47 protein-coding genes are annotated in these 45,084 nt (G+C 27.7%); 25 read left to right on the forward strand and 22 right to left on the reverse strand.

Annotation, left to right across the window (positions count from 1 at the left end; all coding sequences use genetic code 11):
• Positions 1 to 910 precede the first annotated feature (910 nt).
• The gene (locus tag AVBRAN9333_RS06385) at positions 911 to 1,036 is read left to right on the forward strand and encodes a hypothetical protein (protein ID WP_336609628.1); all 126 of its coding nucleotides are present in this window, start codon (positions 911 to 913) and stop codon (positions 1,034 to 1,036) included.
• Here AVBRAN9333_RS06385 and AVBRAN9333_RS06390 read toward each other — a convergent pair.
• Together AVBRAN9333_RS06390 and AVBRAN9333_RS06395 are read right to left on the reverse strand one after the other, a co-directional pair.
• Positions 1,033 to 1,542 carry a hypothetical protein gene (locus tag AVBRAN9333_RS06390; RefSeq protein ID WP_336609629.1) on the reverse strand — a complete coding sequence of 170 codons (510 nt, stop codon included), beginning with the start codon at positions 1,540 to 1,542 and terminating at the stop codon, positions 1,033 to 1,035. The genes AVBRAN9333_RS06385 and AVBRAN9333_RS06390 overlap by 4 nt on opposite strands.
• A 10-nt stretch (positions 1,543 to 1,552) precedes the next feature.
• Positions 1,553 to 2,137, reverse strand: coding sequence for a hypothetical protein (locus AVBRAN9333_RS06395; RefSeq protein ID WP_239803345.1), 585 nt, complete (start codon positions 2,135 to 2,137; stop codon positions 1,553 to 1,555).
• Positions 2,138 to 2,718: 581 nt separating this feature from the next.
• On the opposite strand from AVBRAN9333_RS06395, the gene AVBRAN9333_RS06400 reads away from it, so the two are divergent.
• Entirely contained in the window at positions 2,719 to 4,077 is a 1,359-nt protein-coding gene (locus AVBRAN9333_RS06400; protein WP_239803346.1) for an alanine/glycine:cation symporter family protein, read from the forward strand.
• A gap of 44 nt (positions 4,078 to 4,121) precedes the next feature.
• On the opposite strand, the gene AVBRAN9333_RS06405 is transcribed toward AVBRAN9333_RS06400, so the two are convergent.
• Positions 4,122 to 5,135 (reverse strand): JlpA-like lipoprotein, encoded by a 1,014-nt coding sequence (locus tag AVBRAN9333_RS06405; RefSeq protein ID WP_214119669.1) that lies wholly within the window; start codon positions 5,133 to 5,135, stop codon positions 4,122 to 4,124.
• 166 nt (positions 5,136 to 5,301) lie between these two features.
• On the opposite strand from AVBRAN9333_RS06405, the gene AVBRAN9333_RS06410 reads away from it, so the two are divergent.
• On the forward strand, positions 5,302 to 5,754 hold the full coding sequence (locus tag AVBRAN9333_RS06410; RefSeq protein WP_214118777.1) for a Dps family protein: 453 nt from the start codon (positions 5,302 to 5,304) through the stop codon (positions 5,752 to 5,754).
• A 25-nt stretch (positions 5,755 to 5,779) separates the two neighbouring features.
• On the opposite strand, the gene AVBRAN9333_RS06415 is transcribed toward AVBRAN9333_RS06410, so the two are convergent.
• Positions 5,780 to 6,151: a hypothetical protein gene (locus tag AVBRAN9333_RS06415; RefSeq protein ID WP_336609630.1), complete on the reverse strand. Its 372-nt coding sequence runs from the start codon at positions 6,149 to 6,151 to the stop codon at positions 5,780 to 5,782.
• A 9-nt stretch (positions 6,152 to 6,160) separates the two neighbouring features.
• Positions 6,161 to 6,760, reverse strand: coding sequence for a YigZ family protein (locus AVBRAN9333_RS06420; RefSeq protein WP_336609631.1), 600 nt, complete (start codon positions 6,758 to 6,760; stop codon positions 6,161 to 6,163).
• A 35-nt stretch (positions 6,761 to 6,795) separates the two neighbouring features.
• On the opposite strand from AVBRAN9333_RS06420, the gene AVBRAN9333_RS06425 reads away from it, so the two are divergent.
• Positions 6,796 to 7,275, forward strand: a complete 480-nt coding sequence (locus AVBRAN9333_RS06425) for a hypothetical protein (protein ID WP_336609632.1) — start codon at positions 6,796 to 6,798, stop codon at positions 7,273 to 7,275.
• Between the two features lie 30 nt (positions 7,276 to 7,305).
• Here AVBRAN9333_RS06425 and AVBRAN9333_RS06430 read toward each other — a convergent pair whose 3' ends face one another.
• Positions 7,306 to 8,373: a DMT family transporter gene (locus tag AVBRAN9333_RS06430; RefSeq protein ID WP_336609633.1), complete on the reverse strand. Its 1,068-nt coding sequence runs from the start codon at positions 8,371 to 8,373 to the stop codon at positions 7,306 to 7,308.
• Between the two features lie 326 nt (positions 8,374 to 8,699).
• On the opposite strand from AVBRAN9333_RS06430, the gene ureG reads away from it, so the two are divergent.
• Genes ureG through AVBRAN9333_RS06465 form a run of 7 tightly spaced genes read left to right on the forward strand, consistent with a single transcriptional unit; the run spans position 8,700 to position 13,572 of the window.
• A complete protein-coding gene (ureG, locus tag AVBRAN9333_RS06435; RefSeq protein ID WP_336607634.1) occupies positions 8,700 to 9,311 on the forward strand; it encodes an urease accessory protein UreG in 612 nt (203 codons plus the stop codon).
• Positions 9,308 to 10,042 carry an urease accessory protein UreD gene (locus AVBRAN9333_RS06440; RefSeq protein WP_214119673.1) on the forward strand — a complete coding sequence of 245 codons (735 nt, stop codon included), beginning with the start codon at positions 9,308 to 9,310 and terminating at the stop codon, positions 10,040 to 10,042. Before ureG ends, AVBRAN9333_RS06440 begins: the two co-directional genes overlap by 4 nt.
• Positions 10,043 to 10,085: 43 nt before the next feature.
• Positions 10,086 to 10,388 (forward strand): urease subunit gamma, encoded by a 303-nt coding sequence (locus tag AVBRAN9333_RS06445; protein WP_214118762.1) that lies wholly within the window; start codon positions 10,086 to 10,088, stop codon positions 10,386 to 10,388.
• A 9-nt stretch (positions 10,389 to 10,397) separates the two neighbouring features.
• Entirely contained in the window at positions 10,398 to 10,709 is a 312-nt protein-coding gene (gene ureB, locus AVBRAN9333_RS06450; RefSeq protein ID WP_214118760.1) for an urease subunit beta, read from the forward strand.
• A 9-nt stretch (positions 10,710 to 10,718) separates the two neighbouring features.
• Positions 10,719 to 12,425 carry an urease subunit alpha gene (ureC, locus tag AVBRAN9333_RS06455; protein WP_214118758.1) on the forward strand — a complete coding sequence of 569 codons (1,707 nt, stop codon included), beginning with the start codon at positions 10,719 to 10,721 and terminating at the stop codon, positions 12,423 to 12,425.
• An 8-nt stretch (positions 12,426 to 12,433) separates the two neighbouring features.
• The gene (locus tag AVBRAN9333_RS06460) at positions 12,434 to 12,874 is read left to right on the forward strand and encodes an urease accessory protein UreE (RefSeq protein WP_239803350.1); all 441 of its coding nucleotides are present in this window, start codon (positions 12,434 to 12,436) and stop codon (positions 12,872 to 12,874) included.
• On the forward strand, positions 12,874 to 13,572 hold the full coding sequence (locus tag AVBRAN9333_RS06465; RefSeq protein WP_214118754.1) for an urease accessory protein UreF: 699 nt from the start codon (positions 12,874 to 12,876) through the stop codon (positions 13,570 to 13,572). Before AVBRAN9333_RS06460 ends, AVBRAN9333_RS06465 begins: the two co-directional genes overlap by 1 nt.
• 64 nt (positions 13,573 to 13,636) lie before the next feature.
• Here the strand turns inward: AVBRAN9333_RS06465 and AVBRAN9333_RS06470 are convergent, their stop codons facing one another.
• Complete coding sequence (locus tag AVBRAN9333_RS06470) at positions 13,637 to 14,905, reverse strand: MFS transporter (protein ID WP_336607630.1); 1,269 nt, start codon at positions 14,903 to 14,905, stop codon at positions 13,637 to 13,639.
• Positions 14,906 to 15,051: 146 nt separating this feature from the next.
• On the opposite strand from AVBRAN9333_RS06470, the gene AVBRAN9333_RS06475 reads away from it, so the two are divergent.
• A complete protein-coding gene (locus AVBRAN9333_RS06475) occupies positions 15,052 to 18,084 on the forward strand; it encodes a hypothetical protein (protein ID WP_336609634.1) in 3,033 nt (1,010 codons plus the stop codon).
• Between the two features lie 23 nt (positions 18,085 to 18,107).
• Here the strand turns inward: AVBRAN9333_RS06475 and AVBRAN9333_RS06480 are convergent, their stop codons facing one another.
• Together AVBRAN9333_RS06480 and AVBRAN9333_RS06485 are read right to left on the reverse strand one after the other, a co-directional pair.
• Positions 18,108 to 18,866 carry a class I SAM-dependent methyltransferase gene (locus tag AVBRAN9333_RS06480; RefSeq protein WP_214118746.1) on the reverse strand — a complete coding sequence of 253 codons (759 nt, stop codon included), beginning with the start codon at positions 18,864 to 18,866 and terminating at the stop codon, positions 18,108 to 18,110.
• Positions 18,867 to 18,875: 9 nt separating this feature from the next.
• Positions 18,876 to 19,646 (reverse strand): MetQ/NlpA family ABC transporter substrate-binding protein, encoded by a 771-nt coding sequence (locus AVBRAN9333_RS06485; RefSeq protein WP_214119677.1) that lies wholly within the window; start codon positions 19,644 to 19,646, stop codon positions 18,876 to 18,878.
• 298 nt (positions 19,647 to 19,944) lie between these two features.
• Here AVBRAN9333_RS06485 and AVBRAN9333_RS06490 point away from each other — a divergent pair, with 298 nt between their 5' ends.
• From AVBRAN9333_RS06490 to AVBRAN9333_RS06540, 11 genes are all read left to right on the forward strand, one after another.
• Positions 19,945 to 21,060: a Cj0814 family flagellar-dependent secreted protein gene (locus tag AVBRAN9333_RS06490; protein WP_214150139.1), complete on the forward strand. Its 1,116-nt coding sequence runs from the start codon at positions 19,945 to 19,947 to the stop codon at positions 21,058 to 21,060.
• Between the two features lie 61 nt (positions 21,061 to 21,121).
• Complete coding sequence (locus AVBRAN9333_RS06495) at positions 21,122 to 21,919, forward strand: hypothetical protein (protein ID WP_336609635.1); 798 nt, start codon at positions 21,122 to 21,124, stop codon at positions 21,917 to 21,919.
• Between the two features lie 15 nt (positions 21,920 to 21,934).
• Positions 21,935 to 23,125: a Cj0814 family flagellar-dependent secreted protein gene (locus AVBRAN9333_RS06500; RefSeq protein WP_336609636.1), complete on the forward strand. Its 1,191-nt coding sequence runs from the start codon at positions 21,935 to 21,937 to the stop codon at positions 23,123 to 23,125.
• 161 nt (positions 23,126 to 23,286) lie between these two features.
• Entirely contained in the window at positions 23,287 to 23,865 is a 579-nt protein-coding gene (locus AVBRAN9333_RS06505) for a hypothetical protein (protein WP_336609637.1), read from the forward strand.
• 25 nt (positions 23,866 to 23,890) lie between these two features.
• Positions 23,891 to 24,964, forward strand: a complete 1,074-nt coding sequence (locus AVBRAN9333_RS06510) for a Cj0814 family flagellar-dependent secreted protein (protein WP_336609638.1) — start codon at positions 23,891 to 23,893, stop codon at positions 24,962 to 24,964.
• A gap of 9 nt (positions 24,965 to 24,973) precedes the next feature.
• Positions 24,974 to 25,594 carry a hypothetical protein gene (locus AVBRAN9333_RS06515; protein WP_336609639.1) on the forward strand — a complete coding sequence of 207 codons (621 nt, stop codon included), beginning with the start codon at positions 24,974 to 24,976 and terminating at the stop codon, positions 25,592 to 25,594.
• A gap of 30 nt (positions 25,595 to 25,624) precedes the next feature.
• Entirely contained in the window at positions 25,625 to 26,476 is an 852-nt protein-coding gene (locus tag AVBRAN9333_RS06520) for a hypothetical protein (RefSeq protein WP_214119684.1), read from the forward strand.
• The gene (locus AVBRAN9333_RS06525; protein WP_214119685.1) at positions 26,461 to 27,015 is read left to right on the forward strand and encodes a cysteine peptidase family C39 domain-containing protein; all 555 of its coding nucleotides are present in this window, start codon (positions 26,461 to 26,463) and stop codon (positions 27,013 to 27,015) included. Before AVBRAN9333_RS06520 ends, AVBRAN9333_RS06525 begins: the two co-directional genes overlap by 16 nt.
• A 63-nt stretch (positions 27,016 to 27,078) precedes the next feature.
• On the forward strand, positions 27,079 to 27,744 hold the full coding sequence (locus tag AVBRAN9333_RS06530; protein WP_336609640.1) for a hypothetical protein: 666 nt from the start codon (positions 27,079 to 27,081) through the stop codon (positions 27,742 to 27,744).
• A gap of 5 nt (positions 27,745 to 27,749) precedes the next feature.
• Positions 27,750 to 28,325, forward strand: coding sequence for a hypothetical protein (locus tag AVBRAN9333_RS06535; RefSeq protein WP_214118886.1), 576 nt, complete (start codon positions 27,750 to 27,752; stop codon positions 28,323 to 28,325).
• Complete coding sequence (locus AVBRAN9333_RS06540) at positions 28,326 to 28,880, forward strand: hypothetical protein (RefSeq protein ID WP_214150458.1); 555 nt, start codon at positions 28,326 to 28,328, stop codon at positions 28,878 to 28,880.
• Positions 28,881 to 28,902: 22 nt separating this feature from the next.
• Here the strand turns inward: AVBRAN9333_RS06540 and AVBRAN9333_RS06545 are convergent, their stop codons facing one another.
• The 6 genes from AVBRAN9333_RS06545 to AVBRAN9333_RS06570 form a co-directional block, all read right to left on the reverse strand.
• Positions 28,903 to 30,102: a CsgG/HfaB family protein gene (locus AVBRAN9333_RS06545; protein WP_336609641.1), complete on the reverse strand. Its 1,200-nt coding sequence runs from the start codon at positions 30,100 to 30,102 to the stop codon at positions 28,903 to 28,905.
• A gap of 9 nt (positions 30,103 to 30,111) precedes the next feature.
• Entirely contained in the window at positions 30,112 to 31,440 is a 1,329-nt protein-coding gene (locus tag AVBRAN9333_RS06550) for a DUF6844 domain-containing protein (RefSeq protein ID WP_214119697.1), read from the reverse strand.
• Complete coding sequence (lpoB, locus tag AVBRAN9333_RS06555) at positions 31,434 to 32,054, reverse strand: penicillin-binding protein activator LpoB (RefSeq protein WP_214118878.1); 621 nt, start codon at positions 32,052 to 32,054, stop codon at positions 31,434 to 31,436. Before lpoB ends, AVBRAN9333_RS06550 begins: the two co-directional genes overlap by 7 nt.
• A gap of 9 nt (positions 32,055 to 32,063) precedes the next feature.
• Positions 32,064 to 32,438 carry a DUF1425 domain-containing protein gene (locus AVBRAN9333_RS06560; RefSeq protein ID WP_214118876.1) on the reverse strand — a complete coding sequence of 125 codons (375 nt, stop codon included), beginning with the start codon at positions 32,436 to 32,438 and terminating at the stop codon, positions 32,064 to 32,066.
• Between the two features lie 4 nt (positions 32,439 to 32,442).
• Positions 32,443 to 33,912, reverse strand: coding sequence for a hypothetical protein (locus AVBRAN9333_RS06565; protein ID WP_336609021.1), 1,470 nt, complete (start codon positions 33,910 to 33,912; stop codon positions 32,443 to 32,445).
• Positions 33,913 to 34,008: 96 nt separating this feature from the next.
• The gene (locus AVBRAN9333_RS06570) at positions 34,009 to 35,193 is read right to left on the reverse strand and encodes a saccharopine dehydrogenase family protein (RefSeq protein ID WP_214118872.1); all 1,185 of its coding nucleotides are present in this window, start codon (positions 35,191 to 35,193) and stop codon (positions 34,009 to 34,011) included.
• 93 nt (positions 35,194 to 35,286) lie between these two features.
• Here AVBRAN9333_RS06570 and AVBRAN9333_RS06575 point away from each other — a divergent pair, with 93 nt between their 5' ends.
• Positions 35,287 to 35,841 (forward strand): YceI family protein, encoded by a 555-nt coding sequence (locus AVBRAN9333_RS06575; protein WP_214119700.1) that lies wholly within the window; start codon positions 35,287 to 35,289, stop codon positions 35,839 to 35,841.
• A 27-nt stretch (positions 35,842 to 35,868) separates the two neighbouring features.
• Here AVBRAN9333_RS06575 and AVBRAN9333_RS06580 read toward each other — a convergent pair whose 3' ends face one another.
• The 7 genes from AVBRAN9333_RS06580 to dsrO all read right to left on the reverse strand — a co-directional run bounded on the left by AVBRAN9333_RS06580 (position 35,869) and on the right by dsrO (position 44,143).
• On the reverse strand, positions 35,869 to 36,807 hold the full coding sequence (locus AVBRAN9333_RS06580) for a hypothetical protein (protein ID WP_239803363.1): 939 nt from the start codon (positions 36,805 to 36,807) through the stop codon (positions 35,869 to 35,871).
• 44 nt (positions 36,808 to 36,851) lie between these two features.
• Positions 36,852 to 37,076: a hypothetical protein gene (locus AVBRAN9333_RS06585; RefSeq protein ID WP_239803364.1), complete on the reverse strand. Its 225-nt coding sequence runs from the start codon at positions 37,074 to 37,076 to the stop codon at positions 36,852 to 36,854.
• Positions 37,077 to 37,226: 150 nt separating this feature from the next.
• On the reverse strand, positions 37,227 to 38,171 hold the full coding sequence (locus AVBRAN9333_RS06590) for a hypothetical protein (RefSeq protein ID WP_214119702.1): 945 nt from the start codon (positions 38,169 to 38,171) through the stop codon (positions 37,227 to 37,229).
• A gap of 269 nt (positions 38,172 to 38,440) precedes the next feature.
• Positions 38,441 to 39,400, reverse strand: coding sequence for a hypothetical protein (locus AVBRAN9333_RS06595; protein WP_336609642.1), 960 nt, complete (start codon positions 39,398 to 39,400; stop codon positions 38,441 to 38,443).
• A gap of 72 nt (positions 39,401 to 39,472) precedes the next feature.
• Positions 39,473 to 42,385, reverse strand: a complete 2,913-nt coding sequence (locus tag AVBRAN9333_RS06600) for a tetrathionate reductase subunit TtrA (RefSeq protein ID WP_336609643.1) — start codon at positions 42,383 to 42,385, stop codon at positions 39,473 to 39,475.
• Positions 42,378 to 43,412: an NrfD/PsrC family molybdoenzyme membrane anchor subunit gene (nrfD, locus tag AVBRAN9333_RS06605; protein ID WP_336609644.1), complete on the reverse strand. Its 1,035-nt coding sequence runs from the start codon at positions 43,410 to 43,412 to the stop codon at positions 42,378 to 42,380. Before nrfD ends, AVBRAN9333_RS06600 begins: the two co-directional genes overlap by 8 nt.
• Entirely contained in the window at positions 43,397 to 44,143 is a 747-nt protein-coding gene (dsrO, locus tag AVBRAN9333_RS06610) for a sulfate reduction electron transfer complex DsrMKJOP subunit DsrO (protein WP_214119706.1), read from the reverse strand. The genes nrfD and dsrO overlap by 16 nt, the downstream gene beginning before the upstream one ends.
• Positions 44,144 to 44,361: 218 nt before the next feature.
• Between dsrO and AVBRAN9333_RS06615 the strand changes: the two genes are divergently transcribed.
• A partial coding sequence (locus tag AVBRAN9333_RS06615; RefSeq protein ID WP_336609645.1) for a hypothetical protein occupies positions 44,362 to 45,084 on the forward strand: 723 nt, incomplete at its 3' end.

Below are 45,084 nucleotides of genomic sequence, written 5' to 3' on the forward strand. Positions count from 1 at the left end.
TTTAAACTACTACTAACTTTTAACTTTATTACTACTAATTATTTTTAACTATCAATCGTAATTGAATATATTTGTTATTACTTTATAAATTATTGTTACCGTTATTGCTTTATAAATATTGTGTTATATAGCTACTAATAGTAATTGGAATAGTATAATCATAATTAAATATATTTATAATTGCTTTATAACTGTTGTTATTGCTATTTAAACTACTACTTATTATTTAAAATTAAATCAATTTATAACTATAATTATTTTATAACTATAATTGCTTTGTAGCCACTTTAATAACTTAATGGTTTTATATAGTTGAATTGTTTTAAAGTTGTTTAAAACATCTATAAGATAAATGTATCATAAAGTAACTGTAAAACAATTGCTTTGTAGCTTATTTATGCTTATTTAACATTAAATTATTATTGAATTAAAATTTTATCAAACAAATGAAAATTAGCTTTAAAAAGTGTCCCAAAGTGATGTAGTCACCCCATATATTAAACTATAATCTAGTTGGTCTAACGAAGTTTATCATAAAATAAACCACACAGAGTTTGTCTTAGCTTGTTAATTTCATTTGTTTAGCTTTGTAAAAGCTAGTTAGACTAGAACTATAAATGAGGTGGGGTATTTGGCGTTTAGGTTGGGTTTTTTAAGTTTGTCTATTTTTAAAAATGCTTTGAAAACCAATTGCCTTTGAAAAAGTTTTAAAAGTTGATTAGGCGTTATTAGCCACCTTTGAAAAGATTTTAGGCTTTATTGAGAGTTTGTTTTTGGTTTGTTATAAGCTTAAGTTCTATCTTGTTTTTAATTTTATTATTTTTTTGGGCTTTGCTTTGATTTTTAGTTTATTAATTTTGTTTGTTTAGCGGTGTTTGAAAGCTTTTTATGTTTGAATGGTTATATTTATTTGAGATTAATTTGGTTTATTGTGGGTTGTATGTGTGGGGGGGGGGGTGGGGGTGTCAAACAAACGAAATTTAGTAAGCTAAAACTAAATTTCGTTTGTTTGCATATTTGTCATCAATGTGGTTAATTCTTAGAAATTGTCCAAGTTGTTTTATCCGTGGTTAGTTCTATTTCTAATATATCATGACAATTAGTTGAAAGGTCTATCACATCGCCAAATCTTTTGTGAAAATCAGCTGTGTCTTCCCAAACCCCTGTAATTTGATTAAATACTTGAAGAATTGTTCTTTGGGTTTTATTTAATCGAAATTCAAAATATTCACGAGTGAGCATACCTGGAAGCATCCATTTTGCGACTACTTTATATCCTTTTTTTAGTCTATCTAAGTTAAGAGCCATATTGTGTTGATAAAGTGCTTGACTTCCATAGTAACCATCTTCAATCTCACAATTACTCCTATTGAGTCTAATTTTCCATAGGGTTACATTGTCCAAAAAGGTTATTCTGAGTGTTTTGTTGTTTGAGTAGTTAAGGTTATAGCTTTGCAATTTAAACGGTGCTTTGTTTGCCATCGCTGCTGTGCTAGTCATAAGCATTATTGCTATATATACTAATAGTTTGTTTAATTTCATTTAAATCTCCTTAATGATTTTCTATAATTTCATAAATATTTTTAGCCTTTTTAAAGGCTGGGATTAGTTCAGCTATAACGCCTAAAGCTTTATCTAAAGAATTTTTAGCTTCTAGCTGTTTGATTAGTTTTTGTGTGTTTAAATCATCATCGCTCACCTTTTGTAAAAGTGTTATAAAATCACTTTTTAAGATTTTTATTTTTTCTTTGTTTAGCGTATAATCAGCTGTATTATCACATTGCTTTTTTAGTTTTGCTTCTATGAAGTTTCTTATAGCTTTATCTTCTATGGTAAATATATAGTGAGTTTCATCTTCTTTTATATTTTTACTATTTGAGATTTGAGATAAAAAGTCTATAAATAAGCTTTCATACTCACTATCGTTCATAAACTTTACGCTTATGTTTGCTCTTAAGGCACTTACTTTGCTAGGGCTTATCTTCAAAAGTCTTGATAGCTCATCGTTTGATTTATCTAACAATCTTTTTTCTTTATCTAGTAGATATATAATATAATCATATAAATCCGTTTTGTTATAAGTATATAAGCCATCTGTTGTGATTTTGTCATAAATCTTTTTTGATATATTGCACATGAAAATCCTTTATTTAAAATCAGTATAATACCCCCCCCCATTCTTAATCTTTACTTAATTTGTATTTGAATTTATTTTTTATAATTTGAAAGGTTGTAGTAGAATTAGGTTTGCAATTTAAAATCTAATTTGCATATATTATAAGTATTTTAGAGTTTTTAATAATGTTCTAGCTTAGCTACTCATTTTTATTGCTTATTAATTAAAAAATTATTTAATTTAAAATATTTTATTTATACTACAAATAAATTATATTGATAAAATTGATTTTATAGCCTATATAAAAGCTATATTTTAATATTTATATTTTTAAGGAATTTGAATTAATGTTTATTTTGCCAAGATATTGGCGTATTTAAAGAATTTTTTAAATAATGTTTTTACAATTTATTTTTAAATTAATGAAAACACAATTTAATTATTTTATTTATTTTAATAACGCTATTTTATTAATATTTTATAATTAGTAGTATTTATTGCTTAAATTTATTAAATTAGATTGCAAAAGAATATTAATTTAAGCAAAATTTTTACTTTTTTTGTTAGACTTAAAACTTTTTAATTTATAACAAGGTTTTCATATGGATTTTCATCAATTTATTGAGCAAATTAATGGAGTTTTAGTTGCTTATGTTCTTGTATTTGCCTTAGTTGGAATAGGTCTTATTTTTACTATCTATCTAGGTCTTCCGCAATTTCGCTATTTTAAAGAAGGCTTGAGTGCAAGTTTTGGAGATTTATTCAAAAAAGGTAAGAAAAAAAATTCCGGAATAACAGCCCTACAAGCTATGATGATTTCAATTTCAGCACAAGTTGGAACAGGTAATATCATAGGCGTTGCAACTGCTATTAATTTAGGTGGAGCAGGAGCTATATTTTGGATGTGGGCTAGTGCATTTTTGGGTATGGCTACAATTTTAGCTGAAGGTGTTTTAGCACAACGCTACAAAGTATGGCAGCACGGACATTATATCGGAGGTCCTGCGTTTTATATAAAACTTGGTCTTAAGAAAAAATTAGGTGCTAATACTTGCAATTTACTCGCTGGATTTTTTGCTATTGCAATTATTGTTGCACTTGGTTGTGCGGGTCAAATGACACAAAGCAATTCTATTTCAGGTGCAATTCATCAAGCTTTTGGAGTGGATTTGAAAATCACAGGAGCAATTACTGCAATTATCGCAGGATTTGTGGTGATTGGTGGGGTTAAAAGGATTGCTAGATTTGCTGAACTTGTAGTGCCTTTTATGGCTATATTTTATGTTTTGGTTGCAGTTTATATTTTAATAGCATTTCACGAAAATATAGGCAATGTATTTTCTATGATTTTTAAACAAGCTTTCGGACTTGAAGCAGTAGCTGGTGGAGCTGTTGGAATTGGTATTAAAGAAGCTATTAGATATGGGGTTGCAAGGGGACTTTTTGCAAACGAAGCAGGTATGGGAAGCACACCACACGCACACGCAAGTGCAACTACTAAAAATTCTGTTTCTCAAGGTTTTGTGGCAATGCTTGCAGTATTTATTGATACAGCATTTATTTGCACAGCAACTGCTCTTATAATCTTACTTAGCGGAGCTGATTTAAGTCTTAGCGGTATTGAGCTAACTACTTCGGCATTTAGCATTGCTTTTGGTAGTATTGGTGTGAAATTACTTGCAATTTGTCTTGTGTTTTTTGCATTTACAACCATTATTGGCTGGTATTATTTCGCTCAAATTAATGTGCAATATTTATTCTCAAATAAAGCTTTACCTATATTTAAAATAGTGTTTGTTTTATGTATTTTTATAGGTGCTATGCTAAAGCTTGATTTGGTTTGGAGTATTTCTGATTTATGTAATACTTTAATGGTATTACCTAATGTTTTAGCGTTATTTTTATTAGCTCCAGTAGTTAAAAAAGAATTATTAAAATTTAACGAAAGTAAGAAAAAATAAGTTTTATTCCTATTTCAAATTCTAGAATTTGAAATAGGATTTTTTTATTTTATTTGAGTAAAATTCATACCATTTATTTTTATTTCCACATTATCGTTAAAGTCTTTAGGTAATTGATTTTCACTTTCTTCTATAGCTTTTAACATATTATATTTGTTTTTAACTTTTAAACTTTGCTCAAATTTGTGTGGTGTATTAGCAAAAAAACTATCAACAATTGGTCTAAATTGTTCAGGGACTTTATCAATATTTTGCATTACATATTCTTTGATAGCTTTTAAGTTATTGTTAATATTTATTTTGCTTTCAATTGAATTAATTAATAAAGATTCTGCAAATTCTTTATTATCCATATCGTATTTATCAAGTGTATCTACATTATCAATCTTATAATTATCAATATTATAAGTAATATTTAATTTATCACATATTTCAAAGAATTTATCTAATACATCTAAATCTATTGCAAAAGCTAATTCATTTTTATTATGCTTGCCGATTAATTTAAATTCAACCTTAACATTTCCATTATTTGCCACATCTTTTGTTTTAGTAATTGTGTTGATAGAATATTCATCTTTTGCTAGTTCTGGAAGTATTCCTAATTTATTATCAGAAATAGCCAACATACTAGCAAATCCTACAGCTATTTCACCTAGTTTAATTGATTTTATTTCGCTTTTATAAAAACTTTCTTTAGGAGTATTAGTTGCTAATTCTTTTATGCTAACACTTCCTTTTTTATCTCCAGTATAAAATCCATTTGTTTCAATTTTTATTTCTTCAACACTTAAAACTTTTTGATTATTTATAATAACATCAATACCTTTGCTCTTACATTCTGCATAATCACCTTTATTTTCACATTTGTAATCACTAATATTTACATTAGATGGAATTTCAAACATAGCAGTTAGAACTTTTAATTTTTCAATTTCGTTTTTAATAGAATTATTTAATGAAGTTTCAAAATTTTTAACTTGCTCATCACTGATTTTGTTTCCACAACCAATAAACATAACAGCTACTGCACTAAGTGCTAATAATGATTTTTTCATATTTCTCCTTTTTTTATAAATTTGTTAAGAATATCAATTTATAGTTAAATAATACTAGTGAAAATGAAAAATATTTTTAATTTAAATAATAAAAATTATTAAGTAATAAAAATTAATTAATCTATTTTTGTTATAATGCAACACAAATTCAATTAAAGGAGACAGAATGTCATTAGAAAAACAATTATTACAATTACAAGCTGATGCACACGCATTATTTTTAAAGTTTCATAACTACCATTGGAATGTAAAAGGATTACAATTCTTTGCACTTCATTCATATACTGAAGAAGCATATGAAAAAATGGCTGAAATGTTTGATGATTGTGCTGAAAGATTATTACAATTAGGACATAAAGCTATAGTTTGCCCAAAAGAATTAATGGAAACTTCAAAAGCTCCAAGAACTGATAAAACTTGCTTTGAAGCTACTGAATTAGTTGGACTTATATTAGCTGATTATGAATACTTATTAGCTGAGTTTAAAAAGTTAAATAAATTTGCTGAAGAAGCAGGAGATACGACTACTGCAGCTTATGCTCAAGAGCAAATTGCTAGTTATGAAAAATCAATTTGGATGCTAAAAAATACAGGTGCAACAAGTTGTTGTGTAAAATAATTTAAAGGCTTGATTATCAAGCCTTTTATTTTATAATATCTGCTGACATTTTCCATAAATTATCAATTTTTACCATTTTTCTCTTTTCATTTTTAACAAAACCATTATTAAATTTAGTAATAATTTGCACTTCAGCACTATTATTAGAACTATTTAATATATCTACTTTAATTTCTGAAATTCCACCATAATTATTAAATAATTTAGGTAATACATTTTCAAAATTAATACTTAATTGTCTTTGAAATTCATTTTCATAATAAAAACATTTATCAAAAACAGCTTCACTTGGTTGATTTGAAAGTTCGTTTAAGCAATTTTTGACACTTTTTTGTATATCTTCGTTTTTACAAGCACTTAAAAATAATAGGCTAACAATCATCATATATTTTTTCATTTTATATCCTTATAATTTATTTAAAATTAATCTTAAATCTATCAATTCTTTTTCTAATTCTTCTAATTCATCTGTGCTAAGTTCTAAATAAAATACAACATTTGCTCCAAAATCTTTAGAATAAACGATATTTAGTTTATCTAAAATATAACTTAATTTATTTATTTGGCTATATTCAAGTTCTATATAATATGATTCTTTTTTTATATAATTAGAAAGTAGATTTAGCTCATTAGCTTTTGAAATTCCTAAATTAACTGCGTTTGAATATGCTCTTACAAGCCCGCCAACTCCTAATAATGTTCCACCAAAATATCTTACTATATAACAAGCTGCATTTACAATATCAGCTCCCCTTAATACATTAAGAGCAGGTGCTCCACTACTTCCTTTAGGCTCTCCATCATCACTTTGATTTTCTACAATTTGCCCAAATTCATTTAATACTCTACTAGCATAGACTACATGAACGCATTTAAAATGCTCGGCTCTTAATTCTTCTTGTCTAGTGCGAACATTTTCGTTAATATTAAGTGGTTCAAAATAGCATAAGAATTTAGAACCCTTTACTTCAAAACTATCAAAACAAGGCGATTTTAAAACTTTCATTTGCTAATATTAGCGTTTTTTATTAAAGGATTAATATGAAAATAATTTTTAGTTTTCTATTATTTATATTTTTAGGATGTAGTTCTTTAATAAGTGGTGTGGCTTCTGTCGCAACTTCTGTTGTTGTTTTTGCAATTACAATTCCTATTAAAGTTATTTATAGTGTTGGTAAATCAGCCTTAAATGCAGCTAGTTCTAATTCAAATTCAAATGATACTAAAATTGCTAAAAAAGCATTAGAGCAAAAGAATTTCAAAAAAGCTTATGAATATTATGCAAGAGCTTGCAACGATGATGAGCCTATGGTTTGTGCTTTAGGAAATTATGCTTATATAAAATGTGAATTATTAAATGATGGTTGCAAGATTAATACAATAATAAATAATAACGCTATAAAATATTTTAGTGCAAAATTATTTTTAGATGAGGCAAAAGAGCTTAGCGGGGAAAATAAAAAAGCTTATATAAATATAGCTTGTAGTTACGATAATAGTATAAGTAAAGATTGTAAGTAATCTTCCTAATAATTTAGGAAGATTAAATATTTACTTGCCTCTAATTTTATTCATTAAAGCAGTTAATAAGCCGTTTTGGTAAGCAACAGCAAGAAGTGCAATCACAACACCAACTTTTTGTAATAATGATGAGCTTTCGCCAAACATAAGAGGTCCGATTAAAGCAACAGTAGCTATTGGACTTAAGATTAATAACCCAGCACCTAAAGTAGGGTTTAGTTTAACTGAACCATGTTGAGCAAATGTCCAAGCAGCAGCTTGACCTGCAGTTCCTAAAACTATCATCCATAACCAGTTCATTCCAGTGATAGGATCACCTAAAGCCACATTACCAAATGGACTTGTAACGCTTTCTATAGCAGCTTGTGGTAAGTGCATTGCTTTAATACCAGCAGCAGTATCAACCATAACACCTTGGTCAAATATGAAGCCATTTCCTGTGATTAAGAACGCCCATACAACAGGAGCTACAAGCTGAGCAGCACTTGAGATTAAGATAGGTTGAACAACTTGTCCATTTCCAATTCTTCCTGCTCTTCTGCTAGCGAATAAGTAAATTCCATAGCAAAATCCTGAAGTAAGACCGCAAATTGTTCCAACTGCCATAATACCAGTACCAAATACTTCTTGAGGGCCATTTGGATCAACTATACCATTTTCTAAAGCACCACCAGCTAAAATAACACCAGCAAGCATTATAGGTGCTATGAAATAATAGCTAAATGGAATTCTTTCTCTATCTGTAATGAATGCTAAAGCTGGCAACATAATTACTTGAATATTTAAAAGAATTGAAGCAATTCCTGAACCTACAAAGAATATTGAATAATTCCACGCAGTAAAGTCAATCCCTAATACAAGTCCAGCTAAAATAGATAGCCATACGCCTTTTTTGGTAAGCTTACCGATTTTTTTAGCTTCCATAATTGCAAAAGGAATAAGGCAGATAGTTCCTATCAAGCAACGCATAAAAGCACCTGTAGCTGGGTCAAAGTTAGATAATTTTTGCCAAGGTGCAGTAAAAGAAAGAAATAAAATACCGATTAAGAATATGACATAGGTCATACCTGTGGCATTTCCTCTTAAATCATTATTCATGATTTACTCCTTAAAATTATTTTTAAATGATTTTTATCTTTTTGTAAAACAAAAATACATTTTCCTATTGTAGATTGATTAAAATTAAAATAATCTTAATCTTTATAAATAATTTATTGTTTTTTTTTTTTTTTTTTATTTAAATTTATGCAAAATTTATACAAAATATGAAAATTATTTATAAAAATTAAATAATATATAATTATTATAAATAAATAATTAATAATAAAATTATATAAACTTTTTAAATTTTAAATAATTCAGCAATTTTTAAGCTTGATAAAACTAAACTAAAAGCCACAATTAATTTTTTTTAAAGGATTGTTATGAAAAAACCTGTCATTATAGGTGTAGGTGGTCCTGTTGGAGCTGGTAAAACTCTTTTAATAGAAAGATTAGTAAGAGTTATGAGTAAAGATTATGAAATAGGTGTTGTAACAAATGATATTTATACAAAAGAAGATGCCTTATTTTTAGCGAAAAACAGCGTTTTACCACCAGAAAGAATTATAGGTGTAGAAACTGGTGGGTGTCCGCACACTGCGATTAGAGAAGATGCTTCAATGAATGAAGCTGCATTAAATGAATTACAAAAGAAATTTAATTTAGATTTACTTTTTTTAGAAAGTGGTGGGGATAATTTAGCTGCTACTTTTAGTCCTGATTTAGTTAATTTTAGTATTTATGTAATTGATGTGGCACAAGGTGAAAAAATCCCACGCAAAGCAGGTGCTGGAATGATTAAATCTGATTTATTTATAATTAACAAAACCGATTTAGCTCCTTATGTTGGTGCAAATCTTGATATTATGAAAAGCGATACTTTACATTTTAGGAAAAATAAAGACTTTTTCTTTACAAATCTTAAAAAAGATGAAGGTTTGTCTGAAGTTATTAATTGGATTGAGAAAAATTGTCTTCTTAAAGGCTTAGAGTGAGCTTATTAAAAATAACACTTGAAAATAACCATTTAAAAGAGCATTACCAACAAGGTATGCAAAGGTTAATTCAAGTTCCAACTAGATTTGGAGAAGATAGCGAAAATGAAGATTTTTTTGCTTATCTTAGCACTTTAGGTGGTGGTTTTGTAAATCAAGATAATTACGCTCAAAGCTTTAAATTAGTTAATTCTAAGGCTACTTTAAGTTCTCAATCAAATCAAAAAATATATAAAGGCACATCTAGTTTAAAAACAAATATAGAACTTGATAATAATTCTATTTTAGTTTTTCATAATGATGCTAATATTTTTTATCAGAATTCAAATTTTTCAAGCAAAACTACTATTTTTATGAATGATAATTCAAGATTATTTTATTTAGATGGTGGATTTTTAGGTTATGCAAATTCGCAATTTAAAGCAAAATTATCTTTAAGAATATTTATCAATAATAAATTAAGTATTAATGATATATTTTATTATAACTCTAATAGTAGTTTAAATTCTCTTTATAATCATAACTATTTTTATACATTGATTATAAAAGGCGATGTGGAATTTAAAACAATTCATAATGAGAATTTAAAAGCTCATTCAAGTATTATTAATAATACTAATATTATTAGAATTTCATCAGATGATAATGATTTAGCTATGAAATATATTAATGATATTAAAAGCAATTTTTTGCATAAAGGAGGTATGAAGTTAATCTTAGCAAGACAATAAAAATATAATAATTTTATAAAACTAATTTTGTAAAGGAGAAATTATGACATTAACAAAAAAAGAGCAAGAAAAACTCTTATTAAGCTATGCAGCAGTAGTTGCTAGAAAGCGTTTAGACAATGGTCTTAAGTTAAATTGCCCTGAAGCAATTGCTATTATAAGTGATTATGTAATGGAAGGTGCAAGAGCAGGTAAGAGCGTAAGCGACCTTATGAACGAAGGTAAAAATGTTTTACGCAAAGACCAAGTTATGGAAGGTGTTGCTGATATAGTAAATGAAGTTCAAATTGAAGCTACTTTCAAAGATGGAACCAAATTAGTAACTATCCATAATCCAATTAACTAAGGAGGAATTATGAAATTAGGTGAAATAATTTATGCACAAGGTGATATAGTTTGCAACGAAGGTCGTGAAAGTATAGAAATTGAAGTTGTAAATACAGGAGATAGACCAGTTCAAGTAGGTTCTCATTATCATTTTTATGAAACAAATAAACTTTTAGAATTTGATAGAGAAAAAGCTCGTGGAAAGCGTTTAGATATTATTAGTGGAACTGCAGTTCGTTTTGAACCAGGTATGAAAAAAAGTGTTAAGTTAATTGATTTAGCAGGTAGTCGTGAAGTTTGGGGACAAAATTGCAAAATCAATGGTAAATTAGATAAATAAGGAGCAATAATGTTTAAAATAACTAGAGCAGAATACGCATCTCATTTTGGACCAACTACTGGTGATAGTATAAGATTAGCTGATACAAATCTTTTTGCTAGAGTTGAAAAAGACTATACAAAATATGGCGAAGAGTGCAAATTCGGTGGTGGAAAAACTCTTCGTGATGGTATGGGTCAAAACTCAAGATTTTTAGATAAAGATGTAGTTGATTTAGTAATTACAAATGCACTTATAATTGATTATACAGGTATTTATAAAGCAGATATAGGTATTAAAAATGGAAAAATACACGCAATTGGTAAAGGTGGAAACCCTGATATTACTGATGATATTGACTTTGTAACTGGAGTTGGCACTGAAGCACTTGCAGGAGAAGGTCTTATAGTTACAGCAGGCGGGATTGATACTCATATACATTTTATAAATCCTGAACAAGTTGATGAAGCTTTAAGCAATGGTATTACTACTTTATTTGGTGGTGGAACAGGTCCAAACGATGGTTCTAAGGCTACAACTTGCACCCCTGGTATATTTAATATAAAAAGAATGCTTCAAGGCACTGATGATTTACCTATTAATATAGGTCTTTATGCTAAAGGTCATGGTTCTAATGTAGAAGTGAATTTAGAGCAACTTCGTGCAGGTGCAGCAGGACTTAAAATTCACGAAGACTGGGGAACTACAAAAAGTGCTATTGATAACGCATTAAAAGCTGCAGAGATTGCTGATGTATCAGTAGGTATTCACACAGATACATTAAATGAATATGGTTGCGTAGAAGATACAAAAGCAGCAATTAATGGTAGAACTATTCATACATTCCATACAGAAGGTGCTGGTGGCGGTCATGCTCCTGATATTATTAAATTAGCAGGCGAGCCAAATATTTTACCAGCTTCAACAAACCCAACAATGCCATTTACGGTTAATACTATTGAAGAGCATTTAGATATGTTAATGGTTTGCCATCACTTAAGTAAAAATGTTAAAGAAGATGTTGCTTTTGCTGATAGTAGAATTAGAAAAGAAACAATCGGTGCTGAAGATGTATTACACGATATGGGTGTAATCTCAATTATGAGTAGTGATTCTCAAGCTATGGGAAGAATTGGTGAAGTTGTAAGTAGAACTTGGCAAACAGCTCATAAGATGAAAATCCAGCGTGGAGCATTAGGTAATGATAGTGAATATTCTGATAATGAGCGTATTAAAAGATATATTGCAAAATATACAATAAATCCAGCAATAGCAGCAGGAATTTCTACTTATGTAGGTAGTGTTGAAGTTGGTAAAATCGCTGATTTAGTATTATGGGATCCAAAATCATTTGGAACTAAACCTAAATTAATAATTAAAGGTGGATTTTGCTTACATTCAGTAATGGGAGATAGCAACGCATCAATTCCAACTCCACAACCAGTAATGCATAGAAAAATGTTTGGTGCTTTAGGTGTCGCATTACACGAAACTTGCTATAGTTTTATGTGCAAAATGGCAGTAGATGCAAATGTTGCTAAAGAATACGGAATTAAAAAACAAGTATTACCAATACAAGGTGCAGCTAGTGCTAAAAAATCTGATATGAAATTAAACAACGCAACTCCAAAAATTGAAGTTGACCCACAAACTTATGTAGTAACGGTTGATGGAGAAGTTGCATATAGCGAACCAGCTACAGAATTACCGCTAACTCAAAGATATTATTTATTTTAGGAGAAAAAATGATAGTAAAAACCATACTAGGCAATATAAAAGATTATGATACTAAAGGCAAAATGATAGATAATGTAAAAGTTTCGCCTGATGATAGATTAAAACACATACTTCGCTTAACAAGTGATAGTGGAGTAGAAATTGGCATAAGCCTAGATAATGGTCATTTTCATAATGGCGATATTTTAGGCGAAGATGATAAGAGAGTTTTTGTAATAGAATGTTTGCCACAGAGTGTAATTTTGATTAAGCCAAAAGATATGATGCAAATGGGTTTTGTAGCTCATTCAATAGGTAATAGGCATATGCCTGCTGTTTTTGAAGATGGTTTTATGATAGTTGAAGATGATTATTTAATAATTGAGTGGCTAGAAGAAAATCAAGTAAGCTATGAAAAAACGCAAAAAGTTTTGCGTCATGCTTTAAAACACGCGAGTCATCATCACTAATGTTAGGGCAGTTTTTATTTGATAGTGCCTTTGCAAATGGTGCTTATTCGCATAGTTTTGGTTTAGAAAGCTATATTTCTTGGGGCGTTGTAAAAGACGCTTCAAGCTTTCAAAAATGGTTAGAAAGTTATATGCTAGATGTATTTGCTACTAGCGATGGTGCTATTTATGCTATTGCTTGTGGTTTAAAGGGTAAAAAATTAAGTTTATTAAAATTAGCAAAAGTAGCTAATTCATCAATGGCTAGTGCTGAATGCAAGGCTGCAGGTATTAGTATGGCAAGAGCTACTTTAAAAAATACAGAATTTATGCACGATGAATATGCAAGTTGGTATTATAAGGCTTGTGAGAACGATGAATTTTGTAATCCTGCTATTGCTTTTAGTGTTTTAGGGCAAAATATGGCTGTTGAATACGCATATTCAAGTATAAAAACACTAACTCAAAATGCAACTCGTGCTATACCATTATCTTATAAAAAATCAAGCGAGTTATTACATATTAATTTAGATTTAGCTAAACGCTCTGCTGATAAATCAATGCAAATTGCTAAAAGTTTTATAGAAAAAGGATTTTTTAGTTTGCAATTATTAGATGAAAATGATTTAAATAAATATCATTTGTTTTCTACTCATCATGAATTAGATTTAGGAATGTTAGCTCACGAAAAACTTGATTTTAGATTGTTTATGAGTTAAATCATTAGAATTTGAAAATATAAAAAAAGGTAATAAATTAATAATTTATACCTTTTTTAATCTATTAAAATAATTTTTGTAATTCTTCTTCGCTTAGTTTCTTAGAATTATATTTGATTAAATAAATATCATCTTTTTTATTAATATCTATAACAAATTCGCTTTCTTTTAAAGGAGCTTTATTAGATTTATAAGTCTTAAAATCATTAGGATTATCCATAGTTTTTAGGATAAAAAACCAAATAGCACAAACAAAAGCAATCAGCATTAAAAACTCATTTTCCAAATCAGCGTGCATAAAAATCCCACATAAAAACGCTCCTAAAAACGAGCCAAAATATCCGCAAGAATTTGAAAATCCTAATACCAAACCTTTTTGTCTAGCTTTGCAAATTTTAGAAATTGAGCTTTGCATAATAGGTTCGTGCAGACAAAATGCAATAAAATATAAAATAACAGCTAAGAAAAATAAATAATAATTAGAACTTAAAAATATTAAATATGATAGGAAAAATAATGCAACTCCGCTTAATAATATAGTCTTACTTTTGCCTTTTGACTCGCCAACAACTCCACCAACTCCCATAGCCAAAAATCCAAAAAACATAGCCACGCTATAAATAATCCATAAATTATCACTATTTTTATGAAATATATTTACATAAGCTAAAGGAATTAGCATAAAGGTGCTTGAGCTTAGCATTTTTTGTAAAAAGCAAGTTAGATAAAGTTTGTTTAGATTTGCACTTATGAATGCTTCTTTAAAAGGTATTTTTTCTTGTTTTATAATTTCTTTTTCTTTAGGTAAAAAGGCTAATAATACAATACATAAAACGCTTAAAATCGCACTTATATAAAATAAAGCCCCAAGCCCTAAAAAACTAGCAATAACAGAACCCAAAATAATAGCTACAACAAAGCTAAGTCCAATAGCTCCACCCATTAACGCCATTGCTTTTGCTCTATCTTTTTCGCTAGTTAAATCAGCAATCATAGCAGTAGCAACCCCGCCAATTGCTCCCATACCTTGTAAAACCCTACCAACAAGCATTGTATAAATATCACTTGCACTTGCACAAATTAAACAACCTATTATAAAGATTATTAGTCCCATAAGCATAGTCTTTTTACGACCGATTTTATCACTTAATGCTCCAAAAGGAACACTAAAAATCATTTGAAAAATTGCGTAAATTCCAACAATAAGTCCAGCCAATACATCATTAGCTCCGTTTAACTTATGCGAATACAAGCTAATCACAGGTAAAACAATAAAAAGCCCAAAAAATCTTGAAGCAATAATAAAACTTAAAATCAAGGTATTTTTATTCATAATCTATCCTTTTTGATAAAAGATTATTTTACTCCTAAATTTATTTACCACTAATTTATCTAAATAAATTTTATTATTTTATGCTATATAATTTACAAAAAATTTATGCTAAACTAACGGAATTTTATATATTTTTGGAGTTTTATTTGAAAATTATTATATTACTTTTATTTAATTTGTTAATTTTTGCAGATGAATTAAAATTCGGTATCGTATATACTATTCAAGACAAAAATTATTCTAAACAAATAAATGATTGTTTATTAAACCCATCTTTAGGCAATGTTAATGGTTATAATGAGTTTTTAGGCGATTATTTAAAACTATGCTCTAGCTTAGGAATAAAGGCAGAGAATAATAAAATAATTTATTGTTTAAATAATGATAAAAAGCTCAACGGGGGGGGGTATTTAGATATAATCAATGCTAAAGCAAACCCAAATACATTAGAATTTTATTCATCAAGTGCTGATGATAATTCTTATAAGAGCTTAATTAATTCTAATCAAGATAGTTTTTCATTTATAGTAGAAAATAAAAATAATATTAAAACATATATAGAAGAGCTTTATAAATTGTATTCAGTGGATACTACCGGTAGAATTAAAATAGAATATAAAAAGACTTTAAATGATGCTGTTTATTATCTAATTGACCAAAGTCCTATAAAAACTACAAATAATGAAGATAATAAATTAATTAACGACTTTTATAACTACATAATAGCAAATCCAAGTGTTAATATGACTAGTGATTGGGAAGACAGATTTAAGCAAATAAGAAATATGCAAGCTAAAAATTCTCATATTTTTTATAGTGATATTTTTAAGGAAAAGGCATTTTTAAAGAATTTAAGAGCTGCATATAATGAATATTCATCATATCCTTTACCTAGACAAAACGAAGGTAAGTGCTATATTTTTGATATTTTTGCTTATGATACAAGTAATTTAGGTAAGAATGTAATTAGGTCTAGTAATTTTAAATATTCTCATCAAAATAGTAAGTATTATTCAAGTGATTTGATTACAAATTATAGTATTCATAAAAGCTCTCTTGTTAGAAAGGGTATATACGAATCAACATTCGCAGGAGAAGAAGTTAAATTTAGTATTAATTTAAGAGCTTTAAATTCGATAGCTAAAGGCGAAATTAAATTAAGTTTTTATCCAGACGCTAGTAATTTAGAAATTAAAAATGAAAAAATCTATTTAAAGGATAGAAATAAAGCTTTATTAAAAAGAGAAGCTGACGCTAAATATTATATGAGTGGTAGCAAACAATCAAAATGCCAATTAAATCTAGTAGAAAATACTAAAGAATTGGTTTTTAATTTAGGCAATTGTTTAATTAATCAAAAAAATATTGAAATTACAGAAAGAATTAGGGGTTTTGAAAGACCTATATTTCAAGAAAGTGGTAAAAGTATAATCAAAGGTTCTGTTGGCATTCCTTTAGTAAATGATTATCAAAATATATATACTTTATATACCAATAATAATGAAAAAGTAATTATAAATAATGCTAAAAACTCTAATGTAAAAAAGGCAAAATTAGTAAATACTATGCTAGAAAATGAAGAATATTTCATAGGGCTTAGCAATAAATATTCAAATATTAGTAGAGTTTATATTGACTTTTTGCCTAATTCTAATTTTGAAATTCTTAATGTCTATAATGCAAATTCTAAAATAGATAAAATCACTGAAGGTGCGTGTGCTGGTAAGTATTTATTAAATGATGAATTAATCCTTAGGATAAAGACAAATCAAGCAATCAAACAAACAAGTATTAAATATAATCAGTATTTTGAAAAGACTAATCAAAACAATGAATTAGTATGCGAACAAATGATAAATGATAATTATAACTATACTTTTGCTAGCAATGATTTTGCTATTAGACCTAAAGAATTTAGTTTAGGCATTTCATCGTTAAATCAAGAAGCATTTCAAAATACTTTAAATAGTTTTGTATCAAGAGAATTGAAAAATTATTCAAATCTAGCAATTGGAATAGCTAATTTAGTGATTAGTTATGATAATACTACTAAAAAATTTGCCTTATTAAATAATGAAAATAATAAAATTACAATTTTTGCTAACGACAATCGTGTAAGAAATAAAGAAAAATATGGAGTAGCTTTTATAAATAATGGTAAGTTTGATTTAAATATTAATTTTCCTTTAGCTACTGATGGTTTAATAGAATTAGCAGAAACTAATTTTACAAAACACGACCAAGAATTAGATATTTGTATTCAAGATGAATTTGATTTAGATAGTGCAAATACTTTAAAAAATGGAAAAATTTCTTGTTTTATACCTATTAAAAAAGCCTTAAATATTGAGTTTTTATCACAAACAAAGGCTATTAAAAACGAATATATAACTTGCAAAAAAGATATGCAAAAATGCAAACTTAATCAAGACAATTCAATAGGTATTAAAAATATAGCTTATGATAAACTTATGCTAGGAGATAATGCGGGCTTGGTTTATAATCTTTATTTGTTAAGTTCAAATTCTAATAACAAATTTGTTCCAACAAAGTTTAAAAATGATATAAATTTAATGATAGATGTAGGCAATTTAAATGGTTTAGTAGTAAATGAAGGCAATTTAAAAACCTTACACATTAGCAAAAACGATTTAAATCAAGCATTTAAATTGGCTTTTAATAATTTAGGAGAAAATACAAGATTATCTAATCTAAACGAATACTCGCAAGATGAGGCAAGCTATAAAAATACTACGCAATTTACTTTCAAAAAGGACAAGCCAAGACCTTTACAAAAGGTTACAATCAGTGTCTATGTAGATGGTAAAGATGAGTTTAATATAACTTATAATAATGTTTATGATATAGCTTATACAGGCTTAATGTTTAAAGATATTAATACTACTAATCAAGCTTTAGAATTTAAAAAAGATTATGATTTTGGGTATTATGATGAGGTAGATGGGAAATTAAGTTTTATTAAAGATAATATTATTTTAGATGATTTATTGTCTAAAATTGACTTTATACCAACCTATAACAGCACTCAATTTATTAATAATAGTTTTCATAATATTTCAAATTCTTCATACACAAAAGATACTATAAAATTTGTTCCTAAAGCAGGATTTGAGTATCTTTCAAATACTAAAAATACCTTTACAATAGAGTTTAAATAATCTTAAGCCCTTTAATATGGGGCTTATTTTTCTACGCAAAATAAAGCCCAGCTTAATTCTTGTTTTATTAAATCTTTATCGTTTTCATATAGATTTTTTAGTTTTTCAATTTGAATATCATTTAGTTTTTTGTAAGAAAACTCAACGCTTTTTTGCAAATCTTCATAAGTTTTATAATAATTTTGATTTTTTATAGTGATTTTATTTAAAGTGAAAAAATACCCAAGCTCATTTAAAATATTTGCAGCGTAAATATAATTAGGCGTTGCAATTATGTCTAAATCAAGGGCATTTATGATTTTTTCGTGTATGTAAGAATTGTCAATTTTATATGTAAAATATAGCCTTTTTTTCGTGCAGTTTAAAAGAATTTGCAATGCTTTTGCTAGGTCATTAACATCTAAACACCTACTAGCAAACACCAAATCCCAACTACCATCTAAATCATCATAAGAGCCTTGAATTATCCTTGCATTAGGGCAATTTATCTTAGCAAACTCAAGCATTTTAGGAGAAAAATCACATAAAGTAATATTGTTTATTAAAGAGTGCTTAGCTAAAAAAGCACTCCCACAAGCAAAATCAAGCAAACTATCACACCCACTAAAATCAACTTGCTTTAAAAATTCTCTCACATAAGCTTCGTGTTTTGCGTAATCATTAAAACTTTGAGCTTTTTTATCCCACTCACTTGCGTCCTTACTCTTAAAATCACTCAAATTCTTTTGCTCAATATAAAGATTTTTAAATGATATTTTAGAAAGATTGTTTGCTTTTAGCATAAATTCTCCTTAAAAACTTGGAATTAATATATCTTTAAACTTAGTATTTAAAAACTCTCTCATTTTTTCACTTCTCATAGCCTTAAGCAAAGCTTTAGTTTTAGGGCTATTTAAATCATTGGCTCTAACAGCTAAAACGCTAGCATAATCACTATCACTACTTTCGTGCAATATAGAATCCTTAATAGGATTTAGTCCTGCTAGTAGGGCGTAATTTGTATTAATTATCGCCAAATCACATTCATTAAGTGTTCTTGTTAGTTGTGGAGCTTCTATTTCTTTTATTGTAAGTTTTAATGGATTATCTTTAATATCTAATACTGATTTTGTGCTAGATTTTGCATCTTCATTAAAGCTTATTATATTATTTAAGGCTAGTAAATCTAAAGCTCTAGCACCATTAATAGGGTCGCTTGGTATATAAACTAAGGCATTTTTAGGCAAATCTTTAATATCTTTAATAGTATTTGAATACGCTGCCATTGGACCTAGAAATATTTTTCCTGCACTAACTAGATTTGTCCCTCTTTCTTCGTTAAAGCTTTCTAAAAATTGTCTAATTTGAGTAAAATTCGCATCTAATTCTTTATCATTTAGAGCATAATTTGGGACTATGTAATTATCAAATTCTATGATTTCTAGTTTGTATCCTTGATTTTCAACCAAGTCTTTTACATTTTCTAAAATCATAGCAGTTGGATATGGAGTTACTCCGATTTTGATTAATTTTTCATCAGCATTTAAGCTTAATAAACATAAAAATATTAATAATTTTTTCATTTGTTTTCCTTTAATTTTTAAGGTGCTTACCGCACAACAATTAAAGAAAATGTTTTTACATTTTCTTTCTAGCCCACGCTTGCTTTTTATTCATTTTTGCGTCTAGCTAGAAAGTTTAGCTAGACGCTAACGCATCTGCATCATTTATAATCCTTTTTAATTTTTTAAAGCTAATCTTAATTATAAATATTAAATAAAATAATAAAAATACTTATATTTTTTATAAGTTGTGTAAAAAAGTAACAAAATATTAAGGAATGATTTTTGCTTTTTTAAATAAATATTTAAAGGAGAGCAAATGAGAATAGAAAGTATTTCAATTTTTGATGAAGCCAAACTTCAAAAAGCTCAAAAGGCTGCAGGTGTATCATTTTCATCTATTTTTGCAAGTGAATTTGCAAGGGTAAATCCTAAGCTAGAAACTCAAGCTAAGTATTCGCTAGATAAAGACATAATAGACGCTTCAAATATCTTTATAGATAGGTTTAATAATTCAAGATTTAAGGTATTTGATAATACTCACGATTTAACTAAGCTAAATTCTAATATATCTTGGCAAGGAGATTTAACAAAAGCTAAGATTTACAATGCTACCGAGTTTGGTTATAGCGTTGATAGTAGTGGCTTTTTAGGAGCTGATTTTAACAAAGCTGCAGGCTTGCCAAATGATTTTAAAATCCATTCAAGCACACTAAAAGAAATCTCAAGACAAAATAACCTAATGACTATGCCACAAGTTGGGATTTTTAATAATATTTATGAAAATATTGATTACGCAGACACTATCAAACACCAGTTTAGATTATACGAGCAAATTGTAGGAAATGTAGCCGAGTTTAGCAAAGATGATATTGCTAATATGCCAAATTATGTTGATTTGGTTGGACTTAAAATCAATAATGGCTATACATTTGATTATTCACACGCAAATGTTGGCAATAAGTATTATGAGAATAAGGAAAATGCTTTACAAATAGGCTTTAAGTTTGATTATGATTTAAGCGTAAATAATAGCAGAAAGCTTAATTTTGATTTAAGTCCTTATATAAAAGATGGTGAGATTTCTAATGCAGGATTATTTGTAAGTTTTCTAGGTGGCACACAAGGGCTTAAGGTAAGCGATAGTGGGGCAACTAAGATTAAAGATGAATATAAAGAAAGAATGATTATAGAAGATGCACTAAGTAAGCTTAATCCAAATGAAGGCATAGATATTTCAAAGCTAGAATTATTAACAGGACTTAGCAAGGAAAAAATCCAAGATTATTTAGATAAGTTTGAAGATGAGAAAAAATTAAAAGAAAAGGTAAGAGAGTTAAGTCAGAGTTTAGCAGTAGATGCTTTATTAAACAATAATTATTCAAATGATTTTAGGGCTAATGCTAAGGATTTTTATAAAAGAGTTCAGATATAAATTAAATATCTATTAATATTTTTTTAAACCTACCGATATAGAAAAATAACGGGGGTTTAAAATGCAAATAACAAATAACAATTATATAAATTATCAAACAAATATTAAAAATCAAATTCCAACCACTCAAACTCCTAAAGATAATCTAAAAGAACAAATCGCAAATATTTTAAAAGACGCCCCACAAGATGAATGGGGCACATATGATCCAAATGCTGTGCTTAGTAAAATAGGAGCTTATGAAAAAGGCAGTAAGATTTATGAAGCCTTAGAAAACGAAATGCTAAAAGGAATAATTACTTACGAAAAAGACCCAAACGAGCAATTACCAAGCAATGAAGAAGTATTTAAATATCAAAAAGGCGATGATGCAAGGCTTAGCGAGTTTAAGCTAAAGGCTCAAGTAGCATTCGGCATTAAAACTAATAGTATTTATCAAAAGGCATATCAAGGCAACGCAAGTGCTGATGAAGTAAAAGATTTAGTTCAATTTTTAAAAGATAATAGTATTGATGGGCTTGATTTAAGTGGTAGATTTTTTAAAATACCCAAAGATTACGCTAATGAGATTATGGAGCTTTTTGCAGATGATAACCTAAATGTAGATGATTTTAAGCAAAAATATTTAGAGATTAAAGAAAAGATAGAAACTAAAAGAAACAAAGCAAAAGAAATAGATGAAGAACAAACTAAAGAAAAACCTTACGAAGCCATAGAAGTAAAAGGCACAAGCACTCGTGAAAGTATGGAAGATATTTTAAGCAAACTTGATATTCAAAATATCAAAGATGAAAGAGATTTATTAGCTATTTTAATGGCATATAAAGATAGCAAGAATTTATATGATAAAAGAGTTTAAAATAAAGGAATAATTATGAAAATAAATTCTTATTCAACATATCAAATAACTAATATAAGCAAAAAAGAAACAAATAACGAGATTAAAAAAGTAGATAATAAAGCAGATGATAAAAAGGTAGGTGAAGTATTAGGATACGGAGTTGATAAAGATGGCTTTTTTACAAGTGATTTTAACAAAGCCGCAGGTATTCCGGATAATTATAAAATCCACAGCGATACTTTAAAAAATCTAGTAGATAGAAATAACAATTCTTTAAGAGCATATAGAAAGTATTATGAAATTGATATAGCAAAAACTGTTAATAACGCTTATACACTTTTTAGCCAAGTTGTAAGTGAAGATTTTTTAAACTCTAAAGATTTTTTTAACACCGAAGATATAAAGCAATTTCCACAAGGTTATGTTATCAAAAAAGGAACTTTTGAAGTGACAAAAATATTGCAAAGTCCATATGAGTTTTCAAATGTTAATTTTGATAAAAAAACTGAAGATGTTGGTGGTATGTTTTTTCATTATAGAAATGAAGATAGAACTAAGCCAAATACCACTGTTTTTCGTAGTAAGGAAATATTAGAAGAAGATAAATTATATATAAGCAATTTTGACCCTGCTGAGAATAGATATAAAAACGAAAAGGGAGAATTTACAAGAGGCGGGCTTCTTATGGGATTTTTATCAAGCGATATAAGAGCAGTTATAGAAGCAGAGACTACTTATGATGGTAAATTTAGCGGTTATGATAGAAATATCAGTAGGCAAGATTTTCATGCATTTGATATGGCACTTGGAGCACAGCTTATTAGTAGGGGTGAAAATGGCTTTACAAGTGCTGAAGTTGAGCGTATGCCAAGATGGCTAAAAGATTATGTTAAATTTAATAGATTTGATAAGAGTTTAAAAGAAAGAAGTGCTTTTTCTTCTTACGATACATATTCAAAATTAATGTTTAGTCCTATAAAAGATGGTGATTTTGAGGGGAAAAATATCACAAGTGCCTTAGCTGGAAATAATAATCTTGTCTTAACTCCAGAGCAAATCAAAGCAGAAAGAGAAACTTTAGAAAAATTTATGAAAAAGATAAGAGAATTAATGGGTATAGAAAAACCTAGTAAAGAATCTAATATAATGAGTTTTGAAGATTTATTAAAATTAGCTTTTAGTTTTAGCCAAAAAAATATAAGTTTATTTGATATAAAAGTTTAAATTCCTATTTCAAATTCCATTAATTTTAAAGGAATTTAAAATTATGAATTATTTAAAAATATTACGAAAAGTAACAAATATTAATAATATTTTTAATATTAAGTTTTATTTAAAATTAGTTAAAGTATTATGAGATTTTATTTCAAAACAAAGGAGAAAAAATGTTTAAAAAAACATTAAAAGTTTTATCTTTAATTGCCATTTTAGGCTTAAGTGCTAATGCTAATGATTTATTAGCAGATATTAGCAAAGGTGCTATAAGTGATAATTCATTAGGTGTTAAAGTTTTAAATACTGAAGAGATGAATAAAGTTCATGGCGGGTATATCGTAAGTTATTTCAATACTACATTTCATAGTGCAAATTTATTGCAAACAAATCATGTGGTATTGTTTGGTGATAATGAATTAGATAAAAGAGCAGTATATATGTATGGTTATGATTTTAAAAAAACTGATAATGCATCATATATGCAAAAAAATGCATTTAATGAAGCAATAATTGGATTAATGAATGGAGAATTGTTGGCAATTTCTTTTACTCAAACAAAAATTCCTCAATTTATAGGAAGTCAATATAGTTATAGTTATGATCCTAAAGCTGTAAATTATTATACTGGTAAAACTAGAGCTATTACGGGTAATTCTTGGCTTAGAAATTTAACACTTAACAAAGCTATTAGAAATGATATTTATATGCAAGCTATAAAAGAGCATGGTAATTTTGCATTAGGGTTCTAATAGAACCCTACCTAAAGGAATAATTATGAAAATAAATTCTTATTCAACATATCAAATAACTAATATAAGCAAAAAAGAAACAAATAACGAGATTAAAAAAGTAGACAATAAAGCAGATGATAAAAAGGTAGGTGAAGTATTAGGATACGGAGTTGATAAAGATGGCTTTTTTACAAGTGATTTTAATAAAGCCGCAGGTATTCCGGATAATTATAAAATCCACAGCGATAGTTTAAAATCTTTAGTAGAACAAAACAATAAAGCTCATATAATAGGTAAAAGATTCATGGAAATTGATATAGCAAAAAGCGTTGGAAATGCTTATAAAGTCTTAAGCCAAGTTGTAAGTGAAGATTTTTTAAACTCTAAAGAATTTTTTAGTAAAGAAGATATTAACAATTTGCCATGTGGGTTTGAGATAGATAATAGTACCTTTAGTGTAGGCAAGATTTTACAAACTAGATATGATTTTGAAGATTATAATGATAAGAATATTCATGCACGAGATTTTCAAAGAATAAAGGGTGCTGATACACTATTTCATTATGATGGTGATGGCAAAATGGATATGTTTCCCGTGCATAGCGATAGTTTTTCTCAAGGTTATTCTATTTTATGGGACGCTAAAGGCGATAATTATAAAAACAATCAAGGAGATGTAAGTCGTGGTGGAATATTAATAGCCGTATTAAGAAATAATCATTTTTTAGTAGAAGGCGAGAGAACTTATTGGGGCAAGATGAGTGGCGGGGATAGATTTGTAGATTATAAAGAATTCGCACAAAATGTCGCAAAACCACTTAATTCTATGGTAGCAAAAGGTTTAATAACTCAAAGCGATATTTCAAAAATGCCAAAATACTTAGCTGATGAAGCAAATAGATTATCACAAGATTTTAAAAGAGCAAGAAGTGAAGAATTAGCAAAAGAATATAAAAAAATACTAAATTGGTATGAAAAACTAGCTTATGAAATGCTAAGTGGTAAAAATCTAAAAGCTCCTAAAGATATAGATAGTTATGAAACATTTGAAGAGTTTTTGCAAGTGGCTTTACAATACAGCCAAAAAAATATAAGTTTATTTGATATGAAAGTATAGGGATTTGTTATGATGGTTAATGGAGTAAATAATTTTTCAAATACTTATATGAATAATCAAAGCAAAATTAATAAACCTTATTATGAAGATGGAAAGGCTAGTTTAGAATATCTTAAACTAGCTCAAGAAAAGTTAGAAAACGATCCGACTTACAATCCTTTTAATGATAAAAACTTAGATAAAAGCGAAATACTTAATCTAGCTTTATTTGGAGCGTTAGACCCTGATATTGTAGAACAAAGAAAAATAGAATGGGAAAATACTCCAGCAATTGATCCAGAAGAATTAGTAAAAACTCTAAATAAACTTTTCAAAAATTTAGATAAATTAACTTCAGATAGCATAAATGATGAAGAAAAAAATAAATTAATGAAAAGTATTTTTTCTAATACAGACGAAGATTTGCAAATATCACAATCTAAAGAAGAAATTAAGCAAGAAGAAAAAGAAGAACAAACTAAAGATAAAAAACCATTCGAAGCCATAGAAGTAAAAGGCACTAGCACTCGTGAAAGTATGGAAGATATTTTAAGCAAAATTAATATTCAAAATATTAAAGATGAAAGAGATTTATTAGCTATATTTTTAGCCTATAAAAATGGCGAGAATTTATATGATAAAAGGGTTTGAAATTTTATATTTTAAATTGAAAGGAAGAGTTTGAAAAAGTTATTTTTTATAGCATTTACTTTAAGCTTTTTATTTGGCTCTGATGCTATTACTATTGATAGTCTTTTTAAAAGACAAATCGGACTTAGAAGCATTACAAGTCTTAGTTTAATCACTAGCGGGAATGCTAATATCTACACAAGTTATCCAAGTCTAATAATAGGAGGCGATCCTGTGATTTGGACTGATAATAAAAGGCTTAGTTTGAATGAAACTTTGATATATTCATTTAATAACAAGCTTGATTTTATAACTTCAATTGGCGCTAATGCTACTAGAAATGAATATAGTAATTTTTTTACGGGTAAGCCTATGAGTGAAACTCATTATTCATTTGAGAGCTTGTGGCTTGGGTTTAATTATAGATTTGATAGTTTTAGTGATAAAATACTTAGTTTTTCTTATCAAGCAGGATTATTACAAAGAGAAAAAGCACTTGATACAAATAAAAGTTTTTATTTTAAATCACATTCAGCTAAGCTAAACTTAAAAGGATATAGCGACCCTGCTATTTGGGGTATTTATATGGGATTTACATATAATGATACTAGGACTTTTGATAAACTAGCGATAAATTATGGAAATTCTTATAATTTTGGTGCAAATCTTAGTATAGTATTAAGCCCTAAAATTACGCTTGATTTAGAAGCTTCACAGAGTTTTCAAGCAGCTCAGAAAATCAATGGTGTAAAATATACAAATCTAAGAAGTATCCCAACATATAGTGTAGGCTCAACTTATAGTATAAATGATGATACAAGTATCAGTTTTAACGCTAGTTTTGGTGGTGGTTCAGCTGCTCCTGATAGTGTGTTTGGTATTAGCTTATGGCAAAAATTCTAATAATCTTTATAACTATAACTTGTCTTAATGCCGAGTTTGCAGTGAAGTCTTATAGACAAATCAAAAATAACTCCGTAGTAAGACAAAGTTATGAAGAATCTTGTGGGGCAAGTAGTATAGCGACATTACTAAATCTAACAAATATCAAGCGTTTTAGTGAAAAAGATATTTTAGAAGTTTTAGATAAAAATACTAATATGCTAAGTTTTAATGAATTAAATAATGCGTTAAATAAATTGGGTTTTAATGCAAAAGCTTATAAATTAAATCGTAATATATTTGAAAAAATATTCGTGCCTTTTATAGTAAAGATTGAAAATGACCCGAGATTTCCACATTTTGTAGTGGTAAATAATATTAATGGGGATTTTGTGAAAGTATATGACCCAAGCTTTGGCGAATATCTAAGCTCTAAAAAAGAATTTTATAGCGTATGGGATAAAGATGGTTTAGGTGGATACGCTCTAATAATTAAGCCAAATATTACAAAAGAACTAAAGCCAAATTTACCACGCCCAAGTCAAATAAAAGAAATTTAAATAAGTTTTATATTTTTAAAGTTTTTGTTAATTTTGCTGATATAGATGATAAAGGAGATGATTATGAAAATAACGGCTAATTCTTATATAACATATCCAACAACTAAAATTAGTAAAAAAAATGATAACCTAGATATTCAAGCTAATAAACCTTATTATGAAGATGGAAAGGCTAGTTTAGAATATCTAAAACTAGCTCAGCAAAAGCTAGAAAACGATCCAACTTATAATCCTTTAAATGATAAAAATCTAAATCTTGGAGAAAAGGCAAGTTATTGTGTGTTTGGAGCATTAGACCCTGATTTAGTAGAAGAAATTTGCAAAGAATATAAACAAAATTGGGTAGAAATTGATAAAAAAGAGCTTGATAGAACACTAAACTCACTAAATATGCCATCTTTAGGTTTGCCTGATGATTTTCCTTTAGGTTATATAGATAGTAAGAAAATGCCAAGCGTTGAAGAATTACAAGCTAGAGTTAAAGAAAAAGAAAATTTAAGAAATAATGCAATAAATACAAAAGAAGAAATTAAACAAGAAGAAAAAGAAGAACAAACTGAAGATAAAACACCATTTGAAGCCATAGAAGTAAAAGGCACTAGCACTCGTGAAAGTATGGAAGATATTTTAAGCAAACTTGATATTCAAAATATCAAAGATGAAAGAGATTTATTAGCTATTTTAATGGCGTATAAAAATGGCGAGAATTTATATGATAAAAGGGTTTAGTTAAAATGACAATTATAAATAACAATCAGAGTATTTTGGATTTAAGGCAAATATTTTTAAGAGATGAGATAAGGACTGAAACTAATAAAGATTTAAATTCTAAGCCAGTAAGCTCTGATGATTTAAAAGGCATTTCTAATTTATATAATCACGATAATTGGGGTAAGAGTTTTAGTGGGGTTAGTAAGAATGGCGAAGTTACTATTTATGGCAAACTATTAGGGCTTGATGATAAAAGTAGTTTAAATGAATTAAGCGAACTTTTAAGCTTTATTATGACTAATTCAAATTCAATAAACGGACAAATCGCCTTAAATGATGAGCTAGAAAGCTTATTGAATAGTGATTTAAGCATAGAAGAATTTAAACCTAGATGGCTTTTAGCAATTACTAAGGATTTAGCAGCAAAAGAGCTAGATACTAAAGAGATTAAAAGAGAACCGATTGAAGTAAAGAGCGATTTAAATGTGTATAAAGAAAACTTAGCAAACTTGGTAAAATCTCTAAGAGAGCAAAAAGATAGCTATGATGCTTATGTTTTATCTATGCTAGAAACCGAGTTTATAAACAAAAGGACATAAATGCAAATTAACTCATCTTTAAATCAAATAAATCTTATTAATACAAATAATAAAGATTTAAAAAAGATAGATTTAAGCAAAGAGCTTAGCCAAATTGCTAAGCCTAATGATATGTTTGATTTGTTTTTACAAGTTCAAAATGATTATAAGACAAATAGTATTTATCAAAGAGCTTTTGCAAAGCATTCTGATATAGAGATTAAAAAAGATTTGCAAAGCTTTTTGCAAGCAAATCCTATAAATAGTAGTAGTGGTAGCTTTACATATTATGATGATTTAAGATTTAATTTTAGTGATGATGAAAGGCTTTTTAGATTATTTGCAGATGAAAAAATAAGCATAGATGATTTTAAAAAAGAATATCTAAAAATAAAAGCTGAATATGAAGAAGAAAAGCCTAGAGAAAAAATAGAAGTAAAAGGCACAAGCACTCGTGAAAGTATGGAAGAAATACTTAGCAAAATTAATATTCAAAATATCAAAGATGAAAGAGATTTATTAGCTATTTTAATGGCGTATAAAGATAGTAAGAATTTGTATGATAAAAGAATTTGAATAAATCAAATTCTTTTTATTTTTAAAATATAAATCCACCACCTTGAACCGGTGTTATATCTTTTACATCTTTTCCATTTGCATCATTACTTGTAGAGTTATTGCCAATATTTTTAAATCTACAAATATCGCCTTTATTTGCATTACCTTCTAGTATTTTTGCATAGCTTGTTTTAGCATTTGCATTAGTTACTTGCACTAAAGCACTAAAAATTTCTTCGTAGCCGTTTAGCTCTTTTGTGTAACTATCATAGATTTTATCGCCTTTTTTATAGCATTCTAGTTGTGTATTTATAGGTAGGCTTTGAGTAAAAACTGCTTGATTATTGCTGATTTTTTCTATTTTTGGCGGATAAATAGCAGCTTGAGTGTTTAATACAATAGTGCTTGCAATATTGTTTAAAATGCTATCATAATCTTTAGATTTTATATCAAGGTTTATGCTATCAGCAAATCTTATTTGTCTAGTTGCAAATGTAATAACTTGATAATTTATACTAACACTTACTTTAGAACTACTACCACTGCCAATAATTGAGTAATTTTTATTAGTTGTATTAACATCGCTTATGGTGTAAAGTAATATATAATCAGTGCCTAGATTTTGACCTAATTTTAAAGCTTCATCTTTATTTGCGTCATTTAAAATTATATCTCTTTCAACAGCTAATGCTTCTCCTTCTTGTCTATCCAATAAATCAAATTTACGAGTTTTGTGGATATTGCTTTCTATTTTAAACCTTAAATCTCTTGTTATTTGTTCGCTATCTCTTCCTAATAAAGAAAAATTATTCGGACTTAGAGCAGGTGCTACGATGATTTTTCTTCTATCGTTTTTCATTCCGGCTAGTTCGTATTTTTTTGAAACTGCTGTTTTTTGAATACTTACGACTACTCTAAATCCATCTTCTGTTTTTGTATTTTCTATAACTTCAAAAGAGCTAAAGCGACCATTTGTTGCTTTGCTAATTTGTTGGTTAAAGTGTTTATAAATCTCATTTTCATCACCACTTTTTATCGCACTAATTTGAGCTTCTTGTCTAGTTTTAACATAAGCTCCGTTTAATTTCAAAACAGCTTCTGCTAAAGCATTATCTACTGCTTGCTCGTATGTAATGCCATAGCCTTCTCCGGTAGCAGTTTTTGTGCTAGTTGTAGTTACTACTTTAGCATTTAGGCTTACTAAAAATAAGCCTAAAAAAACAATTAATATCTTTTTCATAATTTAATCCTAGAAATCATCAACATCAATATTTTTAGAGCGAATTACTTTTGCATTACCACTTGATGGAATTTCGCTTGTTTTTGAGCCTAATGTTTTTTTATCTAAATCACCTTTGATTTCTTTTCTTTCTTGCTTTGCTTGTTCTATGCTTGTAGGTGAATAATACATAATAACCCCAGCAACTCCGTGTGTATCAAATTGCTTAGTCCATTTATCAGCAACTTCAACACCTACTAGGCTCATTTGTGCTTCAGAGCTAAAAAATTCTTCTAAATCAGAATAGCTATCTGATCTAGTTTCTTTACCACCAGTTGCACTTTCATTTGCACCTTTTTTAATTAAAGTTGTATAGGCTTTTTGAACTGTATCAGTAGTTTTATCTGCATTTGTATAAGTATAAATAGATGATTTTACAAAAGTAGCTAAAGTTTTTTCTGCTAATATTTGAGCTACTGAATAACTTGAACTTTTATATTCATTAGTCATTCCATCCTCAATCTTATAAGTATCCATTCCAAAAGCTAAAAGTGATGGTTGGCAAGCTTCGTTGTAAAAGAATTTTAAACCTAATTTATTTATTTTATTATCACTTGAGCCTAAAGCATTCACTACTGCATCAGCACTTTTACATTGTTCTTCATTGTTTGTAGCATTTGCTTTATAGCCACCTGCTAAAGCTCTTGCTAATTCTCTTGACTTAGGTGATGTATATGCTACTATTCCTAGTTCTGTTTCACCATTATCACTAACTACTATAAAGTTTTCATAAGGAATTAATCCTGATATTTCTTCACGAGCTACTTTATACATTTCTTCTTTAAAAGTATTGCTATATAGCACTTCTTCTGCACGAAGTCTTAATTCTTCATCAATTTGTGGTTTTGTCAAATCAATCTTATCATCACTGCCGAAAAATTTATTCATTAAGCCATCTAAGAAACCTTCTTTTTCATTTTTTGCTTCTTCTAGTCTTCTTTGACGCTCTATTTCTTTATTTAGTCTTTCTTCTACTAATTCTGCTGGCATTTTACTATGATCATTCTTTTTAGCAATTTCTTTTGCAACTAAGTTTCCTGCCATTTTCATTGCTAAATTAGATTTAATTTTTAAAAATGCTTCATTATACTTTGCACTTAAAAAATCATAATATTGTGGGTCGTTTGGATGCTTTGGAATTGATATTGTTTCTATATAAACTTTAGCATTTGGATTTTTTGCTAAAAGCTCACTTTTTGCACATTTTATTAATGTTTCTATATCATTTCCCGGATTTTCGCAAGTATTTGCAAAAACAACTGAACTTAATGCCAAAGATAAAACTATTTTTTTTACCATGCTACACTCCTATTTGAACCAAGTTTATTAATTTTTATTTCATCTTCCCAAATTGCTAAGCCATTATCAAGATTTGTAACCGTCATTTGGAAATAATAATCAACTCTTTGAGAATCACTAAAAGTTCCTTTAATTCTAGTATTTCTTTGAATTATTTTACCGCTTAAAGACCTATTTGCACTCAAGATTGTGCCTTTTTTAGCGATTGTTTTTTGATTAAATTCGTCATTATCTCTTAATTCTCTTGTAGCGTGGGTCATATTATCCTCAGCCCCATTAGCTCCAATTGCTGTTGTTACATAAACACGACCAGAATTAAGTAAAGCAATTCTTATTTTTTTAGTAAGAATATCTGTATCAAAATGTTGCATTGTATCATTAGTAATCCTACTCATTACAAGAATATGGCGTTCGTTTGGATTTGAAGTAGCAAAAACAGGGCTTGCTAACATAGAATTAATCAAATCTCTTGCCGCATTTTGTAAATCTATATCATCAATACCTAGTGAAACAGGCTGATTTTTGCCATTATTTACTTCATCAACGACATAACTTGGTGCAGCTGCACAAGCTCCTAAACTTAGTGCTAAAGCTAGTGTGTAGTATTTTTTCATTTTTTCTCCTTAATTAAATTTGTTAATTTTTATTTTGTAATTATGTGCGTTTGCTGGAGCACCTAATTTTATATATTTTGTTTCTTTTGGTTGTAGTGTTAGCTCTTTTTTAGCTAAACCTAAATTATCAACATGCATACCATTATCATAAAACCAATCTTGTGAGTATTTAAGATTTAGTTCATTATTGCTTATATTAGTAAGTTCAATACTAATTATTAGGTTATTAAAATCATTATTGCTTCTTTCTTCGCATTTTAGAATTTTATTTAAATCTTCATCTAAATAGCTTACATTAAAGCATTGATTGTTTTTGATTACATTTGCATTGTTAGCACACGAACATAAAAATACAGCAAAAGCTGTTAAGATATATTTTTTCATTTTTTTACCTTTCTTCAAATATTGTTATATATTCAGTTCCTATTGTAGGAATTTTTACAAGTATTACATAATGTTTATTTATATCTAATTCTTGTGAAAATAGTGTTTGAGAATTTGGACTTGCAATATTTATACTTCCACTATTTGCAATTCTAATTGCTTGATAGTTTTTAGGTAAACCTATAAAGTATCTAATATCAGAATGGTTTAATAAATTATTTACCAAATCAACACCTATGCCAGAATATAAATTCTCTTTATTAGCTTTTACACTAATCATTGTTTTAGTAATCGCTCGTAAAAAAGACTTAGATATTCTAGGTATTAATGTAGCTTTGTATTCAGCGCCTATTATTTTATCCATATCACTTAGAAGTCTTGTTTTTTGATTATTCGCTACTATAAATGGATAAGCATCGCTACTATCTCCTAAAATTGCTATTGAAAACACTAGACTACTAACGGCTAATTGATTAGCATAAACAGAGTATTTTTCATTTCCAAAAGGAATTTTATAATCTATATCATTATCGTTTTTCTTAATAAAAACAATAGGCAATGATAGATTAAATTCTTTTAAAGATTTAGATTTACCATTTTCATAAATTACCCAAATATATTTATTTGTTTTAGATATTTGCATTCCTTTTTTTACTTTATTTGCTATTCTTTTAGTGTTGAAATTGTTTTTAGCTAATTCATAATCTTGATAAAACAACAAATCATTTTCTTGAGAATAAACTTCTTTTAATAAATCAATAGAATTATTTGACCTACCATCTAAAATATAATAAAGAGCAGAAAAATAGCTAACAAATGGATTAGAATAATTAGCATAAGACTTATAAGCAGGAATTGGGACACTATTATTTATAATGTCTATTACTTCATTACTTTCTCTAGGTTTTTGTTGTAAGTAGTTTAATTCGCTTAAAATATCGCTTTCAAATTCTTCTTTATTTCTTTTTTGTCTATCTAAGGCTCTTTTGATTTCAACTCCAGCTTCATCGTATTCGCCTAAAGCTAGATAACTCATTGATTTGTATGTATTAGTTAGCATTTTTTCATAATATTGACCGCTATAATCAGTTATATTATCATTAAAAAGACCTTCTAAAACTCCTTCTCCAATCTTTAACAATAGATTTTTTTCATCTTTATCTTTATAACCATCTTCAACCAAATCAAATAGCTTAATACTATCTTTATAAGACTTACACAAGAATGCTTGATATCCGTAATAATTGCCGTTGTAAAGTGGGTCTTTAATCTTTTCTAATACATTTTCTTTTGAGTATTTTAGCTCTTTTTTCGTAAGTAATTCGCAGTCTTTAGTATCTAAAGAATATATTTTATTTTTATTTTCTTCTTCGTAGCCTAAAAAGACAGAAGAACAAGCATTTAATACTAATAAAGTAAAAACTAAAACAAAAACTTTTAACAAAACTCTTAACATCGCCGACCCCCCCCCCATTTTTAAAAAACGCCATTTTATAAAAACTTAATTAATATATATTAATTTTTTTTAAATTCAATAATTCTTAAATAATAAGAATTATTGTTTATTTTTTTATAGCTCTAGTATTTTAATAGGAAGACCCATTTTATTCATTTCATCAAAGAATGGTTTTGCATCAAATTCTTCCATATTAAATACACCTTTTCCGCTCCATTTGCCACTTGCTATTAAATATGTTCCAATTGCAGCAGGAACACCTGTTGTGTAGCTTACTGCTTGAGCACCAGTTTCAGCGTAGCATTCTTCATGCACGCAAACATTATAAATATATACTTTTTTAGCCTTGCCATCTTTAATACCTTCAATAATACAACCTATGTTTGTCTTGCCTTTAGTCCTTGCACCAAGACTTGCAGGGTCAGGTAAAAGTGTCTTTAAAAACTCAATAGGAATTATCTTCATTCCTTGATGTTCAACTGGCTCAATTCCTAGCATACCTACATTTTTAAGACAATTCATATGTTGAATATAGCTTTGTCCAAAAGTCATAAAAAATCTAATTCTTTTTAAACCTTTTATATTTTTACATAAGCTCTCAAGTTCTTCGTGATAAAGTAAATAGCTATCTTTAACCCCAACTTCAGGATAATCGTGTTCAACTTTAATCTCAAGTGGTTTAGTCTCAATCCACTCGCCATTTTCCCAATATCTACCATTTGCACTAACTTCTCTTAAGTTTATTTCAGGGTTAAAATTAGTTGCGAAAGCATAGCCGTGATCTCCTGCATTACAATCCATAATATCAATTGTATGAATTTCATCAAATAAATATTGTTGCGCATACGCACACATAACATTCGTTGCACCTGGGTCAAATCCACTTCCAAGCAGTGCAGGAACACCAGCTTTTAAAAAGTCATTATTTCTAGCCCATTGCTCTTTATATTCAAATTTAGCTAAATCAGGATGTTCGTAATTTGCTGTATCAATGTATGGAATTTTAGTTTGAGAACAAGCGTCCATTAAAGCTAAATCTTGATAAGGTAAAGCCACATTTAATAAAATCGTAGCGTTTATATCTTGTATAAGCTTAACAACTGCATTTGTATCATCAGCATTAATCGTAGCAGTTGCAATCTCAACTCCTAAACGCTCTTTAATAAAACTTGCTATTTCATCACATTTGCTTTTTGTTCTACTTGCAAGCGTGATTTTATCAAAATATTTATATTCAGCTGCTTTATAGGTTGCTACACGGCTAACTCCACCAGCTCCAATTATTAATAAATGTTTCATATTTTCTCCTTTTAGCTTATGATAAAATATTTATGATAATGATTAATCTTTTTATGAGATTATATTAGTCTTATTTTATTTTAGGAGTATATTATGAAAAAATTATTTTTAGCTTTAAGCTTAGCAGGTATTTTAGGTGCTAGTGAATTTGTTCTTGATAAAGTTCATACTAGCGTTGAATTTAGCGTTAAACATATGTTAGTTTCTAATGCTAAGGGCAAATTTAAAAGTTTTGATGCGATGATAGATTTTGATGAAGCTAATAAAACTTTTAAAGTATTTAATGCAAGCGTTGATGTAGCAAGCGTTGATACAAATAGTGAAAAAAGAGACGAGCATTTAAAATCAAGTGATTTTTTAAATGAAAAAGTTAATCCAAAACTTACTTTTGTTATGAGTAAATACGAAAAAGTAAGTGATACACAAGGAAAAATGACAGGGGAATTAAACATAAATGGCGTTAAAAAAGAAGTAACATTTGATGTTGCTATCAATGGTGTTGCTACAATGGGAGATAAAACTAAACTTGGGTTTGACCTAAATCTTGACCTTTTAAGAAAAGATTTTGATGTAGCAAAAGATACAAATGAAGGCTTAGTAGCAAACGAAGTAAAAGTTCAAATTTTTGCTGAAGCTGATAAAAAATAATTAAAATTAAGAATTTGAAATTTTATTTCAAATTCTTATATCAATTAATCTTGTATCGCTTAAATCTTTTTTAAATTCTTTCGTAAAATCTATAAAATCTCCTAGCTTATCACTACTTATTAAATCTTTTAATTTATCTTCGCTTATTTTTAATTCATTACTTATGTTTTGGATATTAAATTTTTGTAATATTTCTTTTTCGTTATTATCTAAAGATTGTGATTTTTTAAGTTTTTCAATTATATTATTAAGTTTGATTTGTTCTTCTGTTTTTTTATTTAATTCTTCAGTTATATTAGTATTTATTTTTTTGTGTGAAATTGTCATAAAAGGTAGATTATCTAAAAATACTCCATATTGGTAAGCAGTATCAGAATAATTGTATTTTTCAGCAATTGTTATATAGCCATCAAGATTTTTATCCATACTAATATTCCCATCAAGTATTGTGCTAATATCAGTTGATTGTTTATTATCAACAGTCAAAATACTTGGAACATAACTTGCAACTTTAGTAGCTTGTCCTGAACCATCTTTAGTTGGCTCTATATATAAAGCAAATGCATAGATAGTATAATCAATTTCTTTTTTATCTACTTCTCCATCGTTATTTCTATCGGCTGCTAAAAAATTACTCTTATACGCTACATCACTAAACCACCCAGCGACAAAACTTGCTGCATCTTTATCTAAAATAATGCCTTTGCTAGTATCAATGAAATTATCTTCATTAAAAAATTCTTTTAATCTATTAATATTCTTGTCACTAAGTTTTACTCCGATATTGCTTTCATCAAATTTAAAAAACACATTGTAATCTTGCTCTTTATTTGTCTTAATCTCAAAATTATTTTTATTTATATTATCTTTTAAATTGCTAATATCTTTAGTATTTAATTCTTTAGTTTTAACATTATCAGCCCAAGACATTGCTATATTTTTTACTTGCGAGATATCTATTTTCATAAGTTTTCCTTAAATTATTTAGCTAGGAAACTCCTAGCTAATCTTTATCTTATAACAAATCCAGCATTTAATCTCGGACCATTATTTGAGCTAGATGTTCTTTTAAAATTAGGACTCCAGTTTTGTCTAGTAGGAGTTACTCTATCTCTTTCAGCACTTATAAAAGCCCATCTCCAAGGACCACTGCCTGTAAAATAATCATACCAATAATACGCACTTGCATTCGTAATAAAACCTAAAGCTAAAATAGCTAAAACTGCTTTTTTCATTGAAAATCTCCTTTCATTAATGATTTGAATTATTATAATATAACTTAAATAAATTATATTGAAATTTTATTTAAAAAATAGATATTTTGTAACTATAATTAACAATTAGCTAATTTCTATTTCAAATTCTTTAATAATTTAAAATATAAATTAGACTTTTATATCAATTAATTTTGTATCGCTTAAATCTTTTTTAAATTCTTTTGTAAAATCTATAAAATCACTTAATTTATCATTTGTAATTAACTCTTCTAATTTATCTTCGCTTATTTTTAAATTAATATTAAAATCTTTTAAGAGTTTCTTTTCATCATTTGTTAGACTTTTTAGGCCTTGATTTTTTAGCTTTGCTAAGGCTGCTAATTTTTTTAATTCTTCTAATTCTTTCTCTTTTAATTTATCTGTATTTGCAATCTTATATAAGCTAATAAAATCATTATTATTTTTATTATTAGATACTTCTATGTTATCTTCAAAATATCCCTTTTCGCCTACATTTAGAAATTCGCCAAATGTAATAATACCATCAAGATTTTTATCATTATTTAAACTAGCATTTAAAGTATAGCTAATATCAGCATAGTATTCATCATTATCTGCTAAAAATTTACTCTCTTCATAGCCTTTTACATAATTAGTGATTATATATTCACCTTTATTATCTCTTCTATATTCAAGCCTTTCAAGTATAAAGTTTAATGTCTTTTTTCCTTCTTTATTGCTTAGCTCCCCATTACCATCAACATCAGCTTCAAGGAATTTTCGTTTATAAGCAATATCACTAAACCACCCAGCTACAAAGCTTGCTGCGTCTTTATCTAAAATAGTGCCTTTACTATTAAAAATGAAATTATCTTCATCAAAAAATTCTTTTAACCTATTGATATTATTTTCACTAAGTTTTATTCCGATATTACTTTCATCAAATTTAAAAAACACATTGTAATCTTGCTCTTTATTTGTCTTAATCTCAAAATTATTTATATTTATTGCATTTTTTATATTGTATAAATCAAAAGAATTTAAAGAATTTGAATTAATTTTATCTTGCCAAGCTATAGGCGTATTTAAATAGTTTCCTAGATAATGTCTCATAAAAAATCCTTTAAAATTATGACTAAATTAGATCTAGCTAATTAATCAAGACATTTTTAAAATCATATAGCTATTTTTTACACTTAAAAAGCAATATTAAAGCACTAATACTTTTTAAAATATGCACTAACATTCGTAATGCAAATTAGGTTAATACATTAAAAAATGATTTGAATTATTATAATTTGATTTTAATTAATACTATTATTATTTTATTTAATGTTTTGATATATTGTAACTTTTAGTAACAATTAATTAAAAATAAAAAATTAAACCTTAATATCAATTAATTTTGTATCGCTTAAATCTTTTTTAAATTCTTTCGTAAAATCTATAAAATCATCTAATTTATCATTTGCGACTAATTCTTCTAATTTATTTTCACTGATTTTAAGATTAAGACTAAAGTCTTTTAAGAGTTTCTTTTCATCATTTGTTAGACTTTTTAGGCCTTGATTTTTTAGCTTTGCTAAGGCTGCTAATTTTTTTAATTCTTCTAATTCCTTTTCTTTGAATTTATCTATATTCATAATTTTATAAATATTACCACTATCAATTTTAATTCGCTCATCACTTGACTTACAATCAGCTGTATATTTATGAATTTTATTTTTACCATCAGCTCCTAAATATTCGCCAAATGTTATTATTCCATCAAGGTTTTTATCATCATTTAAACTAATATTTAAAGCCTTACTAATATCCATACTCTCGCCCTCTGGCAAAGCTACCATACTAGGTAAATATGTGCCTATGATTGCACTTGAGATTATTTCTTCTTCAAGTGTCTTTTCATTTACTACTATTTCGGCTGCTTCGCTAAATACCGTAAATGTATATTTAAATTCCTTGCCCGTTAATTCTCCATCGTTATTAATATCAGCTGCTAAGAGATTTTCTCTATAAGCAATATTGCTAAACCATCCAGCGACAAAGCTTGCTGCGTCTTTATCTAAAATAGTGCCTTTATTATTAGCAATGAAATTATCGCTATCAAAAAATTCTTTTAATCTATTTAGATTTTTTTCATTTATTTTTACACCTATATTATCACCATCAAATTTAAAAAATACATTGTAATCTTGCTCTTTATTAGTCTTTATCTCAAAAATATTTTTATTTATTTGATAATTTAAATCTTTTAGCTCTTTTTCTGTTAGCTCGTGCTTTTTAACATCAATTTTCCAAGCTATCGGCATATTTTTACTAGCACTTATATCGTGTATCATAAATAATCCTTTAATATTTATTTAAAGGATTATAGTTTATTTAGGATAAATAATTTAATCAGTTCAAATTCTTTAACCTAAGCTTGAGATTTTTTCTATAATTACGCCAAATCCTTGCCTTGCTACAGAGCCTACGACAAAATCACTAATTAAGGCATTTTCTCCACGAATAGTATCATCAGGTATTATATTTGAGATGCTAACGCCTGTTCTTTTTGAAATATTTTTAGCAATTAATTTCCCATCAATATAAAAATCACTAGCACCTTCGCCACGCCTAGCACGAGAATGCTCAATTCCTACTGCTTCTTTATGAATTCCTTTTCTAGTTTTTAATATTCCTATTATTTTTTTATCATCTCTTATAACTTTGATTAAATCCTTATCTTTAAGACCTAGTTTTGCTGCTGTATCTTCGTGTAATTCAATGTAGTTTGAATATCTTAAATGAGTTAGTTTTGAACTAGCAGCAACTAAACTTGAATATATATTTGATTTATACGAAAAGGCTTTTAGATTTAACTCATCTAATGTGGTATTGTTTTTAAATCTTTGTTTTACAAAATAAGGAACTCCACTATAATTTTTCCCAGTTAAAGAATCCTTAGTAAGTGCTAAATCTTCGTTATAAATAGCTACTTCTTTTTTGTATGTTTTTGCTAAGGCGTTTTTGTTATATGCTTTGTTTTTGCTTTCAAATTTTCCACCCCTTGCCATACAAAATAAAGCTTTTTTATAGTGTTTTGGGCTAATTTCTTTTAATTCTTGAATGAATGGTAAGTCCTTTATCTCATCTTCGTTTATTTCATAATCAAATCCACCATCAAGCGTAACATTTATAAAACTTCTTAAATAATAATCACTCGGCTTATCAAGGTCAAATAAATTACCTTCACTATCGCTAATTGCGTTTTTGCCAAATCCTGCTAAGCCTAATTTTTTGCCTAATTCAATTATAAAGCTATCCATACATACGCTTTCATTATTGCTAAATTTAACATTAGGAGAATTTAAAATAGGAAATCTAAAATGACTAGCTTTACTCAAAGCACCACCCCAAGGATTAACAACGCCCCAAGTCTCATACATAACGCTATCAGGAACTATATAATCAGCAAACATACTTGTTTCGTTTATAAATGGGTCAATTGCTATGAATAATGGTATTTTAGAGCTATCTTTTAAAGAATTTTTAACATTATTCATATTACTAGCATAAGCAATATTAGCATTCCAAGAAAGCAATATATCTATTCCGTAAGGATATTTTAATGCAGCATTTGTGATTGCGTCGGTGCAAATTGCATTAGTTAGTGGATACCAAGGTAGTTTTGATGGATAAGGGTTTTCGTTGTTTTTGATTTTGTTTTTATATTCGCTAGTTGCTTCATAAGGTTTTTTAGTTTTATCAACCCTAATTCCACTAGGTTTAATTTTGCCTTTATATTTTGCTAATTCAAATTCTCCTGACAAATCATTATATTTACCCCCACCAGCACTCATTCCACCAATTTTATTTAAATTCCCAAGCAAACCAACTAATTCTAAAATAGCATAAGCTGTATAAAATCCATTAGTTTGCATAGTCCCGCCGTGCAAGTCAAATGCTACTTTATTTTTATATTTTTTGATTTTTTCTAATAAATATTCATAATCTTTTTTACTAACGCCACTATTTTGCAACAAATCATCTAAAGAATTTGAATTGACACTTTCTTTTAATTTGATAAAACTTGTTTTAACCTTTATTGCTTCATCATCTAAAGTTATTATTCCATCATAATAAATATTAGCTTTTTTACAATCTTTTGCACTTATTAATCCTTGCTCGTTAATAACCATAATTTCATTATTAATTCTTAAAAATTCTCCTTTTTTATAGTTTTTATAATCATCTTCAACAACTAAATAAGCAGCATTAGAAAAACTTACATTGTTTTCATTTAAATTAGTATAAGATAAATATTCTTCATCATAAATTTTTTGATTTATTACATCTTGTAATAAGGCTAATGCTAAAAACAAATCCCCACCAGGCTTTATAGCAATCCATTTTCCTACGCTAGATGCACTTGAAGTAGAATTTGTAAGTATTGGGGTTATTGTTGCGTATTCTAAATTATTGCTTTTTCTATTTGCTATTTTTAATCCTTGTCTTTTGAAAGGATTTCCAGCTTGAGCAGGAGCACTTGCGAAATTAATCAAAAACTCGCAATTATCAAAATCAGGTTTTAAGTGTGGGTATTTATCAAAATCATTTAAAAAAGCAGCCATTCCAGCTCTCATAGAAAGACCGCAAGTTGCTGTGTGTCCGTGAAAATTGATAGTTCCGAATGATTTTTGAAATCTTTCTTGAAAGAAATTCTTTCTTCCTTCATCGCCTGTTGCGATTATACATAATCCATTTGCTTTCTTTCCAAATTCAGGAGCATTTTCATCTATTAAATCAGTATGATTATAAACTTCTTTAAATCCTTTTACATAGCCTTCATTAAATAAATCTCCGCCATTTACTATCTCATCTAAAAATTTATCAGGCTCAATACTTTGCCATTTATTTTCTCCCCTTTTTCCAACTCTTTTTAGTATTTTAGTTACCCTTGCTTTATCATTTAATTTATCAAATACTAAATTACCCCTAGCACAAACACTTGAATGGATTTTGCCTTGATTTGTGAGTAAATAACTATCTTTTATACTAGTATTCATATTAAGCCAAGGGTCGCTTGATAATAAACTATATGGATTGCCAATAACTTTTAAAACCTTATTATCTAATACTTTTACCCTAACACCACAATGAGTAACGCAACCATTACAAACACTTGAATAATACTTGCCGATTTGTGGATTTAGGCTATTTGCATATATGCTATCGTTTGTTTTTGTTTGTGGTTTTATGATTTTTTGTATTGTTTCATTGTAAAAATAAGCCCCTGCTACGCCTGTTATCCCTGATGCTATTAAAAACTTTCTTCTACTCACTTAATTCTCCTTTTATTTGTTTTTCTAATATGCTTACTAAAAGACAAAACAAACTTATGCAAATTAGCCAATTGCCAAATACAGAACCTAAACTATCACTACCTAAGATTTTTGGTGTGTATGTTAAAAATCCACTCATAATTTTTGGCATAGAATTTCCTGCAAAAACTACATTAAATTTAAAGCTAAAGCTATAAATTATCATAGATAAAAATGCAAGTAATAAAAAGAATTGATTGTTTTTTAATCTTGTAAAAAGATTTATTAAAATAATAAAAATTAAGCAAAACTCAAGTATGAAAATCTCATAAAATCTAGCCATAAATACATATTGATATAGCTCTTTAATTTCTTTATTAAAACCAAGCATAAAGCTAAACCAAAATAATCTTAATAATAAATCACATACTATTAAAGCACTAGCAAGTCTTATAAAGATAAAAAGATTGATTTTATAATTTATGATTTTTGAATATACAAATAAGACTAAAGCACATATTCCAACACCGCCTACACCGCCATTTGCAGCAAATAAAAGTGGTAAAACAGGTGTATTCCAAAAACTAACTCCAACACTTGTTCCTAAAATATATCCAGTGTATAAAGGAATGCAAAAAGATACAATAAGTGTGATTATTCCTAATTTTTTAGTATTTTTATTGTTAATATGCTTATATGCTAATAGTATTAGTAAAATAGGGTAGGTTATAAGTAATATAATTCCTATTTTCATAGCTGAAGTTGGTAGATTGCCCCAGCCATTTAAAAAGATTTCAAAAACTCTGCTAGGTTGTTTTAAATCATCAATTAAATTAAAAGGAATTGCACATAAGCAAACAAAAGAAATTATCATTGAAAATAGGGCGATATTTTTGTAGTTTTTCAATCCAAATACTAAATATAAACTAGCACATAAAAACGCTCCAAAACTAGCTCCTGCTATGAAAAAATCATTTACTACATCTAAAGCCCAAGTTCGCTGAACGCTAAAACCTTCTAAAACTACAGCACTCATTTTATTCTCCATTCTTCTTCTAAAGCCAAATCAAATTCTTTTGAAATATCTTGAAACATTTTATGATTAGGATTGATTTCATTTAATTCATTGTCTAAATTAATATAAAAAACTTGTGGTTTAGTCCCAAAATTTTGCTTTAAAACACTTGTTGGATAATCTTTTAATATTTGTGAAATTTCACTTGAACTATCATTTAAATCGCCAAAAATTCTAGCCCTACCAACACAGGTTTGAACACAAGCTGGTAATTCATTATTATCTATTAAATGCACACAAAAAGTGCATTTATCAGCTACTTTTGTATTTTTATTAATAAATCTTTTATCATAAGGACAGGCATTTACGCAGTAACTACAACCCCAGCATATTTCATTATCTACTAATACTATTCCATCTTCTCTTTTAAAAGTTGCTCCTGTAGGGCAAACGCTTACGCAAGGTGGATTTTCGCAATGATTACAAAGTTCTGGCAAAAATGCCTTAAATACTTCATCGCTTTTACTTAATTCATATTCAGTAACAAATGTTCTAAATTGTTCGTGGGGGACTTGATTTTCATTGATACAAGCAGCAGTGCAAGCTTGACAGCCGATACATTTTCTAAGGTCAATTAGCATTGCATAGCGTTTTTTGCTATCTCCTATATATCTTTTATCTTTTTTATCTATACCATTATTTTTTAGACTAAAAGCATAACTTGATGAAGCTAATGTGGTTGTAATAAATACTCTTCTATTCATATAAAACCTTTGATTTAGATTTTAATGAGTATATTTTTTGATTGTATAATTAATGTTAAAATTTAATAATAAATTAAGGTTTAAATATTATTGCCTAATTTTTGTTTGTTATTATCAATAAGTTTATATATAAATTTTATATAAATTTTTATAAGAATTTAATAACCATTAATATTTTTTTTAAACCTACCGATATAGAAAAATAACGGGGGTTTAAAATGCAAATATCAAACTATAATCACTTTTATAATATTTTAAAGCGTGAAGCAATAATTAATTACAATGTAAAAGAGCGTAATCAAAGCACAATTGATAGTGTAAGAGAGCAATATATCAAAAATCTTAATTTAGATGAAAACTTATTAAATGATTTAAATAATACATTTATAAGAGATGATTATTTGCCAAAGAAAGCCTATACAATCAAAGAAGCTTTAAAGAATTTAAATAGTGATTATAATGAAGCTTTAAAAGATTTAAAATATAACATAAATCAAATGTCTAATTTAATTTATAATTCAGCTTTTAGCGATTTTGATGAAACTTTTGTTGATGATGGGACTAATTTAGGCAATCTAAAAACCAAGCTTAATTTAAAATTAAGAGTAATGCAAGAATACAAAGTAAGTAATATTTATCAAAGAGCTTTTAGTGATTTTTTTAACCCTGAAGATAAAAAAGAACTAAGAGAGTTTTTAAAAGATTTTAAGATTAATAATGAATACATTGATGAAAGTCTTAATAATATTAATGATAGTGATATTTTAAAATTATTATGTGATAAAAATATTAGCGTTAAAGATTTTATAAGTGAGTGCAAAAGATTAAAAGCTATAAAAGAAAATCATACAATACTTGATAATAAAAAAGATGATTTTGAAGCCATAGAAGTAAAAGGCACTAGCACTCGTGAAAGTATGGAAGAGATTTTAAGTAAGATT

Origin of the sequence: Campylobacter sp. RM9333, assembly GCF_020137705.1 — a bacterium.
Lineage (GTDB): Bacteria > Campylobacterota > Campylobacteria > Campylobacterales > Campylobacteraceae > Campylobacter_E.

What these genes read in the sequence shown, in the direction of transcription:
- AVBRAN9333_RS06570 (WP_214118872.1), bottom strand. Translation starts at nt 35,193, where the DNA reads ATGAAACATTTATTAATAATTGGAGCTGGTGGAGTTAGCCGTGTAGCA.
- AVBRAN9333_RS06470 (WP_336607630.1), bottom strand. Translation starts at nt 14,905, where the DNA reads ATGAATAAAAATACCTTGATTTTAAGTTTTATTATTGCTTCAAGATTT.
- AVBRAN9333_RS06495 (WP_336609635.1), top strand. Translation starts at nt 21,122, where the DNA reads ATGCAAATAACAAATAACAATTATATAAATTATCAAACAAATATTAAA.
- AVBRAN9333_RS06500 (WP_336609636.1), top strand. Translation starts at nt 21,935, where the DNA reads ATGAAAATAAATTCTTATTCAACATATCAAATAACTAATATAAGCAAA.
- AVBRAN9333_RS06515 (WP_336609639.1), top strand. Translation starts at nt 24,974, where the DNA reads ATGATGGTTAATGGAGTAAATAATTTTTCAAATACTTATATGAATAAT.
- AVBRAN9333_RS06405 (WP_214119669.1), bottom strand. Translation starts at nt 5,135, where the DNA reads ATGAAAAAATCATTATTAGCACTTAGTGCAGTAGCTGTTATGTTTATT.
- AVBRAN9333_RS06410 (WP_214118777.1), top strand. Translation starts at nt 5,302, where the DNA reads ATGTCATTAGAAAAACAATTATTACAATTACAAGCTGATGCACACGCA.
- AVBRAN9333_RS06425 (WP_336609632.1), top strand. Translation starts at nt 6,796, where the DNA reads ATGAAAATAATTTTTAGTTTTCTATTATTTATATTTTTAGGATGTAGT.
- AVBRAN9333_RS06575 (WP_214119700.1), top strand. Translation starts at nt 35,287, where the DNA reads ATGAAAAAATTATTTTTAGCTTTAAGCTTAGCAGGTATTTTAGGTGCT.
- AVBRAN9333_RS06445 (WP_214118762.1), top strand. Translation starts at nt 10,086, where the DNA reads ATGACATTAACAAAAAAAGAGCAAGAAAAACTCTTATTAAGCTATGCA.
- AVBRAN9333_RS06485 (WP_214119677.1), bottom strand. Translation starts at nt 19,646, where the DNA reads ATGAAAAAATTATTAATATTTTTATGTTTATTAAGCTTAAATGCTGAT.
- AVBRAN9333_RS06480 (WP_214118746.1), bottom strand. Translation starts at nt 18,866, where the DNA reads ATGCTAAAAGCAAACAATCTTTCTAAAATATCATTTAAAAATCTTTAT.
- AVBRAN9333_RS06595 (WP_336609642.1), bottom strand. Translation starts at nt 39,400, where the DNA reads ATGATACACGATATAAGTGCTAGTAAAAATATGCCGATAGCTTGGAAA.
- AVBRAN9333_RS06580 (WP_239803363.1), bottom strand. Translation starts at nt 36,807, where the DNA reads ATGAAAATAGATATCTCGCAAGTAAAAAATATAGCAATGTCTTGGGCT.
- AVBRAN9333_RS06460 (WP_239803350.1), top strand. Translation starts at nt 12,434, where the DNA reads ATGATAGTAAAAACCATACTAGGCAATATAAAAGATTATGATACTAAA.
- AVBRAN9333_RS06400 (WP_239803346.1), top strand. Translation starts at nt 2,719, where the DNA reads ATGGATTTTCATCAATTTATTGAGCAAATTAATGGAGTTTTAGTTGCT.
- dsrO (WP_214119706.1), bottom strand. Translation starts at nt 44,143, where the DNA reads ATGAATAGAAGAGTATTTATTACAACCACATTAGCTTCATCAAGTTAT.
- AVBRAN9333_RS06530 (WP_336609640.1), top strand. Translation starts at nt 27,079, where the DNA reads ATGAAAATAACGGCTAATTCTTATATAACATATCCAACAACTAAAATT.
- AVBRAN9333_RS06545 (WP_336609641.1), bottom strand. Translation starts at nt 30,102, where the DNA reads ATGAAAAAGATATTAATTGTTTTTTTAGGCTTATTTTTAGTAAGCCTA.
- AVBRAN9333_RS06430 (WP_336609633.1), bottom strand. Translation starts at nt 8,373, where the DNA reads ATGAATAATGATTTAAGAGGAAATGCCACAGGTATGACCTATGTCATA.
- AVBRAN9333_RS06490 (WP_214150139.1), top strand. Translation starts at nt 19,945, where the DNA reads ATGAGAATAGAAAGTATTTCAATTTTTGATGAAGCCAAACTTCAAAAA.
- AVBRAN9333_RS06415 (WP_336609630.1), bottom strand. Translation starts at nt 6,151, where the DNA reads ATGAAAAAATATATGATGATTGTTAGCCTATTATTTTTAAGTGCTTGT.
- AVBRAN9333_RS06525 (WP_214119685.1), top strand. Translation starts at nt 26,461, where the DNA reads ATGGCAAAAATTCTAATAATCTTTATAACTATAACTTGTCTTAATGCC.
- AVBRAN9333_RS06465 (WP_214118754.1), top strand. Translation starts at nt 12,874, where the DNA reads ATGTTAGGGCAGTTTTTATTTGATAGTGCCTTTGCAAATGGTGCTTAT.
- AVBRAN9333_RS06420 (WP_336609631.1), bottom strand. Translation starts at nt 6,760, where the DNA reads ATGAAAGTTTTAAAATCGCCTTGTTTTGATAGTTTTGAAGTAAAGGGT.
- AVBRAN9333_RS06395 (WP_239803345.1), bottom strand. Translation starts at nt 2,137, where the DNA reads ATGTGCAATATATCAAAAAAGATTTATGACAAAATCACAACAGATGGC.
- AVBRAN9333_RS06560 (WP_214118876.1), bottom strand. Translation starts at nt 32,438, where the DNA reads ATGAAAAAATATATCTTAACAGCTTTTGCTGTATTTTTATGTTCGTGT.
- AVBRAN9333_RS06565 (WP_336609021.1), bottom strand. Translation starts at nt 33,912, where the DNA reads ATGGGGGGGGGGTCGGCGATGTTAAGAGTTTTGTTAAAAGTTTTTGTT.
- AVBRAN9333_RS06590 (WP_214119702.1), bottom strand. Translation starts at nt 38,171, where the DNA reads ATGAGACATTATCTAGGAAACTATTTAAATACGCCTATAGCTTGGCAA.
- ureC (WP_214118758.1), top strand. Translation starts at nt 10,719, where the DNA reads ATGTTTAAAATAACTAGAGCAGAATACGCATCTCATTTTGGACCAACT.
- AVBRAN9333_RS06585 (WP_239803364.1), bottom strand. Translation starts at nt 37,076, where the DNA reads ATGAAAAAAGCAGTTTTAGCTATTTTAGCTTTAGGTTTTATTACGAAT.
- AVBRAN9333_RS06505 (WP_336609637.1), top strand. Translation starts at nt 23,287, where the DNA reads ATGTTTAAAAAAACATTAAAAGTTTTATCTTTAATTGCCATTTTAGGC.
- AVBRAN9333_RS06535 (WP_214118886.1), top strand. Translation starts at nt 27,750, where the DNA reads ATGACAATTATAAATAACAATCAGAGTATTTTGGATTTAAGGCAAATA.
- AVBRAN9333_RS06540 (WP_214150458.1), top strand. Translation starts at nt 28,326, where the DNA reads ATGCAAATTAACTCATCTTTAAATCAAATAAATCTTATTAATACAAAT.
- AVBRAN9333_RS06510 (WP_336609638.1), top strand. Translation starts at nt 23,891, where the DNA reads ATGAAAATAAATTCTTATTCAACATATCAAATAACTAATATAAGCAAA.
- nrfD (WP_336609644.1), bottom strand. Translation starts at nt 43,412, where the DNA reads ATGGAGAATAAAATGAGTGCTGTAGTTTTAGAAGGTTTTAGCGTTCAG.
- lpoB (WP_214118878.1), bottom strand. Translation starts at nt 32,054, where the DNA reads ATGAAAAAATACTACACACTAGCTTTAGCACTAAGTTTAGGAGCTTGT.
- AVBRAN9333_RS06390 (WP_336609629.1), bottom strand. Translation starts at nt 1,542, where the DNA reads ATGAAATTAAACAAACTATTAGTATATATAGCAATAATGCTTATGACT.
- ureG (WP_336607634.1), top strand. Translation starts at nt 8,700, where the DNA reads ATGAAAAAACCTGTCATTATAGGTGTAGGTGGTCCTGTTGGAGCTGGT.
- ureB (WP_214118760.1), top strand. Translation starts at nt 10,398, where the DNA reads ATGAAATTAGGTGAAATAATTTATGCACAAGGTGATATAGTTTGCAAC.
- AVBRAN9333_RS06550 (WP_214119697.1), bottom strand. Translation starts at nt 31,440, where the DNA reads ATGGTAAAAAAAATAGTTTTATCTTTGGCATTAAGTTCAGTTGTTTTT.